Source organism: Herbaspirillum sp. C9C3, assembly GCF_013359625.1.
Lineage (GTDB): Bacteria > Pseudomonadota > Gammaproteobacteria > Burkholderiales > Burkholderiaceae_D > Herbaspirillum.
This window is the reverse complement of record NZ_JABFMQ010000006.1, coordinates 115344-171513: the sequence shown is the minus strand read 5'-3', so window position 1 is coordinate 171513 and position 56170 is coordinate 115344. Positions and strand designations below refer to the sequence as shown.

Here is a 56170-nt window from a genome sequence, read left to right as displayed (position 1 = left end):
GCATCGCGCTGGCACGCGCACTGGCCCCGCAACCGCGCCTGCTGTTGCTGGACGAACCGTTTTCCAGCCTGGACGTGGAACTGCGCGAGCGCCTGGCCCAAGACGTGCGCGACATCCTCAAACGCACCGGCACCACGGCCTTGATGGTCACGCACGACCAGATGGAAGCCTTTGCGGTGGCCGATGTGGTGGGCGTGATGCGGCAGGGCCGGCTGGAGCAATGGGATACGCCGTACGCCCTGTATCACCGCCCGGCCACCCGCTTTGCGGCCGATTTCATCGGGCATGGGGTCTTGCTGCGGGGGGAAGTGCAGCCTGCGGCGGGCACCGGGCCCCAGACAGACATCGAGGTCCGCACGGCAGCGGGACTATTGCGCGGCCTGGTGCCGGAGGGTGCCGTCAATGCAGAGGGAACGCAGGTCGATGTGCTGCTGCGCGCTGACGATGTGATGCACGACGACGCCTCGCCATTGCAGGCACGCGTAGTACGCAAGTCATTCCGGGGGGCGGAATTTCTCTACACCCTGGCACTGGAGAACGGCCAGCAACTGCTTTCACTGGTGCCCTCGCATCACGATCATGCGGTCGGCGAATGGATAGGGATCAGGCTGGAGGTGACGCATTTGGTGACGTTTCCCAGCATGGAATCGTCATTGGCGGCGGCGCCCTCCGCAACAGCGGAGGCCACCCCCGTAGCCGCAGACAGTACCGCCTGATCCACCCCGGCGGCCCTCCCCAGGGCATCCACCACCAGCCAGTCAAGCGCACGCCGCATCAGCCGCGCGCCTTCGACAGCACCACCAGCCAGCGGCGCAACAACAGGATTTCAACATGGCCAGGCTCGATGCCCGCGCTGCACTCGATCACCGGATTGACCCGGTAACGGCGCACGTAGGTATCACGGCAGATGAAGATTTCGCGGCGACCCAGGCGGATGGCCAGCGAAGACGGGGTGGACGATGCAACAGCGAAGCGAGCGTCGGAAGCAAGATCAAAGTGGGTCATGGCAGCGATTCCTCTTCTTGTCGATAGGAGGCTTCACTTTAGCACAGTACTGTATGAATACACAGTATTTTTTATACAGTACTGGTCGCGTCATGGCGAGCATACAACAGCCCCGCTGCCCTGCTCCGTACAGCCTGCCGCAATGTGGCGCTCAGGCCACACCCGCTGCCAGCCGGGCACGGACGAAGCCGATGTGCTCACGCAACACGTAGAACTGGTCGGCAAAGGCCAGCGGCATCTTCATGCGATTGACCGCCGTCTCGATCTCGTCGAGCCGCCTGAGCATCTCCGCCTGTTCCTCGGGCGACTCCCGCGACACGCCGCGCTCCAGCGCAATGAGCTCGCCATACCAGCGATAGATGCGCGAGCGCACACGCCAGCCATACAGCATCGGCACCAGGCGCACTCCCGGAATCAACAGCAGGATCACCGGCAGCACGATCACCACCGCACGGTCCACCAGGCTGGCCAGCCAGAACGGCAAGGTGCGATAAAAGAAAGTCTTGCCGGACTTGTAGTAGCGCGCGGCATCATCGCTGATCGGATATTCATGCTCCAGCGGTGCCGGGAATTCCCCCGCCTTCTGCAGCACGTTAGCCTTGCCGTGAACCTCGCGCGCAGCCGCGATGAGCAGGTCCGAGAGCGCCGGATGCAGATCCTCCCGCGCTACCAGTTCGGCCGTGGGCGCAATGAGCTGCGTATCCCGCGCCGGCAGGTTGCGCGCCAGGTCGAACACGCCCATGGGTATCTTCAAAGTATTGAGATAACGGAAACGCCGCACATAGGCATCGGCCTGCGAGAAATCCAGCAGCCGGATACCCGGCGCACGCAAGAGCTTGCCCATGGTTGCCACCGACACCGAATCGCCCATCAGGAAAGCCGCATCGATCTTGCCGCTGGTCAGCGCCTGGGCCGCCTCATCACCGCCGATGTTCAAGAGCTGCGTACCGCCGCCGGGCTCCACGCCATTGGCCTTGAGCAGCGTCGCCGCCAGCACGCTGGAACCACTGCCCTGCCCGCCAATGGCGATGCGCTTGCCGGCCAGCTCCGACAACTGGCGCAACAGCGGCGCCGGACGACCATCCTCGCGCGGCGGCGGCGCGCGGTAATACACCGATACCGGCACATAGGAAATGCTGCCCAGCGATACCAGCGGCGCCAGCGATTCAGCGGGCACCGCGCCGGCCAGGCCACCCTGCACGAACCCCACATCGACATTCTGGTCCGGATCGGCCAGGCGCTTGAGGTTGTCCAGCGACCCGCCCGTCTCAATGATGTCCAGGCGGATGCCATCGCGCGCCAGCAAGGCCTTGTAGCGCTCGGCCACGCGCCAGAAATTGCTGTCCTTGGGACCGGCGGCAATGGTGATGGAAGAGGGCGGCGCAGGCCGGATCAACCAGATCACCAGCCATGCGCCCACCAGGATCAGCAGGATGATGGGACCGAAGCTGACGGCCAGATCGCGCCAGGAGATGGCCACGAAGCGCGCCCGGATCCGGGTCGCCGAGGGCGCATAGGCGGAGAGTTTCTTGTCTTTGAGCATGCGCGCTATTCTAGCCGCGCCGCCTGGATTTGGCCGCTCCGCCTTGTAACCCGATGTGAATCAATAGGTCTTGTAGGGCAGGAACTTGCCCGACAGCATCACATTGACGCGATCGCCATTGGGATCGGCCTGGCGCTGGATATCCATCTTGAAATCGATGGCACTCATGATGCCGTCGCCAAACTCCTCGTGGATCAGCTCCTTGATGGTGCTGCCATAGACATTGACGATCTCGTACCAGCGATAGATCAGCGGATCGGTCGGCACCGAAGTCGGCAGCGAACCCTTGTAGGGCACGATCTGCAACCACAGGGTCTCTTCATCAGTGAGCTCGAACATCTCCTGCGCCACGGCCGCCTGCTTGGCCGTCAAGGTCATCTGGCCCAGCATGGCAGCGGTGGTCCACTCCTTGCTCTGGCCGATGCGCTCGGCGATCTGGGCCCAGGTCAACTTCTTGCTGACCTTGGCAGTGACGATCTTCTGGGTAACCTGGTTGCGGTCCATGCTCTCTCTCCTTGTGGTGGACGAAAAATGAAAGTCGACGACACGTTGTAGTCCGCGCCATCGATTCTGACGAAACGGTGCTGCACAATGACGATATAAACGGACGAAATGGCAGCTCTGCCTGCCCTCCCCTTCAGGCGGCCGCCTGCTCCAGTCCCGGCATCACGATGCGGGTCGGCAGGCGCGCTGCACCGCCCGCCTGCGCCGCCTGGATCTGGCGCGAGCGATGCACCAGGAAATCGACCAGGTGATTGCGGATGCGATAGAACTGAGGATCGTGGTGCATGCCTTCGCGCGTACGATTCTTGGGCAGCGTATTGATGACCACCTCGGCGATGCAGGCCTGCGGGCCGTTGGACATGAGGAAGATCTTGTCGGCCAGCAGGATGGCTTCATCCACGTCATGGGTAATCATGAAGACGGTCTGGTGCGTGGCTGCGCAGATCTTGAGCAACTCGTCCTGCACCACGCCACGGGTCAAGGCATCGAGCGCGCCGAAGGGCTCATCCATCAGCAGCATCTTGGGCTCGATGGAAAAGGCACGCGCAATGCCCACGCGCTGCTTCATGCCGCCCGAGAGTTCGGAGGGCTTCTTGTGCTCAGCACCCTTCAGCCCCACCATCTCGATGAAGCGGCGCGCATGCTCCTCGGCCTGCTCGCGCGACCAGTCCGGCCAGCGCGAACGTACCGCGAACACCACGTTGCCCAGCACGCTGAACCAGGGCATGAGCGCGTGACTCTGGAACACTACACCCCGGTCCAGGCTCGGTCCCTTGACCTCGCGCCGGTCCATGATGACCACACCCTCGCTGGCCGCCTCCAGCCCGGCCAGCACATTGAGGATGGTGGTCTTGCCGCAACCCGAATGCCCGATCACGCAGACGAACTCGCCACGGTCGATGCCGAAGGACACCTGCTCGAATACCGGCGGCGCACCCGCCACATAGCGCTTGGCCAGGCCCTGCACGCTCAGGAAATTGTGGTCCATGCTGCTGCTCCCTTCATTCGACATAGGTCACCCACTTCTGCAGCCGCGCGAAGATCAGGTCCAGCACCATGCCGGTCACGCCGATGACGAGGATGGCGAAGATCACGCTGGTCAGCGAGAGGTTGTTCCATTCGTTCCAGACGAAGTAGCCGATACCGGTACCGCCTACCAGCATCTCGGCGGCCACGATCACCAGCCAGGCGATGCCCATGGAGATGCGCATGCCGGTCAGGATGGTCGGTGCCGCCGCCGGCAGGATCACCAGGAAGGCACGCCGCAACGGATTCACCTCCAGGGTCTTGGCCACGTTCAACCAGTCGCGCCGCACCGAGGCCACACCGAAGGCCGTGTTCATCAGCATCGGCCACACCGAGCAGATGAAGATCACGAACACGCCCGACACCGAGGAATCCTTGATGGTGTAGAGCGCCAGCGGCATCCAGGCCAGCGGCGAGATCGGTTTCAAGATCTGGATGAAGGGATCGAGTGCACGCCGCATCAGCGGCGACATCCCCAGCAGGAAGCCCAGCGGCACCGCCACCACCGCCGCAATCGCAAACCCCAGTGCGACCCGCCCCAGCGAGTAGGCCAGCTGGATGCCGATGCCCTTGTCGTTGGGACCGTTGTCGTAGAAGGGATTGGCCAATTCCTTGCGCATCGTCTCGCCCATCTGCGCAAGTCCCGGGAAGCCGTCGCGCTTGGGGGCAGCGCTGCTCTTGCCCATCAGTTTGGCGTACTCATCCTGGGCGGCGCTGGCGGTACTTTCCCTGGGCAAGGTGGCCAGGTGCCACACCATCAGCAGCACCGCCAGCAACAGCACGGAAATGAGCGCGGCACGCCAGCCGAGATGCTGCGTGGGCATCATGCGCTCCTCTTGATGGCGAAGCTGTTCACGTAGGCATCGGCCTTGCTGGCGTCGAACTCCTTGCCCATGATGGCGTATTTGCGATAAGCCCCTTCCGGTACGGGCTGACCCAGTTCCTTCATGTGCTTCTTGGCCTCGGTCAACAGCAGCACCTTCTCGGTAATGGCCTTGTAGTTGACGTCGCCCTTGATGTAGCCCCAGCGCTTCATCTGGGTCAGGATCCACACGCCCATCGAATCCCACGGTACCGGGTCGAAGTCAGCCCGGCCCGGCACGTTCCTGACATTGCCCAGACCATCGGCGAAGCGACCGGTGAGCACCTGCTCCACGACCGTCTCCGGCTGGTTCAGGTAAGCCTGCGGCGAAATCACCTTGGCCACCAGCGAACGGTTGGAGGGATCACGCGCCATCGCGGCCGCCGTCAGCACGGCACGGAACAGCGCGGCAAAGGTATTGGGATTGTGCTGGATGAATTCCTCGGATGCCCCGAAGGCGCAGCAGGGGTGACCGTCCCAGATCTCATTGGAAAGGATGTGAATGAAACCGACCTCGTCATACACCGCACGCTGATTGAACGGGTCCGGACCAAGGAAGCCATCGATGTTGCCCGCCCGCAGATTGGCCACCATCTCCGGCGGCGGCGTGACGCGAATCTGCACGTCGCGATCCGGGTCGAGACCGTACTCGGCCAGGTAGTAGCGCAAGAGGAAATTGTGCATCGAGTACTCGAAGGGCACGGCAAACTTGAACCCCTTCCATTGTTTGGGATCGCGCTTGTCCTTGTGCTTGGTGTGCAGCGTGATGGCCTGGCCATTGATGTTCTGGATGGTGGCCACGCGCATCTGCGTGGCATTGCTGCCCACGCCCATGGACATGGCCATCGGCATGGGCGAGAGGAAGTGCGAGGCGTCGTGCTCCTTGTTGATCATCTTGTCGCGGATCAGCGCCCAGCCGGCCGTCTTGTTGAGCGACACGTTCAGGCCCTGCTTGCGATAGAAGCCCAGCGGATCGGCCATGATGAGCGGCGCCGCACAGGTGATGGCGATGAAGCCGATCTTGAGGTCCTTCTTTTCCAGCGCGCCATTCTTTTCCTGCGCCATGGCCTGCAGCGAGCCCAGCGGCAAGACGCTGGCAATGGCGGCGCGCGCTGCATTCTTGCCGACGGCCCGCAGGAAGTCCCGCCGCTCGGCCACGCGCGGGAAGAGCGAACGCATCAGCGCTTCTTCCACCACGTCATTGGTCAGGGTTTCCACATCGCGGCCTCGCTGGAGGCGCTGCTGCTCGGCCAGCATATCGGCCTCGTGCTGCTGCTGGCTGCCGTGGCGGCCACAGGAACAGCCCTGCCCGGCGCGTTCGGCATCATAGGTGTGGAACAGATTGGTCTCTGGTGCGTCTGGCATGATTCCCCCGTTTGGTGAGTGTCAGGTTGCTGCTTTCACCTGCACTACCTGCAAAGGATTTGCCAGCCCGCTGCATTACGTCATGGACTCACGACATCTTGTAGTGCTGCCACTACAAGCAGCGTCGATCACCTCGTCAGAATGACGAAAACGCGCTGCAAAATGACGACACCAGGAGAGAAATGCTCAAACCGGCAGCAACTGGTGCCGCACCGCATACATGGCGATGCCCACATCATTGGAAGCGCCGGTCTTCTCCAGGATGCGGCTGCGATAGGTGCTCACCGTATTGGGGCTCAGCTCCAGCTGGTCGGCGATTTCCTTGACGCTGCGCCCGGCGGCGATCAGCTGGAAGACCTGGTATTCGCGGTGCGACAGGCTCTCATGCGCGGCCCGCTGCGGGGCCGTGGCGCGCTGGGCCAGGCCCGATGCCAGCGTCTCGGCCATCTGCGCGCTCACGTAAAGGCCACCGCCAGCGGCCTTGCGGATGGCTTCCACCAGTTGTTCGGGATCGGTGCTCTTGTTGAGATAGCCGGCTGCGCCCAGCTTGTAGCAGCGGGCCGCGTATTGTTTCTCGGGATAGGTCGACAGCATCAGCACCGGCAGGCGCGGCATCTCCTGCTTGATCTGGCGCAGCACGTCCAGCCCGTCCTGCTGGGGAATGGCGATGTCCAGCAGCACCAGGTCGATCGCTTCGACCCGCGCACTGTGCAGCACCTCCGGTCCGCTGGCGCATTCGGCAGCGACCACGATATCGGGGGTATCCGCCAGGATCTGCTTCAAGCCCTCGCGCACGATGCGATGATCGTCGCACAGCAGGATGCGGATGTTGTCGCCGGGCTTGCTCATGGCACCGCCCGGCTGGCGTGATGGGGCAGACGCAGGCAGACCAGCGTCCCCGGCCTGCCGTGCTCTGGTGCAAAACGCGCACCAGCAATGCTCAGTGCGCCACCGAAGTGCAAGGCGCGCTCGCGCATGCCCATCACGCCATAGGAGGTGGCGGCTTCTTGGGCGGCGTGCGGGGTGCCGATGCCATCGTCTTCCACCTCCATGCGCAGTTCTGCTGCGCTCAAGTGGACCGCAATGCGCACCTGCGTGGCCTGCGCGTGGCGCGCCACGTTGGAGAGCATTTCCTGGAAGATGCGAAATGCCGCCGTGGCCTTGGCGCCATCCGGCATGAAGGCTTCCGGCGCGATATCGAACTCGACCTCGCAGGGCAATTCGGTGGCTTCGGAGAATTCCTGCACCTGCCATTCCAGCGCGGCCATCAGGCCCTGGTGATCGAGGATACTGGGGCGCAGGTCGGTGATGATGCGTCCGACGTTGTCCACGGCAGTTTCGATCAGGCGGCTCATGGCCTCGCACTTGCGCGCCACCGGATCGAGATGGCTGACGCGCTTGGCCATCCAGTTCACGTCCAGTTTCAGGGCCACCAGAAGGCTGCCCAGTTCGTCGTGGATCTCGCGGGCAATCCGGGTGCGCTCGTCCTCGCGTACCGAGTGCGCATGCGCCGACAATTGCCGCACCTGACGCAGCGCCGCCGACAGCTCGCGGGTACGCTCGGCCACGCGCACCTCCAGTTCGGCCTTGGCGCGCTGCAACTGTTCCTCGGCCTGGCGTCGCTTGGAGATATCGCTGAAGGCGATCACGGCCCCGCGCACCTGGCCGGCATCGATGATCTGGTAGGAGGAATATTCGGTGGCAAAGCAGCTGCCATCGGCGCGCCAGAACACTTCCTGGTCGACCCGGCAGGACTGGCCCTTGCGGAAGGCCTTCAGGATCGGGCACTCGGCCTCGGGATAATGGCCACCGTGCTCATGGCTGTGATGCACCAGCTCGTGCATGTTGCGCCCCAGCACCTCGACCGGCGCATAGCCCAGCATGGCCGCACCGGCGCGGTTGATGAAGGTGCAGCGCCCCTCCAGGTCGATACCGTAGATGCCCTCGCCGGTGGAGTCCAGCAGCAGCGCCAGCTTGTCACGCAACAGGCCGCCCGGCGGGGACAGGGCCGCCGAGGCGAGAACGGGCAGGAAGGAATCGGCTTGCATGATCCTTCCCGCCCGCAAGAGCCATGCCAGAAATTCCCTGGCGCGGGGCAGCGCAGGACGCTTGCGGCTAGGGCATGTACTGGCCGCCGTTGACGTCGATGATCTGCCCGGTGACATAGCCCGACATCTGGTCCGACGCCAGGTAGAGGAAGGCACCGCTGCATTCGTCGGGCTCACCGATACGACCCATGGGGATGGTCTTGCGGAAGCCCTCCAGCTGTTCCGGCGTGGTGAAGCGTTCCTGGAACGGCGTCATGATCACGCCCGGCGCCACCGCATTGACGCGGATCTTGTCGGCCAGCAATTCCTTGGCCATGCCGCGCGTGATGGTGCTGACGAAGCCCTTGGAGGCCGCATAGATCAGGGCACCGGGGCCACCGCCATGGCGTGCCGCCACCGAGGTCACGTTGATGATGTTGCCGCCGCCCTGAGCGCGCATGACCGGAATGACCGCCCGCGTGAAGGCCACCACCGAACGGGCGTTGATGTTGATGATCTCGTCGAAGAGTTCATCGGTGACCATCTCCAGCGGTGCGCGCTTGACCAGCGCACCGGCGTTGTTGATGAGCACGTCGATGCGGCCCATCTGTTCCACGGCCTTGGTGACGGCGGCGTTGATGGCTGCCGTATCGCGCACATCCGCGCCGATGGTGACGGCCTTGCTGCCGGCGGCGCGCACTTCTGCGGCCACGGCCTCGGCCTCTTCCTTCGAACTGTTGTAGTGGACTACCACGTGCGCGCCACGTGCCGCGAAGGCGCGTGCGGCGGCCGCGCCGATACCGGTGCTCGCACCGCTGATGAAGACGACTTTACCTGCCAGATCCAGCATGCTGTTCTCCTGCAATCGATTGATAAAGGATAGATCCTGCCTGTCCGGCTTGTAGAACGGAGTTCATCAACAGGCGGCCCTGCGCGCCTTGCCGGTATCGCTTCTTGTGAGGGGCGCCGCAGGCGATGCTGCGGCTGTGCTGCCACGCCGCCGTTGTGGAATGCTGCGGGACCAGCCCGGCAGCAACGGCGACGCTTCCTGCGTTGGATAGTACGGATAGACTCAGTCGTGGACCGATTCGTTCTGGCTGCGTCCGGCGCTGCGATAAGCGTCGCGCACGCGCAGCAAATGGTTGCGCATGGCTTCGGAGGCCTGGTGCGGATTGCGTGCCTTCAGGGCGTCCAGGATGTCGCGATGGTCCTGCAGGCTGCGTTCCAGCGTGGAGGGGATGCGCGAGGTGATGGAGCGGCTCTTCTTGCCCAGCATGTAGAGACTGCCGGCGACGCTTTGCAGGAAGGGATTGTTGCAGGCCTCGATGATGGCCTCGTGGAATTCCACATCCGCTGCCGAGAAGGCGGCCGGGTCCGACAGCAGCCGTGCTTCATCCTCGACATTGCGCGCCAGGCGCGCCAGTTCGGCGTCATCGATGTGGGTGGCAGCCAGTGCGGCCACGCCGGTCTCGATGATGAGACGGGCGTCGAACAGGGCTTCCAGCGTACCGGGGTTGAGATCGATGATCATCTCCAGCGGCTCCAGCAGCTCGCGCGTTTCCAGCGAACTGACGAAGGTACCCTCGCCCTGGCGGATGCGCAGCAGGCCCAACAGCGCCAGCCCGCGAATGGCCTCGCGCACGGCGGGCCGGCCCACGCCCAGCATGGCCGCCAGCTCGCGCTCGGGCGGCAGTTGCTGGTCGGGCTTGAGCAGGCCGCTGCGGATCATGGTCAGCAGCCGCTGGGCTACCTGCTCGGAAATGGATTTCTGGACGATGGGGTCGAAGGACATGCTCTCTGGGGTCTCTGCCTGTTGGAATGTAGGGCTGCCGTCGCGGCATTGTCGGCCTGGCCCGCCGGCCCGGCGTGTGCGGGCGACAAAAGGTATGACCAATCGGGGGTGAGGATAGGTATGGGGGAGGATTGTGTCAAGCGGCGGGAAAATTGGTGCGGTGCGCAAGAAAACCCGGCATGGCTCGCCGTTTCCGAACAAGCGCATTGGCCTCCGGGCATCTGGTAGGCTACGCAGCACGTTGCGCCAAGCCATCCACTTCACCGCCGAGCACTCATGAACCTGCGTTTCGTCGAGGCCTTCCACTGGGCCGCCTCGCTCAAGAGCATCACCCGCGCCGCTGAAAAGCTCCACATCACGCAATCGACCATGTCCAGCCGCATCGCCTCGCTGGAAGAAGAGCTGGGCGTGGTCCTGCTGGACCGCCGCGAGAAACAGTTCCGCCTCACCGTGGCCGGCCAGCGCTTCCAGCGGCTGGCCGTGAAACTGCTCGACATGCAGCGCCAGATCCGCCAGGAACTCGGCGGCAACAGCGCCGGTCCGTTGCTGCTGCGCATCGGCAGCATCGAATCGGTGGTGCACAGCTGGCTGCCCGCCTGGCTGCAGGAAATCCGCAGCCGCTATCCCGATTTCGCGCTGGAACTCACCGTGGAAACCTCCCCAGTGCTGACCGAGCAGATCCGGCGCGGCGCCCAGGACCTGGTCTTTACCTCCACCGTGGGCAGCGACACGGCCGTGCGCTCGCGTCTGATGACGCCGATGGAAATGGTCTTCGTGGGCCACCGCGAACGCTTTGGTACGCGTTCCCACACGCTGGACGAACTGGCCGCGCACGACCTCATCACCTTCCAGCGCGGCTCGCAGCCGCACCAGGGATTGCTGCAGCTGTGCCAGGAATGGGGCGTGATCGAACCGCGCGTGCATGCCATCTCTTCCATCTCCGCCATGGTGCAGCTGGTCGAAGGCGGCTTCGGTGTGGCCACCCTGCCGCGCGCCTCGGTGCGCGAACTCACGCGCCGTCTTCCCTTGCGCATCTTGCGCTGCGAGGCCACGCTCCCGCCCTTGCAGATCCACGCCAGCTATCGCGAAGACCCCAGCTCCAGCTTGGCCGAACTGGTGCTCGATTCGGCATTGGATCATGCACGCCGCACCCCTGGCAAAGGCCGCGCCACCCAAAAATGAGCCACTGGCACGGAAATCGCTACAGTGAAATTTCCGTTGTCCTCATCGAAAAAATCGATAACAAAAGATATAAATTTTTTGTTGGACGCTGTCCCGGCACGCTCCTAACATCGGCTCCATTCCAAGAAGGAGACCGCCATGCCAGAGACTGCCACCGCCTCGCCCGCCGTACCGATTCATCCCGCCGCAGCGCCTGCGCTGTCGGCTTCCTCCAGCGCGCTCGATGTTCGGCTGGCCGCCCGCAGCGGCGTATTCACCGGCCACACCAGCGGCGTGGCCAGTGCGCACGTGCAGGTCAACCTGGCGATCCTGCCGGCGGCGCTGGCCGATGATTTTCTCGCCTTCTGCGAACGCAATCCCATTCCCTGTCCCTTGCTGGCGGTATCCAAGCCGGGCTCGCCCGCCCTGCCCGCGCTGGGCCTGGACCTGGACGTACGCAGCGACGTGCCGCGCTATCACCTGTGGCGCTACGGTGAACGCGTGGCCGAGGTGAACGACCTGCGCGCGGTGTGGCGCGACGACCTGGTGACCTTTGCGCTGGGCTGTTCCTTCTCCTTCGAGCATGCCCTGCTGGCCGCCGGCATCCCGCTGCGCCATGTGAGCGAGGGCCGCAACGTGGCCATGTACCGCACCAATATTCCGACGCAGCCGGTGGGCGTGTTCCAGGGACCGACAGTCGTCTCGATGCGGCCGCTCAAGGCCGCCGATGCCATCCGCGCCATCCAGATCACCGCGCGCACGCCGCAGGTGCATGGCGCACCGATCCACATCGGCGACCCGGCCCTGATCGGCATTGCCGATATCGGCCAGCCCGACTATGGCGAAGCGGTGGACATCCACGCCGATGAGCTGCCGGTGTTCTGGGCTTGCGGCGTCACGCCGCAAGCCGCCATCGTCGCCGCCCGGCCCGAATTCTGCATCACCCATGCACCTGGCTACATGCTGGTGACCGACAAGCTCAACAGCGAACTGCTGCTCGACGCGCAGGCCTAGCGCCTGCCGCCGCCCTACCGTTTTTTCATCGATGGCCGCATGCTTCTTGCACGCGACCAGCGATGCCGCACGTCAGTGATTTACATACATTCATTACGGGGATCATCATGTGGCTGCAAGAAACAACGACATCCGAGCGTCGCACGCTCACGGCGACCTTCACCGGTTATGCGGTGGATGGTTTTGATTACATGATCTACACCTTCCTCATCCCCACGCTGCTGGCAGCGTGGGGCATGAGCAAAGCCGAAGCGGGCTACATCGCCACCGGTGCCCTGCTGACCTCGGCCATCGGCGGCTGGGCGGCCGGGGTCCTGGCCGACCGCTATGGCCGGGTGCGTGTGCTGCAATGGACGGTGCTGTGGTTTGCGCTGTTCACCTTCCTCTCGGGCTTTACCACTTCCTTCGGCGAACTGTTCTTTACCCGTGCGATGCAAGGCTTCGGCATGGGCGGCGAATGGGCCGTGGGCTCGGTGCTGATTGCCGAGACCATCTCGGCGCGCCATCGCGGCAAGGCTTCTGGCCTGGTGCAGAGCAGCTGGGCGGTGGGCTGGGCGGCTTCGGCGCTGGCGTTCTGGGGCGTCTACGCAGTGCTGCCGCCGGAGACGGCTTGGAAAGTGCTGTTCTGGATCGGCGTGCTGCCGGCCCTGCTGACGCTCTACATCCGCCGCACCATCAGCGAACCCGCCGTGTTTCTGGCTACCCAGGCGCGACTGCGCGAGAGCGGCCAGCGTGGCAACTTCCTGCGCATCTTCCATCCTGACCTGCTGCGCACGACGCTGCTGGCGAGCCTGCTGGCCACCGGCATGCAGGGGGCGTATTACTCGGTGACCACCTGGCTGCCGACCTTCCTGAAGACCGAGCGCCATCTCTCGGTGCTGGGCACCAGTACCTACCTGCTGGTGCTGATCGGTGGGTCCTTCTGCGGCTACCTCACCTCGGCGTGGCTGTCCGACACCATCGGTCGCCGCCGCTGCTTCATGCTGTTTGCGACCATGGGGATCGTGCTGGTGCTGAGCTATACGCAGTTGATCATTACCGATGCGTGGATGCTGGCGCTGGGCTTTGTGCTGGGGTTTTTCCTGTCGGGGATTTTTTCGGGGATGGGAGCTTACCTGTCTGAACTGTTTCCCAGCGATGTGCGCGGTTCGGGACAAGGCTTCTGCTACAACTTCGGGCGTGCGGTCGGGGCGATCTGTCCGGCGCTGGTCGGGTATCTCAGCAACAGCCTGCCGCTAGGACAGACCATCGGGTGGATTGCGGCGGGGTGTTATGGGCTGGTGATCGTGGCTTGCCTGATCTTGCCGGAGACCCGGGGCAAGGAGCTGGAGGGGGTGGTGGCGGCGTCGTGATCTGAGAACAACGCAGGCGCGGAAGAGACTGACACTGTTTGGAAACAGGCGTAAATTATTTGCGCCAGAATTGAACGCTTTCCAAGATGGCTTTTGTCCAATTCCAGACATGCACGAACTGGACAGTGAACGACTCGTTATCTATCGGCGCGAACCAAGCCATGACTGATGGCAAAGTTTTCGATTCGCGTCGCCAGATTGCCTGCGTCTCCCCAGAACTTCTTGTCGAGTTGGTCCAGACGGCGCTGTAGTGCGTCGCTGTCGACCGCCACTTGTATTCTTCGCCTGATACCTGTTTCGCCGGGGACGTCCGCAAGTCCGAAAATCATCTTCTTTGCTTTTTCAAGCAACAGCAGACTGGTCGTGGCACCCATCGCTTTCAAGCCATCAACAGCATCAGAATACGTCGAGCCTGAACTGTTATAAAAATACTGATCGAAGCCACCGTTGTGGACTTCGCCAGATAGGCAATTAACCGCCCAATATTGTCGTTCCACATTGGACAAGCCCGCTATCCCCGCATCAGACTTGTAAACCTTGTTCACAAGCTCCAGCCAATAAAGTCGAAATGGATCCGTATCTTCAAGCTCACACAGTCTCTTCATCGCGACTTTCGCGGCTTCAATTTCCGCGCGCGTTCCCAACTTGCAGGGCATGCAAAGCCCGCCCGTTCGTGCCGCAGTGTCGGGCATGATCAAAGTCGAGCATGTAGAACATGGAATCTTCATTTCAGGATGCTGATTTAATGGACTAGGGCCTGTTCACATTAAATCTGCGAGTGATTTAATGTGAACAGGCCCTAGAACCCATTTCATAAATAGGCGTGAGATGCGTTCTAGAAAAGACATCGGCACAAGTGCGCATCTGGCCGAAAGTGGCCATCCATTTTCGGAGCAATGGCATTGGCTCGCAAGCTGTCACGAAAGGCAAGAACTGCTTCGTCCGCAACGCATCTTCATGTTGAACCAAACACTTGCAAATGTCATGCGGCATTGGCATCAGCAAACCACGAAGAATTCGGTTGATTGGCGAACTGAGCAAGCACGCTCAGTTCGCCCCGATAATGCAGATAAAGAGCAAGCAGTTCCTTAATACTCGGAGCGGATATCCTTTGGGAACAAAGGAGGATATGCAGTCCCCTACCATAAGGCCGATGAAGGCCGCCTCGGGCGCGCAGGCGCTGGCGGGTACGCTCAATGTGCGGCAGCCAATGGCGAGATCGCGCTGCTGGCGTTGGTGGTGGCAGCAGTGGTGGCGATGTTGTCGCCAGTGCGCCCAGCAAATTAAAAACGATATAAAACATTTACCAAACCATCACGCCGTCTGCCGCCCCCGCGCCGCTTTGGCAACGAAACCGCACACCGCCTCGGTCACCTGCACCGTAGTCGCCTTGCCGCCCAGGTCGCCAGTATGCAGCGCCGGATCGGCCGTGACCGCTTCAATGGCCTGCATCACCTGCGCCGCCGCGTCGTGCTCGCCCAGATGTTCCAGCAGCATCACCACCGACCAGAAGGTGCCGACCGGATTGGCCAACCCCTTGCCCATGATGTCGAAGGCAGACCCGTGGATGGGTTCGAACATGGACGGATAGCGGCGCTCCGGATCAATGTTGCCGGTGGGGGCAATGCCCAGGCTGCCCGCCAGCGCAGCGGCCAGGTCGGAAAGAATGTCGGCATGCAGGTTGGTGGCCACGATGGTGTCCAGCGTGGCGGGACGGTTGACCATGCGCGCCGTGGCGGCGTCGACCAGTTCCTTGTCCCACTTCACGTCCGGGAATTCCTTGGCAACCTGCACCGCGATCTCGTCCCACATCACCATCGCATGGCGCTGGGCATTGCTCTTGGTGACGACCGTCAACAACTTGCGCGGACGCGACTGCGCCAGCCTGAAAGCAAAGCGCATGATGCGCTCGACCCCGGCGCGGGTCATCATCGAGACATCGGTAGCCGCTTCAATGGGATGCCCCTGGTGCACGCGGCCACCGACGCCGGCATATTCCCCTTCGGAGTTCTCGCGCACGATGACCCAGTTCAGGTCTTCGGCGCGACAGCGCTTGAGCGGCGCGTCGATGCCCGGCAGGATGCGCGTGGGCCGTACGTTGGCGTACTGGTCGAAGCCCTGGCAGATCTTCAGGCGCAGGCCCCACAGGGTCACGTGGTCCGGAATGTGTGGATCCCCGGCCGAGCCGAACAGGATGGCGTCCTTGTCGCGCAGGGCATCGAGGCCATCGGCGGGCATCATCACGCCGTGCTGGCGATAGTAGTCGCCACCCCAGCCGAAGTCCTCGAAGTCGAAGGCGAGGTCGGCACGGGCGGCGGCCAGGGCTTGCAGCAAATGGCGGCCCGCAGGAATGACTTCCTTGCCGATGCCGTCGCCGGGGATGGTGGCGATGCGATAGGTCTTCATGTCTCCAGCCTTTCTTGATGAGATGCCGTGTGGGGTCTCGCAAAATGACGGCATGCGCCGCGTCTTTGCATGCAGGCTACTTTACCCATACTGAAAGGACAGGAACCGGTGCTAGACTTAAAGCATTCTTAACCTGTATTCAACAATCCGTTTCTGGTTTCCCTTGCGAGGTTTCATGCAGGACACCGTCCTTCCCGCCGACCTGCGTTTCTTTTCCGTGCTGGCCATGGCCGGCAGCCTCTCTGCGGCCGGGCGCGAGCTGGGGCTGACCACGGCGGCGGTCAGCAAGCACCTCACGCAGATGGAAGCGCGTGCCGGCGTGCCGCTGGTCAACCGCACCACGCGCCGCATGATGTTGACGCCCGAGGGCGAGCTCTATCTGGAACACGCGCGCCGCATCCTCGACCAGATCGATGAATTGTCCGAACTGCTGGGCAGTTCCAAGCGCCGCCCGGAAGGCCTGCTGCGGGTCAATGCCACGCTGGGCTTCGGACGCAGCCATGTGGCGCCGGCGATCTCCAAATTCGTCGCGCGCCATCCGCAGGTGTCGGTGCAGTTGCAGTTGTCGGTGATGCCGCCGCCGCTGACCGAGGACAGCTTCGATGTCTGCATCCGCTTCGGCGAGCCGCCCGATACCAGGGTGGTCGCGCGGCGGCTGGCGTCCAATGCGCGGTTGCTGTGTGCGTCGCCTGACTATCTCAGGCGCAGGGGCATGCCGCAGACGCCGCATGATCTCTCCAAACACAATTGCGTGGGCATCCGCCAGGGCGATGAGGCTTATGGGGTGTGGAAGCTGTCCACGGGCAGCGGTGTTTCGCGCAAGACGGAGACGGTCAAGATCCGCGGCAACCTCACCACCAATGATGGCGAGATCGCGGTGAAGTGGGCGCTGGACGGGCACGGCATCCTCATGCGCGCCGAGTGGGATATCCGCAGCTACCTGGAACAGGGGCGGCTGGTGCAGGTGCTGCCGGGATGGCAGACGCCCAATGCGGATATCTTTGCGGTGTATTCGCAGCGCCAGCAGCTGTCGACGCGGGTGCGCAGCTTTGTGGATTTCATTGCGCGTGAGCTGGCCGAACCTTCGCCCAAGCAGCGTATTACTGTACTTGGTGCACGCAGCACCGGCACGTCAAAGCAAAGAGGAAAAACCTGACGTAAGCGCGCCGAAGAAGGAATCAAGCAGCAGAGCCAGCTGCATGTGATCCAGGTAGTCAGTCAAGCGGTTCACGCTCATACCGGTCTCGCCTCCGCGAGCACCTGCGCCCGGAACTTCGGCGGCAGATCGCCAGGCGTCAACAGATCGACATGCAGGCCCAGCAAAGCTTCCAGCTCATCCTGCAGGCCGCCCAGATCGAACAGCGTGGCACCCGGCAGCGCGTCGACCAGCAGATCGATGTCGCTGCCCTCGCGGTCGGTGCCGTGCAGTACCGAACCGAACACGCGCGGATTGGCCGTGCGGAAGCGGCTTACCGCTTCGCGCACCGCGCTTCGCTTCATGTCAAGCACAACAGACGGCCGCATCGGGAATCCTTTCTTTTCAGAACTCGTTGAGATGATATGCAAGGAAGAATAGTGTCTCAAGCACTATTTCTGCATACGAAATACGCTGCCGAGAAGGCCCCGCTGTTGCGCCGGCTGGATTGTCCGTCTTCCATCCGCCCCCATGCCCGCGTTAAGATAGCCGCCAACCCCGTCCACCCGCCCAGCCACATCCTTCATGACGTCCAGCCAAGCGCCCGCCGATCTCGCCAGCCGCCGTACCGGCAAGCTGACCGATACCGTCTACGCCAGCCTGCGCGAAGATATCTACGCCTTCCGCCTGCTGCCCGGCGATCGCTTTGCCGAGAACGACGTGGCCGAGCGTCTCCAGGTATCGCGCACCCCCGTGCGCGAAGCGCTCATGCGCCTGCAAAGCGAAGGCCTGGTACGCGGCCACTTCCGCAATGGCTGGGAAGTGGTACCGATCGACCTGGCGCGCTTTGCCTCCCTCTATGAACTGCGCGAGATGCTGGAACTGCACGCCGTGCGCAAGCTCTGTTCGCCGCGTATGGCCGCCTCGGTGCGCCAGCAACTGGTGGCCGAACAGGGCGCGATCTGGCAATGCGCCCCCAGCGACCGCCTGGCCGACGGTCTGGCCGTGGCGGCCCTGGATGAAGCCTTCCATTGCGCGCTGGTGCAGGCGGCCGGCAATCCCGAGGCCGATACGGTCTACCGCCAGCTGGCCAACCAGCTGCGCATCATGCGACGCCTGGACTTTGCCTACGGCGACTGCATCGCCGATACCTACGCCGAGCATCGCGCCATCCTCGAGGCCATCGCCCGCGGCGACGGCGACGATGCCAGCAGGCTGGTCGCCCGTCATATCGAAGACAGCCATACCGTGGTCGAACGCATCACCATCACCCGCCTGGAACAGGTGCGCGCCGCATCGGTGCAGGCTGCACCGGCACGTGGCACGCTGGCGGCACCAGCACCCACCCGGCGCAAGCGCTTTGGCTGAAAAAGTGAAGGTTTGTGCGTCATCTGCGGGTCGCAGACCGATTTTTCTCCCCCTGAAGAAGATTTGAACCATTTTCCCCGGTGCCGGATTTGCCCTCAGGCAAATGGCACGAAAGCTGCTTTTGTGAATACGGAATTTATGAATACATAAATTCGGCGAGCGCTACCCTGCCGGATCCGGCAAGGCTGGCCATCTCACTCTGGCTTTCTGTACAGGAGAAACGCATGACCACCCTCACCCAAACCGCCCCCGCGAGCACGCAGGGCTTGCTGCGCAACCGCTGGTTCCAGTTGTTGATCGGCCTGATCTGCATGATGGCCATCTCCAGTCCGCAATACGTGTGGACCTTGTTCACCAAGCCGCTCACGGCCAAGCTGGGCGTGCCGCTGTCGGAACTGCAGATCACCTTCTCCATGCTGATCGTGCTGCAAACCTTCTTCTCGCCCTTCCAGGGCAAGCTCATCGATCGCTTCGGCGCGCGTCGCCTGATCGCCATCGGCACCTTCATGTCGGGCCTGTCCTGGGTCCTGGCGGCGCAAGTCTCGAGCATCGGCATGTTCTATCTGGCCTATGGTCTGGTCGGCGGACTGGGAACGGGCATCGTCTATGTCGGCGTGGTCGGGCAGATGGTGCGCTGGTTCCCGGACCGCCGCGGCTTTGCCGTGGGTATGGTGGCGGCCGGCTACGGCATGGGCGCCATCCTGACCACCTTCCCGATTGCCGCCTCGCTGGCCAGCGCCGGTCTGGAAACCACGCTCTGGCAGTTCGGCCTGGTGTTTGCCGTCATTGGCGTGCTGGCGTCGCAGGCCCTGCGCTCGCCCGATGCCAGCCATGCCGCTGCCATGCCGGCCCCGGCCATTGCCGCCAGCAAGCTCGACCTGGCGCCGCGCCAGATGTTGCGTACGCCCCTGTTCTGGCTGATGTTCGTGATGATGACCATGATGTCGACCTCGGGACTGATGGTGACCTCGCAGATGGCCACCTTCGCACGTGACTTCGGTGTGGCCAACGTAATGGTGTTCGGGCTGGCCGCGCTGCCGCTGGCGCTGACCATCGACCGCCTCACCAATGGACTCACGCGGCCCTTCTTCGGCTGGATCTCGGACCGCTATGGCCGCGAGAACACGATGTTCTTCGCCTTCGCACTGGAAGGCGTGGCCATGGCGCTGTGGCTGGCCACGCGCGACAATGCGGTGCTGTTCGTGCTGCTGTCTGGCATCGTCTTCTTCGGCTGGGGCGAGATCTTTTCCCTGTTCCCCTCGACCCTGACCGACACCTTCGGCACCCGCCACGCCACCGCCAACTATGGCTGGCTCTACATCTCGCAGGGTATCGGCTCGATCTTCGGCGGTCCGCTGGCCGCCATGATGCACGAGAAGACCGGCAGCTGGCATCCGGTCTTCGGCACCGCCATCACGCTCGACATCCTCACTGCCTGCCTGGCGCTGCTGGTGCTCAAACCCTGGCGCGCACGCTACCTGGCCAAGGCGGCTCAGTAAACCTCGGCTCCCGCACCACGTTCTCTTTTCTCCTTTCCCCGATGCCGGCCTTGCGCCGGCATCGTCGTTTTTGCAGCGCCCTCACCGCCATGCAGCATGGCCCCGGGCTGATGGCGTGCTTGTGCCGTATACTTGCAAACGTGTTGCAAAGCTGTTGCAAGCCTTTGCAAGCCTCCTGCAACTCCCCGCAGTTCAGCGGGTCTGACCCACCCGCGCCTCATCACAAGATCATCACCCGCTGCCTCATGGAAATCGTCTTCACCGTCTTGATCCTGCTGCTCGCCGTCGCCGTCTCGGGCGTAGTGGCACGCCTGGCGCCCTTCAAGCTGCCGCTGCCGCTGTTCCAGATTGCCCTGGGCGCGGTGCTGGCCATGCCCATGTTCGGCCTGCGCATCAGTTTCGATCCGGAACTGTTCCTGCTGCTGTTCATCCCTCCGCTGCTCTTTACCGATGGCTGGCGCATGCCCAAGCGCGAGTTCTTCCGCCTGGCCCGCCCGATTCTGGCGCTGGCGCTGGGTCTGGTGATGTTTACGGTGGTCGGGGTCGGTTACTTCATCCACTGGATGATCCCGGTCATCTCGCTGCCCTCGGCCTTTGCACTGGCTGCCGTGCTCTCGCCGACCGACGCGGTGGCGGTCTCCTCCATCGTCGGCAAGGGCCGTCTGCCGGCCTCGATGCAGCATGTGCTGGAGGGCGAGGCACTGATGAACGATGCGTCCGGTCTGGTGGCCTTCAAGTTTGCGATTGCCGCCGTCATCACCGGGACCTTCTCCCTGCTCGATGCCAGCATCTCCTTTGTGCTGATCGCCGCCGGCGGCATTGCGGTCGGGCTCATCGTGGCCTGGGGCTTCGGGCTGATCCGCCGCAAGATCATCGAATGGGCCGGTGACGAGCCGGGCATCCAGGTGGTGCTGCTGTTGCTCATTCCCTTCACGGCCTACATCTTTGCCGAACACTTCGGGCTGTCGGGCATTCTGGCTGCGGTGGCTGCGGGCATGCTCATGCCCTATCTGGAAACGGCCGGTGGCGAATCGGCGGCGACCCGGCTGCAGGGACGCAGCATCATGACCATGCTGGAATTCGTCTTCAACGGCATGTCCTTCCTGCTGCTGGGTCTGCAACTGCCGGGCATCGTCGGCCTGGCCCACGTGGATGCGCAGATGGCGGGCAATGTGCCGGTGTGGCACCTGTTCCTCTACATCCTGGCCATCACGGTGGCGCTCATCGTGCTGCGCTTCGTCTGGGTCTGGATCAACCTGCGCATGCGCCGTTTCGCCTCGGCCCTGCGCGGCCAGAGCGGGCGCAATCGCAAGTTCGACCTGCGACTCATCAGCATCACGGCGCTCTCCGGGGTGCGCGGGGCGATCACGCTGGCCGGTGTGATGTCGATTCCGCTGCTGCTGAAGGAACATACGCCCTTCCCGGCGCGCGACCTGCTGATCTTCCTGGCCACCGGCGTGATCCTGTGCTCGCTGCTGTTCGGCAGCTTCCTGCTACCCTGGATGTTGAAGGACCTGCAGCTCGACGCCGAGGTCAAGCGCCGTCGCGCCGAGGAAATGATGGCGCGCCTGCGCCTGTCGGAGGCGGCCGTGCGCACCATCGAGGAGGCGCAGGAACGCATCGGCGTCAATCTCGATGAATCGGACCTGGCCCTGTTGATGGAAGTCAGCGGCAGCCTGCTGGCGACCTATCGCATGCGCATGAATGCGGAGAGCGATTCCGAAGAAACCCAGCGCGCCGCCAACCGCTTCAAGCAGTTCGAGCGTGAACTGCGACTGGAGGCGATCCGCGCCGAGCGGCTGGAAGTGCACTACCTGCGCGCTGAACAGCGCATCAATGACGAGACCTTCCTGATGCTGATCAACCAGATCGACATGGCCGAGACCTGGCTGCTGGGCTCGTTGAACGGACCGGGGCAGCAGCACTGACTTGTCGCGCGCAGTACCAACGACAAAGCCCGCAACACCCTGTCATCGGGCGTTGCGGGCTTTGTTGAATCCAGGTTAAGAATCCGGAATCAGCCAGTTCAGCTGGCCGACAAGGCAGAAATCAGGCCACCGAATTGACGGTCGTGCCGATGATCTCGCCGGTCGCATTGCGCGAAGCCTGCTCGCGGCGGTCGCGTTCCTGGCGGGCGCTTTCGGCCCGGGTTTCGTCGGCCTGGATTTCTTCCAGGCGGCGCTGTTCCGCCTTCAGGGCCGCCGCCGCTTCTTCGGCACGACGCACGGCCACCGGATCGTTGGCCTTGCCAGTGGTCGGGGCATTGCCATTGGGGTCGGAAACGACGCCGTTGACGGCAGAGGAAATATCCATGGCCATGATGGGCTCCCTTTGAAACGAAGACTAAGAAATGAACACTGTTGGCGACAGGATGTGCCATACAGTGATGTGAATGTCGACTATGTTACGCCCATTGACGCGCTCTGCCACGGGGAAAATCCTGAAATGGCAGGATTTTTATGCGGCCCGCACAACCGTGATTGCCTGCCTGGCAAGAAAATCCGCCGCGCCGATATCGCCGTGGCAACTTCCTTGTCTCAGGGGCAAGGTGCTTCAGTGGCAATCCGGCACGTTCTGGTCGAGATAGACCTCGAAGGCCACATTGTTGACCCACTTCTTGATGGCATTGGCCCAGAACGCATCGTTCCATCTCGCCGCTGCCTGGCGCGCGACAGCCAGGTCGGCGGGATCGTTGCCGCGCACCTGCAGCACCAGCGCGCGGCGACTGACCGGGGCCAGTTGGGCAGAGAATTTCTTCCATTCGGGCAGCTTCAGCATGGCCTTCATGAGCGTATCGTCATGCACGGCGGCATCGCACTGCCCGGTGCGCAGGGCCAGCAGTGCATCGGCCGGGGCCGGCATCACTTTCTCGATGGCGGCATAGCGCGCGCTGAGGGTGCCGACGTAGGGCGATCCGGCGGAGACGCAGACGGTGCGGCCCTTGAGGTCTTCCCATTTGCGGATGGTGGTGTCGGTGCGCATGATGGCCATGGCACCGGCGCTGTAGCCGGTCGACACCGTGATGAGGTCCGCCGCGCCGGTCTGTGCCGGGTCCACGCGGGTGAGCATCACGTCGGGACGCACGCCCTTCAATGCAGCGCGGTCTTGCGTATTGGGCTGAAGATCGGCCTTGCCTTTCCATTGCGTGGCGAGATCCTCGGCCAGCACGGTGGCAATGTTTTCCGGTGTACGGAATTTCATGCCGGCCTTGTAGAGCGGCGGCACGTGGTCCAGTCCGATACGCACGGTCTCGCTGCGGCGGGCGTCATCGAGCACGCCAGCCTGGGCGGCACCGATGAGCAGGCCGGTCGAGGCGAGCAGCATGAAGCGGTCAAGGGTGCGCATGGTCGGTCCCGGCTCAGACGTACTGGTACTTCAGCAGGCGATGCTTGAGGTTTTCCAGGATGAGCTGGTCGATGAGCGCAGCGAAAATGGCAATGGTGAGGATGTTGGCCATCACGCCGATCATGTCCGCCGTCTCGCCCGAGTAGGCCAGCGTGCGGCCCAGGCCCTTGCCGAAGCCCACCAGCATCTCGGCCGAGATCAGCGCGCGCCAGGCATTGCCGAAGGCCAGCTGGGCGCCGGTGATGAGTTCGGGCATCACCGCCGGCAGGTACACCCGGCGCAACATGGACAAGCGCGAGGCGCCCATCACGCGGGCTGCCGAGACATGCACCTGCTGCACGCTCTCGGTGGCATTCATCACCGACAGCGCCGCCGGGAAGAAAGCGGCAATGGCCACCACCACCACGATGGGCAGGTTGCCGAAGCCCATCAGGATCAGCAGCAGCGGCACCCAGGCAATCGAGGGGATCGATTGCAGGATCACGATGGCCGACTTCAGGACTTCACGGAAGAAGAACAGCACCGCACCGACCAGACCGAAACCGATGCCCAGCACCAGGGCCGAGCCATAGCCCATGCCCAGGCGGTAGAGACTGCCGAACAGGGCCAGGCGGAAATTGTTTGACTGTACCTCTTCCCACAGCCGCGCGAGCACTGAAGGCACGCCCGGCATCAGGAAGGAGGGCAGCGACCAGGCCGCGATCTGCCACATCAAGAGGATGAAGACGATGGCCAGCACCATGGCCAGTTTCTTGCGGAGTCCGGTAACGCGACGCTGTGAGCTCATAAGGACAGGAAAGACAATGGCCGGACGGGTCCGGCCAGATTAAAAAACATCAGGACTACTTTGGCATGACATCCCGAACCGTTCGGGCTGGGTAGGCCCGAAAGGGCCGTATCGAAGACGCTCCGGCAATTACAGCTTGCGCGCGTTCTGCCACGACAGGTCGGTGATGGAGTTGACGTCAAAGGGCTTGCCATCACGCGTCTTGAGCGATCCTTGCGATTGCAGGATGTTGGCGATCTCCTGCATGCGGTCCTGGTCCTTCTTGCTGATCTTGGGGGTGAAGGTCTGGCTCTTGATGGCATCGCGGATCACGTCTTCGCGCAGCATCTCGCCGTGCTTCAGCGTCTTGATGGTCGGCTCGGCGATGAAATAGCCGGCAATCAGCCTGGAGGCATCGGCAGGCTTCTTCTGCAGCAGAGTGATGGCGTCACGTTGCGCGTCCAGCGACTTCCAGACGGCATCGCGCTTCTTCTTCAGAGTCTCGCCGGAGGTGATGACGACCATGCAGGGGAAGGGCCAGACTTCACCGATCTCGTAGATCTGCTTGACCGGCGCGATCAGTTGCGCGATGCGCGCCTGCGGCTCGAACAGGAAGGCCGCATCGACCCGCTTGCCCACCAGCGACTGCACCGCCACCTGGGGCGAGACGCCCATGACGTTGACGTCATCGGGCTTCACGCCCGCATCACGCAACACCACGCCCTTGAGCACGGTGTCGGCGGTACTGCCCTCGGCCTGCGAGGCCAGGGTCTTGCCCTTGAGGTCGGCCACCTTGTTGATGCCCGAATCCTCGCGCGCCACCAGAGCGTGATAGCCCAGCTGCGCACCACCGACCACCTTCAGGTCCGCGCCCTTGGAAGCCCAGGCCACGGCATTGGAAAAACCGAACACGCCGCTGTCGAGCTGGCCGCCGACAATGGCCTTGACCAGGTCGGTGCCGGACTTGAATTCGATCAGTTCCACATCCAGACCGTACTTCTTGTAGAGGCCGGCTTCATAGGCGGCCATGGCTTGCGCGTCGTCCATCACGCGCAGATAGCCGATCTTGAATTTCTCCAGGGCAAGGGCGTTGCCGGAAAAAGCCAGGGCAGCGGCGGCGATGGCCGGTGCCAGGATGCGTGCGAGTTTCATACTCCAACCCCTTCAATGTTTTTTGCAAATTCGTCCTGCTCGGCATGGATGCCCAGCAGGCAAAGGATTTCGCGGCGGGTCGCCGCGAATTCGGACAGGTCGTGCGTCTTTTCGTGATGCACGAGATTGAATTCCTTCAAGACCTTGGCCGGGCGCGGGCTGAACACGAAGATACGGTCGGCCAGGAACAGTGCTTCATCCACATCGTGCGTCACCAGCACCACGGTCGGGCCTTGCTGGCGGATCAGGTCGCGCAGGGCATCCTGCAGGGTCATGCGGGTCAGTGCATCGAGCGCACCGAAGGGTTCGTCCAGCAGCAGCGCCTTGGGCTGCGAGATGAAGGCGCGTGCCAGGGCCGCGCGCTGGCGCATGCCGCCCGAGACCTGGTGCGGATAATAGTTTTCGAAACCCTTGAGCTTGACGTTCTCCAGCCAGACGCGGGCCTGGTCGGCGGATTTCTTCTTGTCGACATTCTGGAATTCCAGTGCCAGCGCCACGTTCTGCTGCAGGGTCAGCCAGGGATAGAGGGCATTTTCCTGGAACATCAGGGTGCGCTCGGGATGCGGTCCGCGGATGGCCTGAGCGTCGGCGGACACGGTGCCGCTGCTGGGCTTTTCCAGGCCGGCGGCCATGTGCAGCAGCGTGGACTTGCCGCAGCCGGACGGCCCGACCAGCGCGACCAGCTCACCGGAGGCGATCTCGCGGGTGAATTCCTCGATCACGTGCAGGTCGCCGAAACGCTTGGCGACGTTGTTGAAAGATAGCTTCATGTGGTCCGCGGACGGGCCGCGCGTGGAATGGATGGAACGGAAGAGGCGCGCCGGCCAGAAACTTCAAAGGCTGCTCCAGCCTCCCCCATTGAGTCAGGCATGCACTGTACTGAGGCCGGCTATGCAAAACAACTACTTAAAAATCGTATGCTTATTCGTATTTCGAATAAGAACGGCGGGCAAAACGCATAAAGGCGTCAGCCCTTCGTCAGCCTTTGTTCCTGCCATCGGGCCAAGAGGCTCTGCACATCGGGATAACGCAGCCGCACACCCAGCTCCTCCTTGATGCGGGCATTGTGAAGGCGGCGCGATTCCGACATGAAGGACAGCATCATCGGCGAGACGCTCCGTTCCAGCTCGCTGCGCGGCAGGCGCGGCGGGCGGGACAGGCCGGCAGCATCGGCCACGGCATCGAAGTAGTCGCCCATCTTGAGGTCGGTATCGTCCACCGCGTGATAGACGCGATTGGGCGCGCCCAGGCGCATGGCGGCCAGGCAGATGCGGGCCAGGTCGTCGGCGTGGATGTGATTGGTATGCACGTCCTCCTGCGCCACCAGGGCCGGCAGGCCCTTGTGCAGGCGCTCCAGCGGCAGGCGGTCGGCGGCGTAGATGCCCGGCACGCGCAGGATGGAAAGCTTGCCGTGGCGGCGCCGGGCCCAGGCGCGCAGAACCGTTTCGGCGTCCACCCGGCGCACGGCGCGGGCGTTCTGCGGGTTCACTCGGCGAGTTTCATCGAAGCTTGCGCCAGCGCAATCCCCGTAGACACCGGTGGTGCTGATGTAAACCAGGCGCGCGCCCTCGGGTAAAATGGCGGCCAAATTGCGAGTGCGACGGTCGATGCGGCCGTCGGACTGCGGCGGCGCCAGATGCACGATGGTCGGTGCCAGGCGCGCCAGGCGGCCCAGCGTCAGGGGTTGATCCAGGTCGGCGACGATGGGAATGGCCCCGGCAGCGCGCAGTTCGACGCGGCGCTCGGGGTTGCTGGTCACGGCCAGCACGCGGTAGCGCGGCAGCAGCAGCGGCACCAGCCGCAGGCCGACGTCGCCGCAGCCCAGGATCAGTACGCGGGGCAGGCCCAGTTTTTTCACGGTGTTCAATCCAAATTTATCCAGAAGCAGAATTGTATGAGTTTCCAAGTCACAGTCCAGCCCAGCGGTCGCCAGTTCACCTGCGACGCCGACGAATCCATCCTCACCGCCGCCATCCGCGCCGGTGTCGGCCTGCCCTACGGTTGCAAGAACGGCGCCTGCGGCTCCTGCAAGGGCAAGCTGGTGTCGGGTCAGGTCGAGCACGGCCCGCACCAGGTGCGCGCCCTCTCGGAGCACGAACAGCAGCTGGGCCATGCCCTGTTCTGCGTGGCCAAGCCGCACAGCGACGTCACCATCGAGGCGCGCGAAGTGGCCGGCGTGGGAGAGATCCCGGTGCGCAAGCTGCCGGTGCGTGTGGCCAAGCTGGACAAGGTGGCCGACGACGTCATCATCCTCTCGCTGCAACTGCCGGCCAATGACCGCCTGCAGTACAAGGCCGGCCAGTACGTGGAATTCCTGCTGCGCGACGGCAAGCGCCGCAGCTACAGCATGGCCAACGCCCCGCACAAGGATGAACACATGAGCCTGCACATCCGCCATCTGCCGGGCGGGCTGTTCACCGACCAGGTGTTCACCACGCTCAAGGAACGCGACATCCTGCGCATCGAAGGCCCGCTGGGGACCTTCTTCCTGCGCGAGGATTCCGACAAGCCCATCATCCTCTTGGCCTCCGGCACCGGCTTTGCGCCCATCAAGGCCATCGTCGAACAGCTGGAGCATGCCGGTTCCAAGCGTCCCGTCACCCTGTATTGGGGCGGCCGCCGTCCACAGGACCTGTACATGAACGCCCTGTGCCAGCAGTGGGAACAGGAGCTGCCCAACTTCAAGTACGTGCCGGTGGTCTCCAACGCCCAGGCCGAGGACAACTGGAGCGGCCGCACCGGCTTCGTCCACCGCGCCGTGATGGAAGACTTCCCCGACCTGTCGGGCCACCAGGTCTATGCCTGTGGCGCGCCGGTCGTGGTGGAATCGGCACAGCGCGATTTCAGCGCCCAGTGCGGCCTGCCGGAAGACGAGTTCTATGCCGATTCCTTCACTTCCGAAGCCGACCTGGCCAAGGCCGTGTCGGACAACCCGGCCGCCTGACGGAGCCACTGCGGGGGCCGGTGCTGTCATGCCGGCGTCACGCGCATTTGCGAAGATGCCGCGCAAGCCTGATGCCGCGCGGCCCGGCGAGATGCGATGAAATTGCAACGGTAGCCCGCCGCAAGCAGCCGCGGGCGAGTCCGGCGGGAAATTTCTTTTTGACGCTCTGCGCAAAAGGTCATAAACTGCACCGCATGATCGCCAACGCCACATTTTTACGACGCCGCAGCCAACCTGAGAAAGGTTTGCTGCTGCTGCGCGCGTGAAGTGAAACGAATCGCGAAGCCACAGGCAAACCCTGTGGCTTTTTTTTATTCGCCATTTGGGGTCTGTCGTGTGCCTGCTGCCCAGCGCCTAGTCATCGTGGGGGCAACGGTCTGCACCACCCTCCCAACCACCCTATTCTTGCAGGAGCCTATCGATGCAATACAGCCAGTCCGACGCCAACAAACTGATGTACGTCACCAACCGCCCCGAGCTGGTCTTCACCGAAGGCCATGGCATGTGGCTGACCGATCACAATGGCAAGCGCTATCTCGACTACCTGCAAGGCTGGGCAGTCAACACCCTGGGCCACGCGCCGCAATGTATCGCCGATGCCCTGGCCGCCCAGAGCAAGAAGCTGATCAACCCCTCGCCAGCCTTCTACAACGCGCCCTCCATCGAACTGGCCGACCTGCTGACGGCCAACTCGGTGTTCGACCGCGTGTTCTTCGCCAACAGCGGCGGCGAAGCCAATGAAGGCGCCATCAAGCTGGCCCGCAAGTGGGGCAAGAAGAACCCGGCCGCCGACGGCTCGGCGCGCTTCGAGATCATCACCTTCAAGCACAGCTTCCACGGCCGTACCCTGGCCACCATGTCGGCCAGCGGCAAGGACGGCTGGGACACCATGTTCGCCCCGCAGGTGCCGGGCTTCCCCAAGGCCATCCTGAACGACCTGGCCAGCGTCGAAGCGTTGATCGGCAGCCACACCGTGGCCGTGATGCTGGAGCCAGTGCAGGGCGAAGGCGGCGTCATCCCGGCGACCAAGGAATTCATGCAGGGTCTGCGCCGCCTGACCAAAGAAAAGAACCTGCTGCTCATCGTCGATGAAGTGCAAAGCGGCATGGGCCGTACCGGCCAGCTGTTCGCCTACCAGCACTCCGGCATCGAGCCGGACATCATGACCCTGGCCAAGGGCATCGGTGGCGGTGTGCCGCTGGCCGCCCTGCTGGCGCGTGAAGAAATCGCCTGCTTCGAAGCCGGCGAACAAGGCGGCACCTACAACGGCAACCCGCTCATGACTGCCGTGGGCGTGGCCGTGATCAAGGAATTGCTCAAGCCCGGCTTCATGGAATCGGTGCGCGAGCGCGGTCAGTACCTGCGCCAGCGTTCGCTGGAAATCTCCGAGAAGTATGGCTTCGAAGGCGAGCGTGGCGAAGGCCTGCTGCGCGCCCTGCAACTGGGTCGCGACATCGGCCCGCAGATCGTCGAAGCCGCACGCAACCTGGAACCGGTGGGCCTGCTGCTGAACTCGCCGCGTCCCAACCTGCTGCGCTTCATGCCGGCCCTGAACGTGACCAAGGAAGAGATCGACCAGATGTTCTCCATGCTGGAAGACGTCCTGGCCAAGATCGGGAAGTAAGCGATGACGGGGCGCGCAAGGATGGCATTGACGCACGGGGCCGCTGTGCCCTCGACCCGGTCGGCGCTGGCCGCAGTGTGTGCGGCACTGGTGCTGGCTGCCTGCGGCACGACGCCGACCGCGCCCCCCATCGCCCGGCTGCCCGGTGCCCCGCAATCGCAGGCACCGGCGCTGCCGGCCACCGACAATGGCAATGAGGTGGCCATCTATGCACTCTCGCTGATCGATACCGGCTACCGCTTCGGCGGCAAGAATCCCTCGGCCGGACTCGATTGCAGCGGCATGGTCAGCTACATCTTCGGCCAGGCCGCCAATTACCGCATCAGCGGCAGCGCCGCCGACATCGCCCGCCAGGGCCGCCAGATCGATCCCTCGCAACTGCGCGCGGGCGATCTGGTGTTTTTCAATACGCAGAACCGTCCCTTCTCGCACGTGGGCATCTACCTGGGCGATGGCCGCTTCGTACATGCGCCATCGACCAATGGCAAGGTGCACATCTCGCGCCTGGACAACCCGTATTTCTCGCGTCGCTTCGAAATGGCGCGCACCTACTTCAACTGAGCGTCTTGCGGGCGGACCGCTTGCGCGGCCCGTTCTCCTGCTGCTGGCGGTTGCCGTACTCGCGGATCAGATTGGCGCTGTAGCGCGTGAAGGCGATATCCATGTGCCGCCGCATGGCAGCACGCGCCTGCTCGGCATTGCGCTCGCGCAGGGCCTGCATGATCAGACCGTGTTCCTCGATGGCTTCCTGCCACACGCGGGTGCCGTCGAAGTGGCTGTGCAGGCGCTCGAACAGCGGCCCCAGGCGCGCATCGAAGAGCTGCGTCACCAGGCCGACCAGGACGCTGTTGCCGGTGGCCTCGGCCAGGCGGATATGGAACAGGCGGTCCGCCTCCAGCGGATCGATGCCGGCCTGGGCGTGGGAGATCATCAGGGCGTAGGCTTCCTCCACCGCCGCAATCTGCTGCTTGCTGCCATGCAGGACGGCGGCATAGGCCACTTCCCCTTCGATCATCTCACGCGCGCGGATCAGTTCCAGCGGCCCTTCCTCGCCGGACAGGTCGTGTCGCAACTCGCGCTGCACCGGTGGCGCACAGACGTAGATGCCCGAGCCCATGCGCACTTCGATGTAACCTTCCACCTCCAGCGCGATGAGCGCCTCGCGCAGCGAAGGCCGGCTCACGCCCAGCTGCAGCGCCAGGTCGCGCTCGGACGGCAGGCGCGAACCCACGGCGAATTCGCCCTCCACGATCAGCTTGCGCAACTGGTCGCTGATCTGCCGGTACAGCCGCTGCGGTTCGATCGCTTCGATGGGCATGATGACCCTTCAGTCCAAGGTGGCGGGAAACTCCAGGTCGTAGGCGGCACCCGCTTCGCGCAGCATCGGCGCAATGGTCGGATGCAGGGTCAGCCCCTGCGCCAGTTGCTCGGCGCGGCGCTGCATGCCGCGGTCACCAGGCATGCGTACCTGGCCCACACCGGGACGTGGCGGATTGCTGCGGCAGGCCTGGGCGATATGGTCCATCTGACGCTTGAAGTCCTGCTCGCCACCGAAGGCCGAGGGATCATAGAGCGACATGAACACTGTCGCCCCCCAGCCCGCTGCCGGATCGGCCCGGCCAAAGCCGGACAGGCCACCGGTGAGCGCCTCAATCAGCACCGCCAGGCCGTAGCCCTTGTGACCCGCCGACAGGCCGCCCAGCGGCAGGATGGTGCCGGGTGGCGTGGCCGAGAGCACGGCCGGATCGCGGCTGGGATGGCCGGCGCCATCGATGAGCCATTCTTCCTCGAACTGCTTGCCGGCCTTGTGCAGGCGGTTGCTCATGCCATTGGTGGTAATGGAGGCCGAGATATCGACCAGGAAGGGCGTGCCGGAGGTAGGGATGCCCGCTGCAATCGGATTGGGCGTAAACACCGCCTGGGTGCCGCCGAACGGGGCCACGCTCTGCACTGCCGGATCGGAACTGGCCAGAATCATCATGAAGCCCTCCTGCGTGGCCCGCAGCAGGTAGGCCGCCAGGCAGGCGATATGGTGGCTGTGGTGGATGGTCAACGAAGCGGTGCCATAGTCGCGCGCCTTGGGCATGAGCGCATCGATGCCCTGATGCACCAGCCAGGGACCGGGCAGGCGGCGGCCATCCCAGGCCAGTGCGGCGGCGCGTTCGGAGAGCACCTCGGGTCGGCCACTCTTGGCCATGCTGCCTTTTTCCAGTTCCTTGACGTAGGGGGCCAGCAGCGCCAGTCCGTGCGTGTCATGGCCCAGCAGGTCGCCGTCGACCAGGGTGGCGGCGACGCTGTCGGCCTTGTCGGCGTCCAGCCCGGCGCGCTGCAACAGCGTGGTGGCGAACTGACGCAGAGCGTCAGCGGAGAAACGTTCAGGGACTGCCATGGAAACCACCTTTCCTTGCTTGAATCGTCGATTGAAATCTTTTCACCTCAGGCCGCAGCCAGCGGTTTCTTGCGCAGGAGCTTGAGCAGCAGTGGCAACAACCACAGCAGCAGCGTGATCACGCCCAGCGTGCCGGCGATGGGCCGCTCGAAGAAGGCCAGGAACTGGCCGTCGGCCTTGATCATCGAGGTCACGAAATGTTCTTCCAGCATGCCGCCCAGCACCACGCCCAGTACCGTGGGTGCCACCGGGAAACCGTTCTCTTCCATCACATAGGCCAGCAGGCCGAACACCAGCATGATGCCCACGTCGGTGACACTGTTGTTGGTGGCGTAGGAGCCGACGATGCAGAACAGCAGGATCAGCGGCATGAGGATGCCACGCGGGATGGACAGGATGCGCTTGGCCATCTTGATGCACCAGAAGCCCAGCGGCAGCATCAGCAGGTTGGCCAGGATGAAGACCAGGAAGATGGCATACATGGAGACCGGATTGTCGACGAAGATCATCGGTCCCGGATTGAGGTTCTTCATGTAGAGCACACCGATGACGATGGCGGTGATGGAATCCCCCGGAATGCCGAACACCAGCGCCGGTATCCACGCCCCGGCCAGCGCCGAGTTGTTGGCCGCGCCCGATTCGACAATGCCTTCCGGATGGCCGGTGCCGAATTTCTCCGGCTCCCTGGAGAGCTTCTTGCTCATCGCATACGACATCCAGGCCGCGATATCGGCCCCGGCGCCGGGCAGCGCGCCCACCAGCGTGCCCAGGACGCTGCCGCGCAGCACCGATTTCGGATACTTCAACAGCAGGCCCCACATGCCCTTGAAGACGTTGCCCACACGACTCTCTGGCAGTTTCATGCCGAAGTCGCGCGAGACCGCAAAGCGCAGCACTTCGGACATGGCGAACATGCCCACCATGAGCGGCACCAGCGAGACCCCGCCCAGCAGGTCGGGCTGATCGAAGGTAAAGCGGGGCGCACCGGCCGGATTGCCCATGCCGATGGAGGCGATGAACATGCCGAGGAAGAGCGACACGAAACCCTTGAGCGGATTATCGGAGGCGATGAAGATGGCGCAAGTCAGGCCCAGCAGTACCAGCCAGAAATATTCGAAGGAAGAAAATTTCAGGGCCAGCTCCGCCAGTGCGGGCGCCGAGAAGATCAGTACGAAGGTGCCAAACAGTCCGCCGATGACCGAGAACACCAGGCTGGCGCCCAGCGCAATCTCGCCCTGCCCTTTCAAGGTCATGGCATAGGCTTCATCGGTGTAGGCGGCCGACGAGGGCGTACCGGGAATGCGCAGCAGACAACCCGGAATGTCGCCCGAGAAGATCGCCATGGCAGTGGCCGAAACCATGGCGGCGATGGCCGGGACCGGCGGCATGAAGAAGGTCACCGGCACCAGCAACGCGACGGCCATGGTCGCCGACAAACCCGGCACGGCGCCCATGAACAGTCCGAAGACGGACGCGCCCAGGATCACCGCCAGCACATAGGGATCGAACACCATCGCCAGCGCGGCATAGAGGTTGGCAAGCATGTCGTCTCCTTACCAGGCCAGGGGCGAGAGAATGCCCCAGGGCAGCGGCACCTTGAGCAGTTTGTAGAAAATGGTGTGGATCAGCAGCGCGCTGACCAGGGCCACCGGCAAGGCCACCATCAGGCGGGTGCGGAAGGTCATGAACAGCACCAGCAACAGCACGAAGGCGGTGGGCAAAAAGCCCAGCGGTTCCGAGACCCCGATGTAGAACAGCAGCGAGGCGGGGACCAGCAGGAAGGCCAGCACCGCACGGCCACGGTGGATCCACTCGGGTGGCGTGAACCAGCGTGCATCCTGCGCATCGCCACCGGTGGTGGCGATGCGCGAGGTGTGTGCGCTGTGCACGGCGCGCGCCTGCCGCAGTCCGCGCAGTCCACGCAGCACCAGCAACACGGCGCAGATCATCAGGCCACCGGCCAGCGCCTGCGGAAAGACATTGGGCCCGATGTCCTGACCCATGGCGGGCAGGCGGGCAGAAGCGATCCAGAGCACGACCGCAAAGAAGGCGATCAGCAGCCCGGACAAGGCATCATTGATTTTCATGGAACGATCCCGAAGCGGAGAGCAGAGAGCAAAGAGCACGATGGGGCAACGCCAGACGGGCACCCCGGCCGCCAGGCCGCGGACCCGCCCCTGGCCGCTTACCTGGCCATGCCCAGGGTCTTGAGGATGGCGCCCATGTCCTCGTCGCTCTTGTCCATGAACTTGCCGAACTCGGCCGAATCGGCATACTGCGTTCCGAAACCGCGACCGCTCATGAAGTCCTTGTACTCCTTGCTGTCGTAGATCTTCTTGAGGCTGGCCGAGAGCCGGCTCTGGACATCGGCGGGCAGACCCTTGGGCCCGACGATGCCGCGCCAGGCGCCATTGGTCCAGGTGCTGCCCGTGAGGCTCTTCAAGGTCGGCACCTTGGGATAGAGCGCCGCCGGTTCATTGGACATGATCACCAGTGGTGTGGCCTTGCCGGCATCGATGAGCGAACGCGCCTCCGGCAGCGAGGCCGCGACGATATCCACACCACCGGCCGCCAGATCCACCATGGCCGGGGCAGCCCCGTTGGAGGGCACGAAGCGCACGGCATTGGGTGCCACCTTGAGGTCATTCAACATGCCCGCCAGCCCCAGGTGCCAGATGCCGCCCTGGCCGGTACCGGAGGCCTTGAGCTTGCCGGGATTGGCTTTGATGGCCTTGAACAGTTCGTCAAAGGTCTTGTAGGGCGAATCATGGCTCACGGTCAGCGCGGCCGGGTCGAAGTTCATCAGCGCCAGCGGCGTGAAGTCGCGCGGCGTCAGCTTGGTCAGGCCCTGATGGTGCATCATCGAGATTTCCACCGTGGCGATACCGATGGTGTAGCCATCCGGCGTGGCACTGGCGATGGCCTGGTGACCCACTGCACCGTTACCGCCGGTGCGGTTGACCACATTGACCGGCTGGCCGAGATCCTTTTCGAGCAGCGCGCCGATGATGCGCGCCGTGGCGTCGGTGCCGCCGCCCGCGCCCCAGGGCACGATCAGCGTGACCGGACGTTCCGGCCAGGCGGCAAAGGCCGCCGGGGCGGCCAGGACGGTGCAGGCCGCGCTGGCGGCCAGGATGGTCTTGAACAAGGTTCTGCGGGTCAACTGCATGGTCTCCTCCGTTGTCGTCTGCGGCTTATTGCGCGCAATGGGGTGCGGCTAACGTTTTGGCAAAGGACTTTCGTTACCGCTTCTCTGACCTGCGGGGAGCGCCGGAGTGATTGGCCATGCGGAAGGGATCCCCCCGCTGGTCTCCTGTGTTGTCTCTGTTGCGCAGGTCTCATGCCTTGCTGCTTGTTCTTGTAATCCGGACCGGGCCGGTGACGCTGCATCATGCTGCTGGCCGCGCCCCCGCTTTGGGATGAGTCGCGCAGAGGTCATGTGGTCTGACCAGCGGAGGCTAGAATTTCACATCACCCAGGCAGTGTCAAGGATGAATCGAATGGATCAAAAAAATTCATCCTTGGTGCCATGCAACATTAATAGCCCGTCGCAAACCCTTGCCGGCTCTGGCTTTCAGGCTGGCAGTGTGTTTTACTGCATGTTGCAGCGGCGACGTAAAAAGCCAGCCGCACGATGCTGACAAAAAGCTTTCTCGCGATCTGGTATTACCACTTGACCAAACAAATCCGGCTGCAATAGACTCGCAGCCAATTACACAAGTCACGTCGCTTCTACGTGCCATGCCACCGTCGGGGACGGGGCAGGCCGCAGGGCAGAACGGACGGCACAGACCCAGCCGCCATGGCACCTGCCGGCGGCTCCAGGCAACGGAGACATCCCATTGGCTTATCCAGGCACAGCATCGCATGTGAACCGCAGGACGCCGGCCGGCCGGGCGCACACGCGCTGCGCCGCTACCGCTTCCAGCGTGCGTGCGCGCCGTGCCCTGCATCGCTCCTCTGCTTTCGGGTCCCTGCTGGCCTTCCTGCTGATTGATTTTTCCCGCTATTTCTTTGACCAGGACGACAGTCATCGCGTCGCCGCGCGCGCTCTCGCCTGAGTTTTACAAAAACCAGGTTCGCGCAGGCAGCAAGCATTGAACGGCACTGCTGGCCACACCCGGCCAGCAGCACATGGATCGCATGAAGCAGGGCAAGGAACGCAGCGCGCTTGCGCACGCACCTTGCCAGGGAAACGACAATGACCGACGACACCAAGAAAAAACCCACCCGCCGTAGCCAGGCCTGGTTTGGCCGCCAGGACCGCGATGGATTCATCTATCGCTCCTGGGTCAAGAACCGCGGCATCCCGCACGACCAGTTCGATGGTCGTCCGGTGATCGGCATCTGCAATACCTATTCCGAACTGACGCCCTGCAATTCGCACTTCCGCGCCCTGGCCGAACAGGTCAAGATCGGCATCTGGGAAGCCGGTGGCTTCCCGCTGGAATTCCCCGTGATGTCGCTGGGCGAGACCCTGCTGCGGCCCACCGCCATGCTCTATCGCAACCTGGCCAGCATGGATGTGGAAGAGTCAATCCGCGCCAATCCACTCGATGGCGTGGTGCTGTTGATGGGCTGCGACAAGACCACGCCGGCCCTGCTGATGGGCGCGGCTTCAGTGGATGTGCCGACCATCGGCGTATCGGGCGGCCCCATGCTCTCGGGCAAATACCGTGGCCGTGAACTGGGTTCCGGCACGGGCGTGTGGCAGATGTCGGAAGACGTGCGCGCCGGCAAGATGACGCAGGAAGAATTCTTTGAAGCCGAAAGCTGCATGCACCGCTCGCACGGTCACTGCATGACCATGGGCACCGCCTCCACCATGGCCAGCATGGTCGAGGCATTGGGCGTGGGCCTGCCGCACAATGCCGCCATTCCCGCCGTGGATGCGCGCCGCAACGTGCTGGCCCGCAATGCCGGTCGCCGCATCGTGCAGATGGTGGAAGAAGACCTGGTGCTCTCCAAGATCCTCACCCGCCAGGCGTTCGAGAACGCCATTCGCGTCAACGCCGCCATCGGTGGTTCCACCAATGCAGTGATCCACCTGCTGGCCATTGCCGGTCGCATCGGCATCAAGCTCGATCTGAAGGATTGGGACGACATCGGCCAGCAACTGCCCTGCCTGCTGGACCTGCAGCCCTCGGGCAAATTCCTGATGGAAGATTTCTACTATGCGGGCGGCCTGCCGGCCGTGATCCGCCAGCTCGAAAGCGTGATCGACAAGACCGCCCTGACCGCCAACGGCAAGACCCTGTGGGAGAACTGCCAGGATGCGCCGAACTGGAATCCGGAAGTCATCCGCAGCTTCGACCAGCCCTTCAAGGAAGCGGCCGGCATCGCCATCCTCAAGGGCAACCTGGCCCCGGACGGTGCCGTCATCAAGCCATCGGCCGCCACCCCTGCCCTGCTCAAGCATCGCGGCCGTGCCGTGGTGTTCGAGAACAGCGACGACCTGCACAAGCGCATCGATGACGAGAACCTGGACGTCGATGAAACCTGCGTGCTGGTACTCAAGAATTGCGGTCCCAAGGGTTACCCCGGCATGGCCGAAGCAGGCAACATGCCGCTGCCGCCCAAGATTCTGCGCAAGGGCATCACGGACATGGTGCGCGTCTCGGATGCCCGCATGAGCGGTACCGCCTATGGCACCGTGGTGCTGCACGTCTCGCCGGAAGCAGCCGCCGGCGGTCCGCTGGCGCTGGTGCAGAACGGCGACTTCATCGAACTCGATGTGGAAGCGCGCAAGCTGCACCTGGATGTGTCGGACGAAGAACTGGCGCGCCGCCGTGCGCAGTGGAGCAAGCCCGAGTTGCCGCCGCAGATGCAGCGCGGCTGGGTCAAACTCTACGTGGATCACGTGCAGCAGGCCAACCAGGGCGCGGACCTTGATTTCCTGGTCGGCAAGAGCGGACCTTACGTGCCCAAGGACAATCACTGAACGAATCTGCCCTCGCCGCTGTGAACGGCGGCAGGGGCAGTCAGATTTTGCAAACAAACCGGTTGTACCGAATTCCACCTGCAGCAACAAGCATCAAAGCAGCAACCAGCAGCATTAAGCAAAAGTTAAGGGTCATTCAAACAGCATTAAAGTCATCTTAATACCAGCATCCGTCGTACCCCGGGATCACGGTACAGCCACAACAAGCGGCGGCCGTGTTCCAGGAAGTAGTTGCATCAGGTGGACCAAGACAACCATCACGGAGACGAGCAATGAAAGTACTGATTACGGACTACGATTTTCCCGACGTCGACCTGGAGCTTGCGCTCTACAAGGAAGCCGGTGTGGAAGTCGTAACCGCGCAATGCCGCACCGAAGAGGAGGTGATCGCCGCCTCCGCAGGATGCCAGGGCCTGCTGGTGCAATACGCACCGGTGAACGCCAAGGTCTTTGCAGCCCGGCCTGAAATCCGCATCGCCAGCCGCTATGGCGCCGGCTTCGACACCATCAACACGGCCGACGCCGCCGCGCACGGCGTGTGGGTCGCCAACTCGCCCGATTATGGCGTGGGCGAAGTGGCCACCCATGCGCTGGCCATGGCCCTGGACCTGATCCGCAACATTACCGTCTACGACCGAGCCGTGAAGGCCGGTGAATGGCACTACACCACGGCCGGCATCATCCCGCGCGCCTCCGACCTGACCATCGGCATCATCGGCCTGGGCCGCATCGGCAAGCGCATGGCGCACATCTCGCGCAATCTGTTCAAGCGCGTCATTGCCTGCGATCCCTACATCATCGATGGCGATTTCCCCGCCTACGTGGAACGCGTGAGCCGCGAGGAGCTGTTCCGTCAAGCGCATGTGGTGTCGCTGCATACGCCCTTGAACGACGAGACGCGCAACATGATCGATGCCTCGCTGCTGGGCCTGCTGCAACCGCAGAGCTATCTGGTCAACTCCGCGCGCGGTGGCCTGGTCAAGATCGACGACCTGCTGGCGGCGCTGGAGAATGGCAAGCTCAAGGGCGCGGCGCTGGATGTGTTACCGGTTGAGCCGCCCGAGACGGCTTCGGCTATCGTCCAGCATCCACGTGTGCTATTGTCGCCGCACGCGGCCTTCTTCTCGGATGTCGCAGCGCGCGAACTGCGGCGCAAGGCGGCCCAGAACCTGATCGACTGGGACCGCAACGGACGGCCCTCCTACGTGGTCGTCCAGGGCAAGAACCAATAAGACCAAACAATGACCCCGGCAACGGGGCGCCAACGCAGCACCGCGCCGGCCGCCAGCCGGCGCTGCATCACCGTAGATGACAGAAGAAGGAAGACCACCAGGATCTTCCGTACGTCCCTCCACAGGACGTGCCTGAACAAAGTGCGCTGTGAACGGCTCCGCCTGGAACCGGTTCCGCAGCGTCGATACGAGGATAGACACGAGGAGCATTTGATGGCATCAGTACAGATCCGCGCAGTCAAGAAGCAGTTCGGCAGCACCCAGATCATCCGGGGCGTCGACATCGATATCGCCGATGGCGAATTCACCGTCCTGGTCGGTCCTTCCGGCTGCGGCAAGTCCACTCTGCTGCGCATGCTGGCGGGGCTGGAAGAAATCACCGGCGGCGAGATCCTCATCGGCGGCACCGTGGTCAACAACGTCCAGCCCAAGGACCGTGACATCGCCATGGTGTTCCAGAACTATGCGCTCTACCCGCACATGACGGTGCGCGACAACATGGCCTTCTCGCTCACGCTGGCCAAGAAGGACAAGTCCTTCGTGGAAGAACGCGTCAAGAAGGCCGCCGACATCCTCGGCCTGAACCAGCTGCTGGACCGCTACCCGCGCCAGCTCTCGGGCGGCCAGCGCCAGCGCGTGGCGATGGGACGCGCCATCGTGCGTGATCCGCAGGTGTTCCTCTTCGACGAACCGCTCTCCAACCTCGACGCCAAGCTGCGCGTACAGATGCGCACCGAGATCAAGGAACTGCACCAGCGCTTGAAGACCACCTCCATCTACGTCACCCACGACCAGATCGAAGCCATGACCATGGCCGATCAGATCGTGGTCATGCGCGATGGCCTGGTGGAACAGCGCGGCCGTCCGCTGGATCTGTACGATCATCCGGCCAACCTGTTCGTGGCCGGCTTCATCGGCTCGCCGGCGATGAACTTCATTCCCGCCACCCTGCGCCGCAACGGCGCGGCTGCCGAAGTCGAATTCGCCGACGGCACCCGCCTGCCGGCACCCTATGGCAGCGCCTTGCAGGGCAATGACGGCCAGAAGGTCACCTACGGCGTGCGTCCCGAGCACCTCTCCATCGGTCCTGCCGGAGCAGGTATCGCCACCAAGGTCATCGTGGTGGAGCCGACCGGTGCCGATACCGAAGTGTTCTCGCGCTTCGGCGAGAGCAGCCTCACTTCGATCTTCCGCGAGCGCCATGATTTCGGCGCCGGCGATGTGGTTCACCTGGTCCCCGACCACAGCCGTACGCACCTGTTCGATACCGAATCGGGCAAGTCGCTGGCGGCGCGCTGATCGGGCGCACCGTCATTGCAGTAACCCAGGCAACACCAGTAGCGCAGCATCACAAGAAAAAGAGTCCATCCGCAAGAACGTTGTTCGAGAGCGGTCCAATTCGACTTTCAACCGAAGGAGTAGGAGACATGAGCAAGCTGACACGACGCGAATTCCTGGTCACCAGTGCTGCCGCCGCAGCCGCATCCGGCATGGGCGCCAATGCCTTTGCCGCAGGCGCCGGTGCGGCCGGTGCCGACAGCATCAAGTACCCCATCGAACAGGGCGCAACCCTGCGCATCCTGCGCTGGAAACGTTTCGTCCAGGGCGATGAAGACCTGTGGAACGCCAACGTCAAGAAATTTACCGAGCTGACCGGCATCCCGGTACGCACCGACAGCGAAGGCTGGGAAGACGTGCGCCCGAAGGCGGCCGTGGCGGCCAACGTGGGCAGCGGTCCGGACATCGTGCTGGGCTGGTTCGACGATCCGCAACAATATCCGACCAAGCTCATCGACATGACCGATCTGGCTGATTCGCTGGGCAAGCGTTATGGCGGCTGGTACGACGTCTGCCGCAAGTACGGCACCAAGGATGGCAAGTGGATCGCCCTGCCGCTGGGCGTGATCGGCAATGCCCTGGTCTATCGCGAAAGCCAGATCAAGGCCGCCGGCTTCGACACCATGCCCAAGGACACGGCCGGCTTCCTCAAGCTGTGCCAGGCCTTGAAGGCCAAGGACACGCCGGTCGGCTTCGCCCTGGGCAAGGCCGTCGGTGACGCCAACAACTGGGCGCACTGGCTGCTGTGGTCGCACGGCGGCAAGCTGGTCGACAAGAGCGGCAAGGTCGCCATCAATTCGCCGGAGACCCGCGCCGCGCTGGAATACGCCAAGCAGCTGTATGCCACCTTCGTACCCGGCACCCTGTCATGGCAGGACCCCTCCAACAACAAGGCTTACCTCGATGGCCAGATCAGCGTGACGGCCAACGGCATCTCGGTGTACTACGCCGCCAAGAACTCGCCCGAGCCCAAGATGCAGGAAATCGCCAAGGATACTCAGCACGCGCACTTCCCCATCGGCCCGGCAGGCAAGCCCACCGAGCTGATGCAGATCACGCAGCTGATGGTGTTCAAGCACACCAAGTATCCCAATGCGGCCAAGGCCTTCGTGCAGTTCATGTTCGAGCCGGACCAGTACAACCCGTGGATGAAGGCTTCCATCGGCTACGTCAGCCAGTCGCTGAAGGCCTACGAGAAGAACCCGGTCTGGACCGACGACCCCAAGGCCACGGTCTACCGCGACTCTGCCTCGCTGATGCTGGACCATGGTCACGAAGGCCCGCTGGGTCAGGCCTCGGCGGCCTGCATGGCGGACTACGTGGTGGTGGACATGGTGGCCGAGGCGGCCTCGGGCGCCAAGACCGTGCAGCAAGCCATCGACCGCGCGGCCGAACGCGCCAAGCGCTACTACAAGGCTTGATGCCATCGGCCTGAAGGGCAGCGACGCAGCCGCACCGGGTTCCCTCGGGACAGCGGGCAAAGGGGCAGGTTGTCAGGGCCTGCCGGCCCGATGCGGCATCGCTGGCGCATCGCCAGGCGTGGCTGCGCATCACTACAGTACTGGCCGCAGACTCGTTCTGCGGCCCTTTCATCGAGGCACATCATGCTATCCCGATTCCTGAACAACCGTAACGTCCTGGGCATGCTGTTCATGGCCCCGGCCGTGATCCTGCTGGTGGTGTTCCTGACCTACCCGCTGGGCCTGGGCATCTGGCTGGGCTTCACCGATACCAAGATCGGCGGCGAAGGCAGCTTCATCGGCCTGGACAACTTCACCTATCTGGCCGGCGATTCGCTGGCGCAGCTGTCGCTGTTCAATACCGTGTTCTACACGGTCAGCGCCAGCATCCTGAAATTTGCACTCGGCCTGTGGCTGGCCATCCTGCTCAACAAGAACGTACCGCTGAAGACCTTCTTCCGCGCCATCGTGCTGCTGCCCTGGATCGTGCCAACCGCGCTGTCGGCACTGGCCTTCTGGTGGCTGTATGACGCGCAGTTTTCCGTCATCAGCTGGGCCTTGCACAAGATGGGGCTGATCGATCACTACATCGACTTCCTGGGCGACCCGTGGAATGCGCGCTGGTCGACGGTCTTCGCCAACGTCTGGCGCGGCATCCCCTTCGTGGCCATTTCGCTGCTGGCGGGCCTGCAGACGATCTCGCCCTCGCTGTATGAGGCCGCAGCCATCGACGGTGCCACGCCCTGGCAGCAGTTCCGCCACGTGACGCTGCCGCTGTTGACGCCGATCATCGCGGTGGTGATGACCTTCTCGGTGCTGTTCACCTTCACCGACTTCCAGCTGATCTATGTGCTCACCCGTGGTGGTCCGTTGAACGCCACCCACCTGATGGCCACGCTCTCGTTCCAGCGCGCCATTCCGGGCGGTGCCCTGGGCGAAGGCGCGGCGCTGGCAACCTACATGATTCCCTTCCTGCTGGCAGCGATCATGTTCTCGTATTTCGGCCTGCAACGTCGCGGCTGGCAACAAGGAGGTGACAAATAATGGCCAAGAAAAAAGACGACCAGCAGGAAACCCAGGGCATGGATTTCCTGCAATCGACGCCGCGCAAGTGGGTGACGATCTACATTCCGCTGCTGATCTTCCTGTTCGTGCTGCTGTTCCCGTTCTACTGGATGGTGATCACCGCCTTCAAGCCGGATAACGAATTGCTCTCGCAGACCGGCAACCCGTTCTGGGTGGTTGCCCCGACGCTGGCGCACTTCAAGAAGCTGCTGTTCGAAACCCAGTATCCGGCCTGGCTGTTGAACACGGTGATCGTCTCGGTGGTGTCGACCTTCGCCTCGCTGGCGGCCAGCGTCTTTGCCGCCTATGCGATCGAACGACTGCGCTTCCAGGGTTCCAAGCAGGTCGGTCTGGGCATTTTCCTGGCCTACCTGATCCCGCCATCGATCCTGTTCATTCCGCTGGCGGCGATCGTGTTCAAGCTGGGGCTGTTCGACACGCGCTGGGCGCTGATCCTGACCTATCCGACCTTCCTGATCCCGTTCTGCACCTGGCTGCTGATGGGTTACTTCCGCTCGATTCCATATGAGCTGGAAGAGTGTGCACTGATCGATGGTGCCACCCGCTGGGAGATCCTGGTCAAGATCATCCTGCCCCTGGCGGTGCCGGGCCTGATCTCGGCAGGCATCTTTGCCTTCACGCTGTCATGGAATGAATTCATCTATGCGCTGACCTTCATTTCTTCTTCCGAGGTCAAGACGGTACCGGTGGGAATTGTCACCGAGCTGGTGGATGGCGATGTCTATCACTGGGGAGCGCTGATGGCCGGTGCGCTGCTGGGTTCGCTACCGGTGGCGGTGGTGTATTCGTTCTTTGTGGAGTATTACGTATCGGGCATGACGGGGGCGGTGAAGGAGTAACTTGGAAAATGCTAATACCGTTGAGCCTATCGCCCCACGGTATTAGCTACCATTCTGTTGAATTGCATATCCGGTAGGCAGCCGACTCAATTACGAAATAAAAAGAGCCCAAATCGATGAAGATTTGGGCTCCTTTTTTGTAATTGACCTTCAACTAAACTCTCGAAGAGCTATTCAAAAAGCCTGGCGACATATTCAAAGGCTTAACGCGTGGTCACTGCTGCATTCGCCTCCACCGTCTTCTTCTCCGGCAGCTGCTTGCGCACCTTGGCCACATCGGACGCGTTCACCGACGACGCCTGGTTGCCCCAGCTGCTGCGGATGAAGGTGACGACATCGGCCACTTCCTGATCCGACAGGCGACTGCCGAAGGCCGGCATGGCGAATTGCGTCGGGGCCTTGTGGGTCCAGGGCATTTCGGCGCCTTCCAGCACAATGCGGATCAGCGAAGCCGGGTTCTCGGCATTGACCGTGGGTGACAAGGCCAGGCTCGGGAAGGTTTCGTCATAGCCCTTGCCGCTGCTGCGGTGGCAGGCCGCGCAGTTGTTCAGGAACGCCATCGCCCCGGGGCTCTGGTCGCTGCCGCGGCGCAGGGCCTGGTGGGTCTTGTCGTCATAGGCCAGCGCAGCCGTACTGTCCTTCACCGGCTTCAAGGACTTCAGGTACTTGGCCATGGCCGAGAGATCTTCCTCGGTCATGTACTGGGTACTGTTGGCGACCACGTCGGCCATGCCGCCAAAAGCAGCGGAATGGCTGTTGCGGCCGGTCTTGAGGAAGGCCACGATATCGGCCTCGCTCCAGTTGCCCAGACCATCACGGGCATCCCCGCGCAGGTTGTTGGCCAGGTAGCCATCGACGACACCACCGGAGAGGAACTGGCTGCTGTCATTGGATAGCGCCTTCTCCTGCATGCCCACGCCACGCGGGGTATGGCAGGCGCCACAGTGTCCCAGGCCCTCGACCAGGTATTGGCCGCGGACCAGGGGACTATTGTCCTCGGGACCATCGACCGCTACGGCCGGTGCAAAGACCTTGCGCCACACCGACAGCGGCCAGCGCATCGACAACGGCCAGGTGATGTCCACACCGCGATTGGGTGCGGGATCGGCCTGCACGCCCTTCATGAAATAGGCATACAGTGCCTTCACGTCAGCCGGCTTGACCTTGGCGTAGGAGGGATACGGCATGGCCGGATAGAGCGACGCACCATCCTTGCGGATGCCGTGACGCAGGGCTTGGTCGAAATCCTCTTCGCTGTAGTTGCCGATACCGTGTTCCTTGTCCGGCGTGATGTTGGAGGAATACACCGTGCCGATGGGCGTGGCAATGGGCAAGCCGCCCGCAAAAGGCTTGCCGCCCTTGGCGGTGTGGCAGGCCACGCAGTCCCCGGCCTTGGCCAGGTACTCGCCGCGCTGCACCAGCTGCTGATCAGCCGAGGGCGCTGCCGGATTGCTTTGCGCCGCTGCGGACAACGCGGACAGCGACATGACTGCCGCGCAGGCGGCGATGAAATAATGCTTGATCATGGTCGTCATCCTTATGCCTGCACCAGCGGGCCGGGGTTTTTCAGATACTGCTCACGAATGGCCCTGGCGGAGTGATACGCCAGCGCCGTGACCAGCCCGGTCGGGTTGTAGCCCATGTTCTGCGGGAAGGCACAGGCTCCGTAGACGAACACGTTGGGCACGTCCCAGCTTTGCAGATACTTGTTGACCACGCTGTTCTTGGGCGTCGTTCCCATGATCGCGCCGCCGGTCAGGTGAGTCGACTGATAGACCCGGGTATCCCAGGACGAACCGGTCTTGCGCACGGCCTTGATGACCTTTTCCGGATTCATGGCCTGGCCGACCTTCTCCATCTGGCCTGCGATGTAGGTCAGCATCTTGCCTTCGTTTTCCTTCCAGTTCAGGGTCAGGCGCAGCAGCGGCTGGCCGTTGGCATCCTTGTAGGTCGGGTCCAGCGACAGGTAGCAGTCGCGATAGGCCATCACCGAACCGGACATGCCGATGGTGAGCGTGCGCTGATAGCTGTCCTGCACGCTGGCCTTCCATTCCGAACCCCAGCTGGGGACCTTCTCGCCGGGCATGGTGCCGGCCTGCTTGATGGGCCGACCCCCGGTGCGCACGTGACGGATCGAGGCGCCGCCGATGAAGCCCAGCGGACCGTGATCGAACTGGTCGCCGTTGAGGTCGTCCATGCCCACACCACCGGCGCCGGTGCCGATAAAGGGATTGAACTGGGTCCCCTTGGGCATGACCACGTTGATGCCCCCGTTGTACTGGTAGGCGAAGTTCTTGCCGACCACGCCTTCACCAGTGACCGGGTCATACGGCTTGCCAATGCCCGAGAGCAGCAGCAGGCGCACGTTGTGGGTCTGGAACGCGGTCAGCAGCACCAGATCGGCCGGCTGCTCGACCTCGCGGCCCTGGGCATCGATGTAGGTGACGCCGGTGGCGCGCTTGCCGGAGGCATCCAGGTTGACCTTGATGACCTGCGCCTTGGCACGCACTTCGAAGTTCTTGCGCTTCAACAGCACCGGCAGGATGGTGGTCTGCGGCGAAGCCTTCGAATACATGTAGCAACCGTAGTTCTCGCAGAAGCCGCAGTAGTTGCAGGGGCCGATGCGTACGCCGTACGGATTGGTGAAGGGCTGCGAGGCATTGGCCGCCGGCGCGGGATAGGGGTGGTAGCCGACATCGCGCATGGCCTTCTCCACCAGCGAAGCAGCATACTGGTATTGCAGCGGCGGGGTCGGGAATTCATCGCTGCGCTCGGCTTCCAGCGGATTGCCACCGGGCACGATCTGCCCCTTCAGATTGCCGGCCTTGCCGGAGACGGCCATGACCTTTTCCGAGAAATCGTAGAACGGCTCCAGTTCCTTGTAGGTCACGCCATGGTCCTGGATGGTCATGTCCTCGGGGATGAATTTCTTGCCGTACTTCTGCTCGTAGTGGGAGCGCATTTCCAGTTCTTCAGGCAGGTTGCGGTACATCATGCCGTTCCAGTGGAAACCGGCACCGCCCACGCCATCACCCAAGAGGAAGGAGCCATGCTGACGATACGGCACCGCCACATCGGAGAGCGCATGGCGGATCGTCACGGTCTCGCGCGAGAGGTCCTGGAACAACGCGCCGCGCACCGAGTATTTCAGTTCATCGACCGCCTTCGGATAAGGCGTATCGGTATTGGTATCACGCATGTCGCCGCGCTCCAGCGCCAGCACGTTCAGGCCGGCTTCGGTGAGCTCCATGCCCATGATGGAGCCGGTCCAGCCCAGGCCCACCATCACTACATCCACTTTGTCTTTTTTGATAGCCATGATCAGCCCTTCTCTCCCAGAATCGACACGGGGCCGTATGGATACTTGACGTTGTATTGGTCCACCCAGTCGGCGTAATCGGCACGCGCACCGGGGAAGCCGACCAACTTCCAGCCGCCCATCTTCTGGTTGCCGCCGTACATCGGGTCGGCGAAATAACCTTCCTTGGTATTGCCCAGCATGAAGCTGAAGAAGGTCTTGGCCGGCACCGTATCGAAGCTGATCTTGCCGCCTTCCATCATCTTGAGTACTTCCAGCTGCTTGGCCTTGTCGAGTTCGGCGAAGACCTTGCCGTGGTTCTTGCTGCACCAGTCATTGCAGGCGGCAATGCCCTGGCGATAGATGTCGCGCGGTACCAGCGAGAGCTGGTAGCCCAGTTCAGGCGCGCTGTCCGGGTGAAAAGGACCCTGCATGTACCACAGCTTGCCGGCGCCATAGGGCGTTTCCATCTGGCGGTCGATGAACTCGGGCACGCCGGTCTCCAGTGCACCGGCACCGTACTGGTCCGAGGGGATGAGATGATCGACGGCGGCGTTGAGGAAGGCCCATTCGGGCGCGGTGAAGTAGCTGGGGGTGTAGGCGCGGGCCTTGCCCGGCTCGCTGCTGTCGGCCATTGCCGGTTGGCTGACTGCTGCGGTGGTGGCGCCGCCTAGCGTGGTCGCGGCTGGGACGATGGCCAACACCTGGCGCAGGAAGCGCCGCCTGGGCTCTTTATCTTGTGACATGAGTATCCTTTGGACGTGGGATTTGACGAGGGTATGCGGGACGCTGGCAACACGCCATGCAAGGATGAAGCTCCCCTGCGTGCCGAATGGACGCGTTCTCTTCTTGTTATGGTGTAGCCCCTGTGCGGTGTCGTCGGGCGCAGCCGCACAGGGTGAGACTCAGACCGGCAGGGCTGCCGCCCTGCGGTACCTGATTTACATCAGGCCAGCACTTCGCCGAAGAAATCCTGCAAGGCGACAGCGGCGCGCTCGGCGGTCTGGCGGTGGTAGAAGAAGCCGGGATGGTTGGCATCCGGATCGGTGAAGGAATGGCCTGCCTGACCATAGTTGACCAGTTGCCAGTCGATCTTCAGGGCGCTCATCTCGTCGATGAAGCCATTGACCTGATCGCGTGGCACCGACGGATCCTGCACGCCGTGCAGCACCAGTACCGCGCCCTTGATCTTGCTCTCGGCCGGGGCCGGGGTATCGAGCGCACCATGCAGCGAGACCGTGCCGCGCAGCTCAGCGCCATCACGCGCCAGCTCCAGCGCCGCCGTGCCACCGAAACAGAAACCGCAGGCGCCCAGCCTGGACGCATCGAGCTTGACGAAGGACTGCTCGCGCAAGACCTTGAGCGCGCCGTGCATGCGCTTGCGCAGTTCGGCGCGATCCTTCTTGAGCGGGATGATGGCCGCCAGAGCTTCGTCCGGATTACCCGGACGCAGGGTCTTGCCGAACACATCGGCCACCAGGATGGCATGGCCCGCACCGATGGTGGTGGCGGCGATTTCCAGCGCCTGCTGGCGCAGCCCGAAGTAATTGGGAACGCTCAGTACACCGGAGACCGGGGCTTGCGCCTTGTTGTAGAGGAGCACGCTTTCGTAATCGATGCCATCGGCGCTGTGGGCGATGGTCTCGATGCCGAGGTCGGTGACAGGAATGCCGAGCTTCTCGGCGATGGCGGCGGTGTTCCAGGACGTGGACATGGATGGAGGCTCCTTTGGTTGGCAAACGTCGCCGGGCGTGGAGACCAGGCGACGCTCAGGAAACTTTTGTTTGGCGCGAATGCGGACAATCATTGCTGCGAGGCCGCGCTGTTGACGCCGCCGCCATGCCCTTGCCTTGACCGCATGTGGGCAGCAATGTTCGCACAAACAGTGCATTTCTGCAGAAGGCCAGACCAATGAGGCTCGAAAAAATGCGAGGTGCGCCCCTACAAAATCCATACAAGTCACATGGAGATGCCCGCCAACTTGACTTTTACTTGCGAGCAATGGATTCTTGCCCGACCCCATCGGCAGACCTCTTCCATACAACGACCAACACAAGAGTTTCCATGAACGACCATTCCGATTTGCCTGACGCCGCCGTCCCTCCTCCGTCTGCATCCAATGAGCCGGGCACCTTTGCCACCGCCCTGCGCGATTCTGCCGATCACCGTGCACCACAGGCGTTTTCCTTCAGCGGGCGCGGTTCCGAATATTTCCGTATCTGGATCGTCAATCTGCTGCTGTCCGTGGTGACGCTGGGCATCTATTCCGCCTGGGCCAAGGTGCGCCGACTGCGCTACTTCTACGACAACACCTCGGTGGCCGGGGCCAGCTTCGACTATCACGGCAATCCCGTGGCCATCCTCAAGGGACGCATCCTGGCCGTGGTACTGCTGGTGGCTTACCAGCTCGCCGGCTACATCAACATCCTGCTTGGCCTGATCGCCGCGCTGATCCTCATGTTGGCCAGCCCCTGGCTGATCTGGCGCAGCCTGCAATTCAAGCTCTACAACACCAGCTATCGCGGCATCCGCTTCGGTTTTCGCGGCAGCTTCGGCGGTGCCTTCAAGAACTTCCTGCTGTGGCCGATGATCGGCGTCTTCAGCGTGGGGCTGCTCATGCCGATGGCGGCACAGCGCTTCAAGCGCTTCCAGCACAATGAGACGCGCTTCGGCTCCACCCACTTCTCCTTCCATGGTTCAGTCGGCGCGTTCTACCTGGCCTACCTGGCCGGCATCGGTGGCTGGATCGCCGGCTCGGCGCTCATCGTCATCAGCTTTGGCGGCATGGCCTTGTTCCGGGCGATCGAGTCGGGCGCAGGTTCGATCCTGGCCTTCGCGCTCATGCTGCTGGCCCTCTACGTCTGGTCCTTCCTGATCATTCCGCTGTGTCTGACGCTGCTGCAGAACCTGGTCTGGAACAATACCCGCCTGGGTGAACATCGCTTCCAGAGCCGCATGCGCTGGGGCCGCACGGCCGTCATCCTGCTGACCAACGTGCTGGGCATTGCCGTGACGCTGGGCCTGTTCACGCCCTTCGCGCAGGTACGCATGATGCGCTATCGCATCGAGTCGGTTACCTTGCTGCCGGCAGGCAGCCTGGACGACTTCATCGCTTCCAGCGAATCGCCCGGCTCGGCGACCGGCGAGGGCCTGGGCGATCTGCTCGACTTCGACCTGTCGATGTAAGCCATGACAGTCTCGGCTTCCTATTACGATGGCAAGACCTCGAGACGCTACCTGGTCACGCTCACCGTCAGCGATGGCGTGGCGCAGGTCCGCGGGGAGGTGGAGCGGGATTGCCCGATTGCCGGGTTGCACGTTTCCGAGCGCCTGAACCGCGCGGCGCGCAAGGTCAGCTTCCCCGATGGTGCCTATCTGGAGATCATCGATGGCGCGGCCTTCAGCGCCTTGCTGCGCGGGATCGGCCAGCGCGATTCACTGGTGGTGCGGCTGCAGCAGAGCTGGTTCCACGCACTGACGGCCTGCGCGGTCCTGGTGGCGGTGGTGGTCCTGAGCTACCTCTATCTGCTGCCGCTGGCGGCCCAGGGCATCACCGCCATGCTGCCGGTGTCGGTGGATCGCCAGGTCGGACAGGACACGCTGGACTTCCTCGATAAGCGGGTGCTGTCACCCAGCCAGCTCGATGCGCACCGTGCGCAGGCCATCACGGCGCGCTTTCGCGCCTTGACGACGCCGCTGCCGGATGCGCCCGATTACGAGATCGTGTTTCGCAAGAGCCGCATCGGGCCCAATGCCTTCGCCCTGCCCTCCGGGCAGATCGTGGTCACTGACGAGATCGTGCAGTTGCTGGACGATGATGATGCCCTCATGGGGGTATTGGCCCACGAACTGGGCCATGTGCACCGCCGCCACCTGATGCGGCGACTGATCCAGAGTTCGGCCATTGCCGCCATGGCCACCGCTCTGTTTGGCGATGTCTCGGCGGTGCTGGCCAACATCCCTACGGTGTTGCTGGATCTGAAGTATTCGCGCGACATCGAACGCGAGGCCGATGATTACGCCATTGCCATGTTCAAGGCCAATGGCCTGCCGCGTCAGAAGCTGGCGCTGGTGTTCGAGAAGCTGGGAGAGATGGACAAGGATGGCCAGGCCGCGCGTTATCTCTCCAGCCACCCGGCCAATGAGGAACGCATCGCACATATCCTCGGCTCGCGCTGAGGACCAAGGCCTGTTCCCATGAAATCTACGAGTAGATTCAACGTGACCAGGCCCTAAGGCCTGGCCTCTCCCGGGCTCTCGCCGCCCTCCACCAGTGCCTTGAGTGAGTCCAGCACCAGCCCGTTGCTGCGGATCCAGTCCTGCCCGCTGCGCTCACTGATGGCATCCTCCTGGTCCGGTGCGGACAGGTCGATGATCTCGCTCTCCAGGGCCTCGATCGACACGGCGGTTGCAAACGCCTTGACCACAGGCCGGGTGAGATCCTTCTGGTTCTGGCGAATGACCAGCGCAGTACGGCCAGAACGCAGCTTGACGATGGACCCGACGGGATAGATGCCCAGCGTCTTGACGAAGGTCAGGAAGATGGGACGATCGAAGTGCCCCTGCCAGGTCGCCATGCGGGCCAGTGACTCGGCTGGATCCCAGGCGGACTTGTAGGTGCGATCGGAGGTGACGGCGTCGTACACGTCGCACACGGCGGCCATGCGCGAATACAGGCCGATCTGGTTGCCCTGCTGGCGCCCCGGGTAACCGGTGCCATCGACCTTTTCGTGATGATGCAGGCACACGTCGAGAACATAGTCCGGTACGTCGGCGAAGCCGCTCAGGTATTCATAACCCAGCGTGGGGTGGCGCTGGATGATACGAAATTCCTGGTCGGTCAGCTTGCCCGGCTTGTTCAGTACCTCCAGCGGAATAAAGGCCTTGCCCACGTCATGCAGGTAGCCGGACAGTCCGGCTTCCTTGCAGGCCGTGCTGTCCATGCCCAGGGTGCGCGCCAGAGCCACCATCATGGTACAGACGGCGATGGAGTGCAGGTAAGTGTATTCATCGGCGCGCTTGAGGCGGATGATGCTGAGCAGGGCGTTCGAATTGCGCGTGACCGAGGCGGCGATTTCCTCCACCAGGTCCTGGCATTTCTCGACATCCAGGGTCTTGCCCAGACGGGCCTGCCGGAACATCTGCCGGGTCGATTCCTTGGCACTCTCGTAAAGCCGCAAGGCTTCGTTGAGTTCATTGCGATACTCCTCCTCCGCAGTGACCGGCGCAGGCGGCGCAACGGCCACGTCCGCGATGGGCTGGTGAGCAATGACATCGCGCCCCAGTGACAGATCGATCCAGCAGAATTCGAAGCCGGCACTGCGCGCCCGGCTTACGTCGGCTGCGTGCTCGATCTTGAACTTGCTGCGCCAGAAGGGATGCTCGATCCATGAGCCATCGAAGCCGGAGAAATACATCCCCACGGCCAAGTCGTTGATGCTGATTTTTTTGAGTTGTGCCATCTGCATTTGAGAAAAGGTGCATTGCCGCGATGCTGCCTCGGGCTGTTGCGCGACTGTATTACATCTTCAGCGGCTTGATTAGCAGCAATTTTCTGACGACACCTATTAAAGAAAACACCTAATCTCAAACGATGCCACGACGGCACAGGGTGTCGGCTGCCACGGCAACAGGCAAGGGATGGCCCGACAGAAAAACAAAAACCCGGGGCGCTGGCGCGGCCCGGGTTGGCAGATGAAGCTGGCGCAGTGAGTGCGAACTCAGTGACGCTGCTCGTCCTGCGACATGCTCGACAAACCCGAATAGAGGCTGCAGCAATGCGGCGCACCACGGTGCGATCCGGTGTCGAGCTCGCTGGAGTCGTTGAGAAAATCAACCAGCTTGCGATAGAGTTGTGCGAAGTAGCGCATGACTTACCCCCTTTCACTAATGACTGATGGCAGGTCCCGAAGGTTTTTCCGCCAGTGCCGGTCTGTCCATGGTCCTGATTCATACGGCCGGCACGAACCGTATAAATTGTTTATATTATTTATTCTATGTGCAGGACGGCCGGACGTCCATCAGGATTTCTCTGACATCGCTGTGGTTGTTGCGCGTAGTCATCACTTCAGCATCACCTACATGCCCTCCGCATGTGTCTGCAACCATCCCCGGAAAGCCGCCATGGCAGCGGTTTGCGGCCGTGACTTCAGGCGCGTGAGCCAGTAGGCACCCAATACGATGCGCTGCCCGAAGGGACAGAGCAGGCGCCCCTGCCGCAGTTCGCGCTCGAACATCAGTACCGGCAGCAAGGCCACTCCCGCCTCTTGCGCAGCGGCCTCGGCCAGCGCCAGCGAGGAATCAAATACGAAGCCGCGCAAGGGCGGGCAAGGCACACCGGCTGCCGCAAACCAGCGGCGCCACTCATCGCTGCGATAGGAGCGCAGCAAGGTCTCGGCCGCCAGGTCGGAGGGCGCGCGCAAGCGCGCGGCGATCTCGGGGGCACACATCGGGGCCAGCGGCGCTTCGAACAAACGTTCAGCCTCGGTGCCGTGCCACGCACCATCGCCAAAACGGATCGCGTAATCGAGCCCCTCCCCGGCCAGGTCCACACGATTGTTGTTGGTGAGCAGGCGCAGATCCACGAAGGGATGCTGCTGCTGGAATTCACGCAGGCGCGGCATCAGCCAGCCCACGGCGAAAGTACCCACCACACCGACGGTGAGGACCTCGCGGCGGCGGCCATCTTCGAACTGGGCCAGCACGTCGGCAATGCGCCCGAAGGACTGCGCCACCACCGGCAGCAGCGCCAGCCCCTCATCGGTCAACGCCAATCCGCGCGGCAGACGACGAAACAGCGCCACGCCCAGACGCTGTTCCAGGTTCTTGACCTGCATGCTCACGGCGGTCTGGGTCACGCTCAATTCCTCGGCGGCGCGGGTGAAGGAGAGGTGGCGGGCCGAGACTTCGAAGGCACGCAGCGCATTGAGGGGCAGGTACATGGGATTTCCTGGCATCAGTTTTTCTTGGGCTTGCACCCAATTATCGTGAATTGTGAGCGCCACGACTACTGCCTATGATGCAGCCCTGTTGCCATCATTCATCGAGGAGAATCCATGTCTGGACGACGTCACTTCCTGTCCGTTGCCGCCCTGACCACGGCCGGCCTGATCAGCCGCAGCTGGGCGGCCGCACCACAAGTTGCAAGTAAAACTGTGGACTCATCCACACTCACCGATACCCTGTCGCGGCTGGAAGCCGACATCGGCGGCCGCCTGGGCGTTTCGCTGGTGGATACTGCCGGTGCTCGCCACTGGGGCTATCGTGCCGATGAGCGCTTCCCCATGTGCAGTACCTTCAAGTTCCTTGCGGCAGCCGCCGTGTTGCACCGCGTGGATCAGGGCAAGGAGCAGTTGAGCCGGCGCATCGTTTATCACCAGAAAGACCTGGTCCCCTACTCGCCCACGACGGGCAAGCACACCGGCGGCGCCGGCCTGTCGATGGCGCAGTTGTGCGAAGCGGCCATGACCCTCTCGGACAATACCGCCGCCAACCTCATGCTGGCCAGCATGGACGGTCCGGCCGGCCTGACGCGATTCGTGCGCACGTTGGGCGATGATCTCACCCGGCTGGATCGCAATGAGCCCACGCTCAACGAAGCCGTCCCTGGCGACCCTCGCGATACCACGACCCCGGCCGCGATGACCGCCGACCTGCGCCGGCTGCTGCTGGACGATGCGCTTGCTCCGGCCTCGCGCCAGCAGCTCACGCAGTGGCTGGTGGCCAACCGGACCGGCGACCAGCGTGTGCGCGCCGGCCTGCCGGCGGGCTGGAAGGTCGGCGACAAGACCGGTACCGGGCGCCTGGGCACGGCCAACGATGTGGGGGTGGTGTGGACCGACAAGGGCGCACCGCTGCTGTTTGCCGTCTACCTGACCGAAAACGCCGCCACCGATGCGCGGCGCGATGCGGTGCATGCGGAAGTGGGTCGCCTGATCGGCCAACTCATGCGCTGAGAAACGGCCAGCCCTTCAAGCGGCGAAGCTGAACGAGACCGCGCCGATGCCCTCGAGCGCCGCCGCCACCAGCCGCCCTCCCCGCGCCAGCTGCAGGCCGGTGCAGGAGCCGGTGGTGATGATCTGCCCGCCACGCCAGGGCTGGCCACGGCGCGCGCAATGCAGCGCCAGCCAGCCCAGCATGGTCCACAGCTCGGCCGGATTGCCGCCGGTGGTACGGATGATTCCCTGGCCGTCGATGTGCAGGCCGGCCACGATCTGGCGCAACGAAAGCGTGGCAGGCAGCGGCTGGGCGGCACCGATGATGAGTGCACCGTGGCTTTGCAGGTCGGCCATGCCGGCCCAGGGATTGGTACAGGGCGGATGTCCCAGGCGCGTCTCCACCACTTCGATGGCCGGCAGGATGGCATCGAAGACCGTGCGCAGCTCGGCTTCATCCGGCTCTTGCTCGCCGGGATCGTAATCGCGCCCGACCCGCAGGGCCAACTCCACTTCCAGCCCGCGCATGCGCCATTGCGGCCCGCGCAGTTCGCTTCCGGATGCCACGATGCCCGAAGCCGGCAGCGCTGCACAGCCGGGCAGGCTGCCATCACCCTTGCTGCCGACCTTCCAGCCGCCCACCGGACCCAGGCGCAGCAATTGCGCGTCCTGCACGGCATAGGCGGTCTCGGCATCACCCACGGCCAGGCGGCGCCAGTCCAGGGCCAGGCCACTGTGGCGGGCGTCGAGCAGAAGTTGGGTG

Annotated in this window: 53 protein-coding genes (2 of these 53 only partly in view); 20 read left to right on the top strand and 33 right to left on the bottom strand. The window is 63.2% G+C overall.

What is annotated here, in order from left to right; all coding sequences use genetic code 11:
• Positions 1-716 carry the 3' portion of an ABC transporter ATP-binding protein gene (locus HNO82_RS08505; protein WP_175343383.1) on the top strand. The gene continues 430 nt to the left of window position 1, outside the view, so 716 of the gene's 1146 nt are visible here — the last part of the coding sequence; its start codon lies beyond the left edge, outside the window; its stop codon occupies positions 714-716.
• A 58-nt stretch (positions 717-774) separates the two neighbouring features.
• Here the strand turns inward: HNO82_RS08505 and HNO82_RS08500 are convergent, their stop codons facing one another.
• The 10 genes from HNO82_RS08500 to HNO82_RS08455 form a co-directional block, all read right to left on the bottom strand.
• A complete protein-coding gene (locus HNO82_RS08500; RefSeq protein ID WP_008330905.1) occupies positions 775-1005 on the bottom strand; it encodes a hypothetical protein in 231 nt (76 codons plus the stop codon).
• Positions 1006-1156: 151 nt separating this feature from the next.
• On the bottom strand, positions 1157-2548 hold the full coding sequence (locus HNO82_RS08495) for a TAXI family TRAP transporter solute-binding subunit (protein ID WP_175343382.1): 1392 nt from the start codon (positions 2546-2548) through the stop codon (positions 1157-1159).
• 60 nt (positions 2549-2608) lie between these two features.
• Complete coding sequence (gene cynS / locus HNO82_RS08490) at positions 2609-3052, bottom strand: cyanase (RefSeq protein WP_008330908.1); 444 nt, start codon at positions 3050-3052, stop codon at positions 2609-2611.
• Between the two features lie 133 nt (positions 3053-3185).
• Entirely contained in the window at positions 3186-4040 is an 855-nt protein-coding gene (locus HNO82_RS08485) for an ABC transporter ATP-binding protein (RefSeq protein WP_175343381.1), read from the bottom strand.
• Between the two features lie 13 nt (positions 4041-4053).
• A complete protein-coding gene (gene ntrB / locus HNO82_RS08480) occupies positions 4054-4905 on the bottom strand; it encodes a nitrate ABC transporter permease (RefSeq protein ID WP_034350789.1) in 852 nt (283 codons plus the stop codon).
• Entirely contained in the window at positions 4902-6305 is a 1404-nt protein-coding gene (locus HNO82_RS08475) for a CmpA/NrtA family ABC transporter substrate-binding protein (protein WP_175343380.1), read from the bottom strand. The genes ntrB and HNO82_RS08475 overlap by 4 nt, the downstream gene beginning before the upstream one ends.
• 186 nt (positions 6306-6491) lie before the next feature.
• Positions 6492-7154: a response regulator gene (locus tag HNO82_RS08470; protein WP_175343379.1), complete on the bottom strand. Its 663-nt coding sequence runs from the start codon at positions 7152-7154 to the stop codon at positions 6492-6494.
• Positions 7151-8353 (bottom strand): sensor histidine kinase, encoded by a 1203-nt coding sequence (locus tag HNO82_RS08465; protein ID WP_175343378.1) that lies wholly within the window; start codon positions 8351-8353, stop codon positions 7151-7153. Before HNO82_RS08465 ends, HNO82_RS08470 begins: the two co-directional genes overlap by 4 nt.
• 67 nt (positions 8354-8420) lie before the next feature.
• Positions 8421-9182: an SDR family NAD(P)-dependent oxidoreductase gene (locus tag HNO82_RS08460; RefSeq protein WP_175343377.1), complete on the bottom strand. Its 762-nt coding sequence runs from the start codon at positions 9180-9182 to the stop codon at positions 8421-8423.
• Between the two features lie 222 nt (positions 9183-9404).
• On the bottom strand, positions 9405-10124 hold the full coding sequence (locus tag HNO82_RS08455) for a FadR/GntR family transcriptional regulator (RefSeq protein ID WP_034329812.1): 720 nt from the start codon (positions 10122-10124) through the stop codon (positions 9405-9407).
• 276 nt (positions 10125-10400) lie between these two features.
• On the opposite strand from HNO82_RS08455, the gene HNO82_RS08450 reads away from it, so the two are divergent.
• The 3 genes from HNO82_RS08450 (at position 10401) to HNO82_RS08440 (ending at position 13651) form a co-directional block, all read left to right on the top strand.
• Positions 10401-11306, top strand: coding sequence for a LysR family transcriptional regulator (locus HNO82_RS08450; RefSeq protein WP_175343376.1), 906 nt, complete (start codon positions 10401-10403; stop codon positions 11304-11306).
• Positions 11307-11444: 138 nt separating this feature from the next.
• Positions 11445-12299, top strand: a complete 855-nt coding sequence (locus HNO82_RS08445) for a putative hydro-lyase (protein ID WP_175343375.1) — start codon at positions 11445-11447, stop codon at positions 12297-12299.
• 107 nt (positions 12300-12406) lie between these two features.
• The gene (locus HNO82_RS08440) at positions 12407-13651 is read left to right on the top strand and encodes an MFS transporter (RefSeq protein WP_175343374.1); all 1245 of its coding nucleotides are present in this window, start codon (positions 12407-12409) and stop codon (positions 13649-13651) included.
• A 137-nt stretch (positions 13652-13788) separates the two neighbouring features.
• On the opposite strand, the gene HNO82_RS08435 is transcribed toward HNO82_RS08440, so the two are convergent.
• The 3 genes from HNO82_RS08435 to HNO82_RS08425 all read right to left on the bottom strand — a co-directional run bounded on the left by HNO82_RS08435 (position 13789) and on the right by HNO82_RS08425 (position 16057).
• Positions 13789-14343 (bottom strand): DMP19 family protein, encoded by a 555-nt coding sequence (locus tag HNO82_RS08435; RefSeq protein ID WP_175343373.1) that lies wholly within the window; start codon positions 14341-14343, stop codon positions 13789-13791.
• Positions 14344-14633: 290 nt separating this feature from the next.
• Positions 14634-14954, bottom strand: coding sequence for a hypothetical protein (locus HNO82_RS08430; RefSeq protein ID WP_175343372.1), 321 nt, complete (start codon positions 14952-14954; stop codon positions 14634-14636).
• A gap of 11 nt (positions 14955-14965) precedes the next feature.
• Complete coding sequence (locus tag HNO82_RS08425; RefSeq protein ID WP_175343371.1) at positions 14966-16057, bottom strand: tartrate dehydrogenase; 1092 nt, start codon at positions 16055-16057, stop codon at positions 14966-14968.
• Between the two features lie 175 nt (positions 16058-16232).
• Between HNO82_RS08425 and HNO82_RS08420 the strand changes: the two genes are divergently transcribed.
• Entirely contained in the window at positions 16233-17213 is a 981-nt protein-coding gene (locus HNO82_RS08420) for a LysR family transcriptional regulator (RefSeq protein WP_175343370.1), read from the top strand.
• 77 nt (positions 17214-17290) lie between these two features.
• Here the strand turns inward: HNO82_RS08420 and HNO82_RS08415 are convergent, their stop codons facing one another.
• Positions 17291-17581 carry a nucleotidyltransferase family protein gene (locus HNO82_RS08415; RefSeq protein ID WP_121045125.1) on the bottom strand — a complete coding sequence of 97 codons (291 nt, stop codon included), beginning with the start codon at positions 17579-17581 and terminating at the stop codon, positions 17291-17293.
• Between the two features lie 196 nt (positions 17582-17777).
• Here HNO82_RS08415 and HNO82_RS08410 point away from each other — a divergent pair, with 196 nt between their 5' ends.
• From HNO82_RS08410 to HNO82_RS08400, 3 genes are all read left to right on the top strand, one after another.
• Complete coding sequence (locus HNO82_RS08410) at positions 17778-18560, top strand: GntR family transcriptional regulator (RefSeq protein WP_175343369.1); 783 nt, start codon at positions 17778-17780, stop codon at positions 18558-18560.
• Positions 18561-18784: 224 nt separating this feature from the next.
• Entirely contained in the window at positions 18785-20059 is a 1275-nt protein-coding gene (gene oxlT / locus HNO82_RS08405) for an oxalate/formate MFS antiporter (protein WP_008330943.1), read from the top strand.
• A 245-nt stretch (positions 20060-20304) separates the two neighbouring features.
• Positions 20305-21987 carry a Na+/H+ antiporter gene (locus HNO82_RS08400; protein WP_175343368.1) on the top strand — a complete coding sequence of 561 codons (1683 nt, stop codon included), beginning with the start codon at positions 20305-20307 and terminating at the stop codon, positions 21985-21987.
• A gap of 121 nt (positions 21988-22108) precedes the next feature.
• On the opposite strand, the gene HNO82_RS08395 is transcribed toward HNO82_RS08400, so the two are convergent.
• The 6 genes from HNO82_RS08395 to HNO82_RS08370 all read right to left on the bottom strand — a co-directional run bounded on the left by HNO82_RS08395 (position 22109) and on the right by HNO82_RS08370 (position 27180).
• On the bottom strand, positions 22109-22378 hold the full coding sequence (locus tag HNO82_RS08395) for a hypothetical protein (protein ID WP_008330946.1): 270 nt from the start codon (positions 22376-22378) through the stop codon (positions 22109-22111).
• A gap of 234 nt (positions 22379-22612) precedes the next feature.
• Positions 22613-23404 carry a type 2 periplasmic-binding domain-containing protein gene (locus HNO82_RS08390; protein ID WP_175343367.1) on the bottom strand — a complete coding sequence of 264 codons (792 nt, stop codon included), beginning with the start codon at positions 23402-23404 and terminating at the stop codon, positions 22613-22615.
• Positions 23405-23417: 13 nt separating this feature from the next.
• On the bottom strand, positions 23418-24191 hold the full coding sequence (locus tag HNO82_RS08385) for an ABC transporter permease (RefSeq protein WP_034350799.1): 774 nt from the start codon (positions 24189-24191) through the stop codon (positions 23418-23420).
• A 129-nt stretch (positions 24192-24320) separates the two neighbouring features.
• A complete protein-coding gene (locus tag HNO82_RS08380) occupies positions 24321-25322 on the bottom strand; it encodes an ABC transporter substrate-binding protein (RefSeq protein ID WP_175343366.1) in 1002 nt (333 codons plus the stop codon).
• On the bottom strand, positions 25319-26092 hold the full coding sequence (locus HNO82_RS08375; protein ID WP_175343365.1) for an ABC transporter ATP-binding protein: 774 nt from the start codon (positions 26090-26092) through the stop codon (positions 25319-25321). Before HNO82_RS08375 ends, HNO82_RS08380 begins: the two co-directional genes overlap by 4 nt.
• Positions 26093-26289: 197 nt before the next feature.
• On the bottom strand, positions 26290-27180 hold the full coding sequence (locus HNO82_RS08370; RefSeq protein ID WP_175343427.1) for an NAD-dependent epimerase/dehydratase family protein: 891 nt from the start codon (positions 27178-27180) through the stop codon (positions 26290-26292).
• 36 nt (positions 27181-27216) lie between these two features.
• Between HNO82_RS08370 and HNO82_RS08365 the strand changes: the two genes are divergently transcribed.
• From HNO82_RS08365 to HNO82_RS08355, 3 genes are all read left to right on the top strand, one after another.
• Positions 27217-28266, top strand: coding sequence for a CDP-6-deoxy-delta-3,4-glucoseen reductase (locus tag HNO82_RS08365; RefSeq protein WP_175343364.1), 1050 nt, complete (start codon positions 27217-27219; stop codon positions 28264-28266).
• A 421-nt stretch (positions 28267-28687) separates the two neighbouring features.
• Positions 28688-29890 (top strand): acetylornithine transaminase, encoded by a 1203-nt coding sequence (locus HNO82_RS08360; protein ID WP_175343363.1) that lies wholly within the window; start codon positions 28688-28690, stop codon positions 29888-29890.
• Positions 29891-29911: 21 nt separating this feature from the next.
• Positions 29912-30451: a C40 family peptidase gene (locus HNO82_RS08355; RefSeq protein WP_175343362.1), complete on the top strand. Its 540-nt coding sequence runs from the start codon at positions 29912-29914 to the stop codon at positions 30449-30451.
• On the opposite strand, the gene HNO82_RS08350 is transcribed toward HNO82_RS08355, so the two are convergent.
• The 5 genes from HNO82_RS08350 to HNO82_RS08330 form a co-directional block, all read right to left on the bottom strand.
• Positions 30444-31208 (bottom strand): FadR/GntR family transcriptional regulator, encoded by a 765-nt coding sequence (locus HNO82_RS08350; RefSeq protein ID WP_008330957.1) that lies wholly within the window; start codon positions 31206-31208, stop codon positions 30444-30446. The genes HNO82_RS08355 and HNO82_RS08350 overlap by 8 nt on opposite strands.
• A 9-nt stretch (positions 31209-31217) precedes the next feature.
• On the bottom strand, positions 31218-32279 hold the full coding sequence (locus HNO82_RS08345) for an Ldh family oxidoreductase (protein ID WP_008330959.1): 1062 nt from the start codon (positions 32277-32279) through the stop codon (positions 31218-31220).
• A 47-nt stretch (positions 32280-32326) separates the two neighbouring features.
• On the bottom strand, positions 32327-33823 hold the full coding sequence (locus tag HNO82_RS08340) for a tripartite tricarboxylate transporter permease (protein ID WP_008330964.1): 1497 nt from the start codon (positions 33821-33823) through the stop codon (positions 32327-32329).
• Positions 33824-33832: 9 nt separating this feature from the next.
• On the bottom strand, positions 33833-34366 hold the full coding sequence (locus HNO82_RS08335; protein ID WP_175343361.1) for a tripartite tricarboxylate transporter TctB family protein: 534 nt from the start codon (positions 34364-34366) through the stop codon (positions 33833-33835).
• 98 nt (positions 34367-34464) lie between these two features.
• Positions 34465-35448 (bottom strand): Bug family tripartite tricarboxylate transporter substrate binding protein, encoded by a 984-nt coding sequence (locus HNO82_RS08330; RefSeq protein WP_175343360.1) that lies wholly within the window; start codon positions 35446-35448, stop codon positions 34465-34467.
• Positions 35449-36480: 1032 nt separating this feature from the next.
• Here HNO82_RS08330 and HNO82_RS08325 point away from each other — a divergent pair.
• From HNO82_RS08325 to HNO82_RS08300, 6 genes are all read left to right on the top strand, one after another.
• On the top strand, positions 36481-38220 hold the full coding sequence (locus HNO82_RS08325; protein ID WP_175343359.1) for an IlvD/Edd family dehydratase: 1740 nt from the start codon (positions 36481-36483) through the stop codon (positions 38218-38220).
• 272 nt (positions 38221-38492) lie between these two features.
• Complete coding sequence (locus tag HNO82_RS08320; protein WP_175343358.1) at positions 38493-39452, top strand: C-terminal binding protein; 960 nt, start codon at positions 38493-38495, stop codon at positions 39450-39452.
• Between the two features lie 213 nt (positions 39453-39665).
• Entirely contained in the window at positions 39666-40751 is a 1086-nt protein-coding gene (locus tag HNO82_RS08315) for an ABC transporter ATP-binding protein (protein WP_008330975.1), read from the top strand.
• A 128-nt stretch (positions 40752-40879) separates the two neighbouring features.
• Positions 40880-42211 carry an ABC transporter substrate-binding protein gene (locus tag HNO82_RS08310; protein ID WP_175343357.1) on the top strand — a complete coding sequence of 444 codons (1332 nt, stop codon included), beginning with the start codon at positions 40880-40882 and terminating at the stop codon, positions 42209-42211.
• A 183-nt stretch (positions 42212-42394) separates the two neighbouring features.
• Complete coding sequence (locus HNO82_RS08305) at positions 42395-43294, top strand: carbohydrate ABC transporter permease (protein WP_008330979.1); 900 nt, start codon at positions 42395-42397, stop codon at positions 43292-43294.
• A complete protein-coding gene (locus HNO82_RS08300; RefSeq protein ID WP_008330981.1) occupies positions 43294-44175 on the top strand; it encodes a carbohydrate ABC transporter permease in 882 nt (293 codons plus the stop codon). Before HNO82_RS08305 ends, HNO82_RS08300 begins: the two co-directional genes overlap by 1 nt.
• Positions 44176-44378: 203 nt before the next feature.
• Here HNO82_RS08300 and HNO82_RS08295 read toward each other — a convergent pair whose 3' ends face one another.
• The 4 genes from HNO82_RS08295 to HNO82_RS08280 form a co-directional block, all read right to left on the bottom strand.
• Complete coding sequence (locus HNO82_RS08295; RefSeq protein ID WP_175343356.1) at positions 44379-45701, bottom strand: c-type cytochrome; 1323 nt, start codon at positions 45699-45701, stop codon at positions 44379-44381.
• 11 nt (positions 45702-45712) lie between these two features.
• A complete protein-coding gene (locus HNO82_RS08290) occupies positions 45713-47494 on the bottom strand; it encodes a GMC family oxidoreductase (protein WP_175343355.1) in 1782 nt (593 codons plus the stop codon).
• 2 nt (positions 47495-47496) lie between these two features.
• Entirely contained in the window at positions 47497-48219 is a 723-nt protein-coding gene (locus HNO82_RS08285; RefSeq protein WP_175343354.1) for a gluconate 2-dehydrogenase subunit 3 family protein, read from the bottom strand.
• Between the two features lie 200 nt (positions 48220-48419).
• Entirely contained in the window at positions 48420-49187 is a 768-nt protein-coding gene (locus tag HNO82_RS08280; RefSeq protein WP_008330987.1) for a dienelactone hydrolase family protein, read from the bottom strand.
• A 350-nt stretch (positions 49188-49537) separates the two neighbouring features.
• Here HNO82_RS08280 and HNO82_RS08275 point away from each other — a divergent pair, with 350 nt between their 5' ends.
• Together HNO82_RS08275 and HNO82_RS08270 are read left to right on the top strand one after the other, a co-directional pair.
• On the top strand, positions 49538-50659 hold the full coding sequence (locus HNO82_RS08275; protein ID WP_175343353.1) for a YjgN family protein: 1122 nt from the start codon (positions 49538-49540) through the stop codon (positions 50657-50659).
• A gap of 3 nt (positions 50660-50662) precedes the next feature.
• Positions 50663-51652 (top strand): M48 family metallopeptidase, encoded by a 990-nt coding sequence (locus tag HNO82_RS08270; RefSeq protein WP_175343352.1) that lies wholly within the window; start codon positions 50663-50665, stop codon positions 51650-51652.
• Positions 51653-51705: 53 nt separating this feature from the next.
• On the opposite strand, the gene HNO82_RS08265 is transcribed toward HNO82_RS08270, so the two are convergent.
• From HNO82_RS08265 to HNO82_RS08255, 3 genes are all read right to left on the bottom strand, one after another.
• Complete coding sequence (locus HNO82_RS08265; protein ID WP_175343351.1) at positions 51706-52935, bottom strand: cyclic di-GMP phosphodiesterase; 1230 nt, start codon at positions 52933-52935, stop codon at positions 51706-51708.
• Positions 52936-53193: 258 nt separating this feature from the next.
• Positions 53194-53343: a hypothetical protein gene (locus HNO82_RS08260; RefSeq protein ID WP_008330992.1), complete on the bottom strand. Its 150-nt coding sequence runs from the start codon at positions 53341-53343 to the stop codon at positions 53194-53196.
• Between the two features lie 207 nt (positions 53344-53550).
• Positions 53551-54414, bottom strand: coding sequence for a LysR family transcriptional regulator (locus HNO82_RS08255; RefSeq protein WP_008330993.1), 864 nt, complete (start codon positions 54412-54414; stop codon positions 53551-53553).
• Between the two features lie 114 nt (positions 54415-54528).
• Here HNO82_RS08255 and bla point away from each other — a divergent pair, with 114 nt between their 5' ends.
• Positions 54529-55428 carry a class A beta-lactamase gene (gene bla, locus HNO82_RS08250; RefSeq protein ID WP_175343350.1) on the top strand — a complete coding sequence of 300 codons (900 nt, stop codon included), beginning with the start codon at positions 54529-54531 and terminating at the stop codon, positions 55426-55428.
• 15 nt (positions 55429-55443) lie between these two features.
• On the opposite strand, the gene HNO82_RS08245 is transcribed toward bla, so the two are convergent.
• A protein-coding gene (locus HNO82_RS08245) for a hydratase (protein ID WP_175343349.1) crosses the window boundary here: on the bottom strand, positions 55444-56170 show its 3' portion. 17 nt of this gene lie beyond the right edge of the window; only the last 727 of its 744 coding nucleotides appear in the window; its start codon lies beyond the right edge, outside the window — the gene reads right to left on this strand; it ends in the stop codon at positions 55444-55446.

What these genes read in the sequence shown, in the direction of transcription:
- HNO82_RS08425 (WP_175343371.1), bottom strand. Translation starts at nt 16,057, where the DNA reads ATGAAGACCTATCGCATCGCCACCATCCCCGGCGACGGCATCGGCAAG.
- HNO82_RS08385 (WP_034350799.1), bottom strand. Translation starts at nt 24,191, where the DNA reads ATGAGCTCACAGCGTCGCGTTACCGGACTCCGCAAGAAACTGGCCATG.
- HNO82_RS08310 (WP_175343357.1), top strand. Translation starts at nt 40,880, where the DNA reads ATGAGCAAGCTGACACGACGCGAATTCCTGGTCACCAGTGCTGCCGCC.
- HNO82_RS08350 (WP_008330957.1), bottom strand. Translation starts at nt 31,208, where the DNA reads ATGCCCATCGAAGCGATCGAACCGCAGCGGCTGTACCGGCAGATCAGC.
- HNO82_RS08300 (WP_008330981.1), top strand. Translation starts at nt 43,294, where the DNA reads ATGGCCAAGAAAAAAGACGACCAGCAGGAAACCCAGGGCATGGATTTC.
- HNO82_RS08375 (WP_175343365.1), bottom strand. Translation starts at nt 26,092, where the DNA reads ATGAAGCTATCTTTCAACAACGTCGCCAAGCGTTTCGGCGACCTGCAC.
- HNO82_RS08445 (WP_175343375.1), top strand. Translation starts at nt 11,445, where the DNA reads ATGCCAGAGACTGCCACCGCCTCGCCCGCCGTACCGATTCATCCCGCC.
- HNO82_RS08455 (WP_034329812.1), bottom strand. Translation starts at nt 10,124, where the DNA reads ATGTCCTTCGACCCCATCGTCCAGAAATCCATTTCCGAGCAGGTAGCC.
- HNO82_RS08305 (WP_008330979.1), top strand. Translation starts at nt 42,395, where the DNA reads ATGCTATCCCGATTCCTGAACAACCGTAACGTCCTGGGCATGCTGTTC.
- cynS (WP_008330908.1), bottom strand. Translation starts at nt 3,052, where the DNA reads ATGGACCGCAACCAGGTTACCCAGAAGATCGTCACTGCCAAGGTCAGC.
- HNO82_RS08320 (WP_175343358.1), top strand. Translation starts at nt 38,493, where the DNA reads ATGAAAGTACTGATTACGGACTACGATTTTCCCGACGTCGACCTGGAG.
- HNO82_RS08335 (WP_175343361.1), bottom strand. Translation starts at nt 34,366, where the DNA reads ATGAAAATCAATGATGCCTTGTCCGGGCTGCTGATCGCCTTCTTTGCG.
- HNO82_RS08435 (WP_175343373.1), bottom strand. Translation starts at nt 14,343, where the DNA reads ATGCCCGACACTGCGGCACGAACGGGCGGGCTTTGCATGCCCTGCAAG.
- HNO82_RS08340 (WP_008330964.1), bottom strand. Translation starts at nt 33,823, where the DNA reads ATGCTTGCCAACCTCTATGCCGCGCTGGCGATGGTGTTCGATCCCTAT.
- HNO82_RS08465 (WP_175343378.1), bottom strand. Translation starts at nt 8,353, where the DNA reads ATGCAAGCCGATTCCTTCCTGCCCGTTCTCGCCTCGGCGGCCCTGTCC.
- HNO82_RS08355 (WP_175343362.1), top strand. Translation starts at nt 29,912, where the DNA reads ATGGCATTGACGCACGGGGCCGCTGTGCCCTCGACCCGGTCGGCGCTG.
- HNO82_RS08325 (WP_175343359.1), top strand. Translation starts at nt 36,481, where the DNA reads ATGACCGACGACACCAAGAAAAAACCCACCCGCCGTAGCCAGGCCTGG.
- HNO82_RS08450 (WP_175343376.1), top strand. Translation starts at nt 10,401, where the DNA reads ATGAACCTGCGTTTCGTCGAGGCCTTCCACTGGGCCGCCTCGCTCAAG.
- HNO82_RS08345 (WP_008330959.1), bottom strand. Translation starts at nt 32,279, where the DNA reads ATGGCAGTCCCTGAACGTTTCTCCGCTGACGCTCTGCGTCAGTTCGCC.
- HNO82_RS08500 (WP_008330905.1), bottom strand. Translation starts at nt 1,005, where the DNA reads ATGACCCACTTTGATCTTGCTTCCGACGCTCGCTTCGCTGTTGCATCG.
- HNO82_RS08275 (WP_175343353.1), top strand. Translation starts at nt 49,538, where the DNA reads ATGAACGACCATTCCGATTTGCCTGACGCCGCCGTCCCTCCTCCGTCT.
- HNO82_RS08265 (WP_175343351.1), bottom strand. Translation starts at nt 52,935, where the DNA reads ATGGCACAACTCAAAAAAATCAGCATCAACGACTTGGCCGTGGGGATG.
- HNO82_RS08295 (WP_175343356.1), bottom strand. Translation starts at nt 45,701, where the DNA reads ATGATCAAGCATTATTTCATCGCCGCCTGCGCGGCAGTCATGTCGCTG.
- HNO82_RS08470 (WP_175343379.1), bottom strand. Translation starts at nt 7,154, where the DNA reads ATGAGCAAGCCCGGCGACAACATCCGCATCCTGCTGTGCGACGATCAT.
- HNO82_RS08285 (WP_175343354.1), bottom strand. Translation starts at nt 48,219, where the DNA reads ATGTCACAAGATAAAGAGCCCAGGCGGCGCTTCCTGCGCCAGGTGTTG.
- HNO82_RS08260 (WP_008330992.1), bottom strand. Translation starts at nt 53,343, where the DNA reads ATGCGCTACTTCGCACAACTCTATCGCAAGCTGGTTGATTTTCTCAAC.
- HNO82_RS08380 (WP_175343366.1), bottom strand. Translation starts at nt 25,322, where the DNA reads ATGAAACTCGCACGCATCCTGGCACCGGCCATCGCCGCCGCTGCCCTG.
- HNO82_RS08270 (WP_175343352.1), top strand. Translation starts at nt 50,663, where the DNA reads ATGACAGTCTCGGCTTCCTATTACGATGGCAAGACCTCGAGACGCTAC.
- HNO82_RS08280 (WP_008330987.1), bottom strand. Translation starts at nt 49,187, where the DNA reads ATGTCCACGTCCTGGAACACCGCCGCCATCGCCGAGAAGCTCGGCATT.
- HNO82_RS08365 (WP_175343364.1), top strand. Translation starts at nt 27,217, where the DNA reads ATGAGTTTCCAAGTCACAGTCCAGCCCAGCGGTCGCCAGTTCACCTGC.
- HNO82_RS08440 (WP_175343374.1), top strand. Translation starts at nt 12,407, where the DNA reads ATGTGGCTGCAAGAAACAACGACATCCGAGCGTCGCACGCTCACGGCG.
- HNO82_RS08330 (WP_175343360.1), bottom strand. Translation starts at nt 35,448, where the DNA reads ATGCAGTTGACCCGCAGAACCTTGTTCAAGACCATCCTGGCCGCCAGC.
- HNO82_RS08410 (WP_175343369.1), top strand. Translation starts at nt 17,778, where the DNA reads ATGACGTCCAGCCAAGCGCCCGCCGATCTCGCCAGCCGCCGTACCGGC.
- HNO82_RS08430 (WP_175343372.1), bottom strand. Translation starts at nt 14,954, where the DNA reads ATGTTTTATATCGTTTTTAATTTGCTGGGCGCACTGGCGACAACATCG.
- HNO82_RS08255 (WP_008330993.1), bottom strand. Translation starts at nt 54,414, where the DNA reads ATGTACCTGCCCCTCAATGCGCTGCGTGCCTTCGAAGTCTCGGCCCGC.
- HNO82_RS08360 (WP_175343363.1), top strand. Translation starts at nt 28,688, where the DNA reads ATGCAATACAGCCAGTCCGACGCCAACAAACTGATGTACGTCACCAAC.
- oxlT (WP_008330943.1), top strand. Translation starts at nt 18,785, where the DNA reads ATGACCACCCTCACCCAAACCGCCCCCGCGAGCACGCAGGGCTTGCTG.
- HNO82_RS08495 (WP_175343382.1), bottom strand. Translation starts at nt 2,548, where the DNA reads ATGCTCAAAGACAAGAAACTCTCCGCCTATGCGCCCTCGGCGACCCGG.
- ntrB (WP_034350789.1), bottom strand. Translation starts at nt 4,905, where the DNA reads ATGATGCCCACGCAGCATCTCGGCTGGCGTGCCGCGCTCATTTCCGTG.
- HNO82_RS08395 (WP_008330946.1), bottom strand. Translation starts at nt 22,378, where the DNA reads ATGGCCATGGATATTTCCTCTGCCGTCAACGGCGTCGTTTCCGACCCC.
- HNO82_RS08290 (WP_175343355.1), bottom strand. Translation starts at nt 47,494, where the DNA reads ATGGCTATCAAAAAAGACAAAGTGGATGTAGTGATGGTGGGCCTGGGC.
- HNO82_RS08415 (WP_121045125.1), bottom strand. Translation starts at nt 17,581, where the DNA reads ATGCGGCCGTCTGTTGTGCTTGACATGAAGCGAAGCGCGGTGCGCGAA.
- bla (WP_175343350.1), top strand. Translation starts at nt 54,529, where the DNA reads ATGTCTGGACGACGTCACTTCCTGTCCGTTGCCGCCCTGACCACGGCC.
- HNO82_RS08475 (WP_175343380.1), bottom strand. Translation starts at nt 6,305, where the DNA reads ATGCCAGACGCACCAGAGACCAATCTGTTCCACACCTATGATGCCGAA.
- HNO82_RS08485 (WP_175343381.1), bottom strand. Translation starts at nt 4,040, where the DNA reads ATGGACCACAATTTCCTGAGCGTGCAGGGCCTGGCCAAGCGCTATGTG.
- HNO82_RS08315 (WP_008330975.1), top strand. Translation starts at nt 39,666, where the DNA reads ATGGCATCAGTACAGATCCGCGCAGTCAAGAAGCAGTTCGGCAGCACC.
- HNO82_RS08460 (WP_175343377.1), bottom strand. Translation starts at nt 9,182, where the DNA reads ATGCTGGATCTGGCAGGTAAAGTCGTCTTCATCAGCGGTGCGAGCACC.
- HNO82_RS08390 (WP_175343367.1), bottom strand. Translation starts at nt 23,404, where the DNA reads ATGCGCACCCTTGACCGCTTCATGCTGCTCGCCTCGACCGGCCTGCTC.
- HNO82_RS08400 (WP_175343368.1), top strand. Translation starts at nt 20,305, where the DNA reads ATGGAAATCGTCTTCACCGTCTTGATCCTGCTGCTCGCCGTCGCCGTC.
- HNO82_RS08420 (WP_175343370.1), top strand. Translation starts at nt 16,233, where the DNA reads ATGCAGGACACCGTCCTTCCCGCCGACCTGCGTTTCTTTTCCGTGCTG.